This window comes from Agrococcus jejuensis (assembly GCF_900099705.1).
Lineage (GTDB): Bacteria > Actinomycetota > Actinomycetes > Actinomycetales > Microbacteriaceae > Agrococcus > Agrococcus jejuensis.
On the sequence record NZ_LT629695.1, the window covers coordinates 676,577 to 733,096 of the forward strand.

At 72.2% G+C, this 56,520-nt stretch carries 51 protein-coding genes and 2 pseudogenes (2 of these 53 only partly in view); 17 read left to right on the forward strand and 36 right to left on the reverse strand.

The features are described 5' to 3' along the window. The 11 genes from BLQ67_RS03185 to BLQ67_RS03235 form a co-directional block, all read right to left on the reverse strand. Positions 1-89, reverse strand: partial view of a SipW-dependent-type signal peptide-containing protein gene (locus BLQ67_RS03185; RefSeq protein WP_092502382.1) — the 5' portion only. Its footprint begins 556 nt before the window's first position; 89 of the gene's 645 nt are visible here — the first part of the coding sequence; the start codon lies at positions 87-89; the stop codon falls past the left edge of the window. Positions 90-105: 16 nt separating this feature from the next. Next, positions 106-786: a SipW-dependent-type signal peptide-containing protein gene (locus tag BLQ67_RS03190; RefSeq protein WP_092502384.1), complete on the reverse strand. Its 681-nt coding sequence runs from the start codon at positions 784-786 to the stop codon at positions 106-108. 255 nt (positions 787-1,041) lie between these two features. Continuing rightward, positions 1,042-2,040, reverse strand: a complete 999-nt coding sequence (gene glpX / locus BLQ67_RS03195; RefSeq protein ID WP_231945144.1) for a class II fructose-bisphosphatase — start codon at positions 2,038-2,040, stop codon at positions 1,042-1,044. A gap of 154 nt (positions 2,041-2,194) precedes the next feature. Continuing rightward, entirely contained in the window at positions 2,195-3,559 is a 1,365-nt protein-coding gene (locus BLQ67_RS03200) for an MFS transporter (protein ID WP_092502386.1), read from the reverse strand. 155 nt (positions 3,560-3,714) lie between these two features. Further along, a complete protein-coding gene (locus BLQ67_RS03205) occupies positions 3,715-4,482 on the reverse strand; it encodes an SDR family NAD(P)-dependent oxidoreductase (RefSeq protein WP_092502387.1) in 768 nt (255 codons plus the stop codon). Beyond that, positions 4,479-5,453, reverse strand: coding sequence for a 3-hydroxyacyl-CoA dehydrogenase family protein (locus BLQ67_RS03210; RefSeq protein WP_092502389.1), 975 nt, complete (start codon positions 5,451-5,453; stop codon positions 4,479-4,481). Before BLQ67_RS03210 ends, BLQ67_RS03205 begins: the two co-directional genes overlap by 4 nt. Further along, entirely contained in the window at positions 5,450-6,394 is a 945-nt protein-coding gene (locus BLQ67_RS03215; RefSeq protein WP_231945145.1) for a sugar phosphate isomerase/epimerase family protein, read from the reverse strand. Before BLQ67_RS03215 ends, BLQ67_RS03210 begins: the two co-directional genes overlap by 4 nt. A 138-nt stretch (positions 6,395-6,532) precedes the next feature. After that, entirely contained in the window at positions 6,533-7,228 is a 696-nt protein-coding gene (locus BLQ67_RS03220; protein WP_092502393.1) for a GntR family transcriptional regulator, read from the reverse strand. Further along, entirely contained in the window at positions 7,225-7,995 is a 771-nt protein-coding gene (locus BLQ67_RS03225; RefSeq protein WP_231945146.1) for a triose-phosphate isomerase family protein, read from the reverse strand. Before BLQ67_RS03225 ends, BLQ67_RS03220 begins: the two co-directional genes overlap by 4 nt. Beyond that, a complete protein-coding gene (locus tag BLQ67_RS03230; protein ID WP_092502395.1) occupies positions 7,992-8,450 on the reverse strand; it encodes a ribose-5-phosphate isomerase in 459 nt (152 codons plus the stop codon). Before BLQ67_RS03230 ends, BLQ67_RS03225 begins: the two co-directional genes overlap by 4 nt. Continuing rightward, entirely contained in the window at positions 8,447-10,183 is a 1,737-nt protein-coding gene (locus BLQ67_RS03235; protein WP_092502396.1) for a dihydroxyacetone kinase family protein, read from the reverse strand. The genes BLQ67_RS03230 and BLQ67_RS03235 overlap by 4 nt, the downstream gene beginning before the upstream one ends. Before the next feature lie 127 nt (positions 10,184-10,310). Between BLQ67_RS03235 and fbaA the strand changes: the two genes are divergently transcribed. Together fbaA and BLQ67_RS03245 are read left to right on the forward strand one after the other, a co-directional pair. Next, entirely contained in the window at positions 10,311-11,339 is a 1,029-nt protein-coding gene (gene fbaA / locus BLQ67_RS03240) for a class II fructose-bisphosphate aldolase (RefSeq protein WP_092502398.1), read from the forward strand. 133 nt (positions 11,340-11,472) lie between these two features. Then, a complete protein-coding gene (locus tag BLQ67_RS03245; RefSeq protein ID WP_157674640.1) occupies positions 11,473-11,691 on the forward strand; it encodes a hypothetical protein in 219 nt (72 codons plus the stop codon). A 55-nt stretch (positions 11,692-11,746) separates the two neighbouring features. Here BLQ67_RS03245 and BLQ67_RS16290 read toward each other — a convergent pair whose 3' ends face one another. From BLQ67_RS16290 to BLQ67_RS03260, 4 genes are all read right to left on the reverse strand, one after another. Further along, on the reverse strand, positions 11,747-12,280 hold the full coding sequence (locus BLQ67_RS16290) for a hypothetical protein (RefSeq protein WP_157674641.1): 534 nt from the start codon (positions 12,278-12,280) through the stop codon (positions 11,747-11,749). Between the two features lie 55 nt (positions 12,281-12,335). After that, positions 12,336-12,512, reverse strand: coding sequence for a hypothetical protein (locus BLQ67_RS16295; RefSeq protein ID WP_157674642.1), 177 nt, complete (start codon positions 12,510-12,512; stop codon positions 12,336-12,338). A gap of 88 nt (positions 12,513-12,600) precedes the next feature. Beyond that, positions 12,601-12,936 carry a hypothetical protein gene (locus tag BLQ67_RS16300; RefSeq protein WP_157674643.1) on the reverse strand — a complete coding sequence of 112 codons (336 nt, stop codon included), beginning with the start codon at positions 12,934-12,936 and terminating at the stop codon, positions 12,601-12,603. Positions 12,937-13,054: 118 nt separating this feature from the next. Beyond that, on the reverse strand, positions 13,055-14,053 hold the full coding sequence (locus BLQ67_RS03260) for a 4-hydroxy-3-methylbut-2-enyl diphosphate reductase (protein ID WP_407922489.1): 999 nt from the start codon (positions 14,051-14,053) through the stop codon (positions 13,055-13,057). Positions 14,054-14,107: 54 nt separating this feature from the next. On the opposite strand from BLQ67_RS03260, the pseudogene xseA reads away from it, so the two are divergent. After that, positions 14,108-15,414, forward strand: a pseudogene (xseA, locus tag BLQ67_RS03265) (exodeoxyribonuclease VII large subunit). Here the strand turns inward: xseA and BLQ67_RS03270 are convergent. Both BLQ67_RS03270 and argE read right to left on the reverse strand, forming a co-directional pair. Further along, on the reverse strand, positions 15,345-16,631 hold the full coding sequence (locus BLQ67_RS03270; RefSeq protein ID WP_092502406.1) for an MFS transporter: 1,287 nt from the start codon (positions 16,629-16,631) through the stop codon (positions 15,345-15,347). The pseudogene xseA and the gene BLQ67_RS03270 overlap by 70 nt on opposite strands. Before the next feature lie 40 nt (positions 16,632-16,671). Beyond that, a pseudogene (gene argE / locus BLQ67_RS03275) lies at positions 16,672-17,816 on the reverse strand (acetylornithine deacetylase). Between the two features lie 120 nt (positions 17,817-17,936). Between argE and BLQ67_RS03280 the strand changes: the two are divergent. The 8 genes from BLQ67_RS03280 (at position 17,937) to BLQ67_RS03315 (ending at position 28,056) form a co-directional block, all read left to right on the forward strand. Further along, positions 17,937-18,173, forward strand: coding sequence for an exodeoxyribonuclease VII small subunit (locus BLQ67_RS03280; protein WP_407922482.1), 237 nt, complete (start codon positions 17,937-17,939; stop codon positions 18,171-18,173). Then, a complete protein-coding gene (locus BLQ67_RS03285; RefSeq protein WP_157674644.1) occupies positions 18,170-18,802 on the forward strand; it encodes a DUF4245 family protein in 633 nt (210 codons plus the stop codon). The genes BLQ67_RS03280 and BLQ67_RS03285 overlap by 4 nt, the downstream gene beginning before the upstream one ends. A gap of 58 nt (positions 18,803-18,860) precedes the next feature. Beyond that, entirely contained in the window at positions 18,861-20,264 is a 1,404-nt protein-coding gene (locus BLQ67_RS03290; protein WP_092502410.1) for a class II fumarate hydratase, read from the forward strand. Between the two features lie 106 nt (positions 20,265-20,370). Then, on the forward strand, positions 20,371-22,428 hold the full coding sequence (locus BLQ67_RS03295) for a prolyl oligopeptidase family serine peptidase (RefSeq protein ID WP_172802241.1): 2,058 nt from the start codon (positions 20,371-20,373) through the stop codon (positions 22,426-22,428). 4 nt (positions 22,429-22,432) lie between these two features. Next, complete coding sequence (locus BLQ67_RS03300) at positions 22,433-22,924, forward strand: tetratricopeptide repeat protein (protein ID WP_157674645.1); 492 nt, start codon at positions 22,433-22,435, stop codon at positions 22,922-22,924. Positions 22,925-22,964: 40 nt separating this feature from the next. Next, positions 22,965-24,263 (forward strand): O-acetylhomoserine aminocarboxypropyltransferase/cysteine synthase family protein, encoded by a 1,299-nt coding sequence (locus BLQ67_RS03305; protein WP_092502416.1) that lies wholly within the window; start codon positions 22,965-22,967, stop codon positions 24,261-24,263. Beyond that, complete coding sequence (locus BLQ67_RS03310) at positions 24,260-25,579, forward strand: LLM class flavin-dependent oxidoreductase (RefSeq protein WP_092502418.1); 1,320 nt, start codon at positions 24,260-24,262, stop codon at positions 25,577-25,579. The genes BLQ67_RS03305 and BLQ67_RS03310 overlap by 4 nt, the downstream gene beginning before the upstream one ends. A gap of 146 nt (positions 25,580-25,725) precedes the next feature. Further along, positions 25,726-28,056: a PhoX family protein gene (locus BLQ67_RS03315; protein WP_092502420.1), complete on the forward strand. Its 2,331-nt coding sequence runs from the start codon at positions 25,726-25,728 to the stop codon at positions 28,054-28,056. Positions 28,057-28,255: 199 nt separating this feature from the next. On the opposite strand, the gene BLQ67_RS03320 is transcribed toward BLQ67_RS03315, so the two are convergent. The 3 genes from BLQ67_RS03320 to BLQ67_RS03330 are packed head-to-tail and all read right to left on the reverse strand — an operon-like array spanning position 28,256 to position 31,537. Beyond that, positions 28,256-29,083 carry a nucleotidyltransferase domain-containing protein gene (locus tag BLQ67_RS03320; protein ID WP_092502422.1) on the reverse strand — a complete coding sequence of 276 codons (828 nt, stop codon included), beginning with the start codon at positions 29,081-29,083 and terminating at the stop codon, positions 28,256-28,258. A 7-nt stretch (positions 29,084-29,090) separates the two neighbouring features. Beyond that, positions 29,091-29,303, reverse strand: a complete 213-nt coding sequence (locus tag BLQ67_RS03325) for a YbdD/YjiX family protein (protein WP_092502424.1) — start codon at positions 29,301-29,303, stop codon at positions 29,091-29,093. Beyond that, positions 29,303-31,537 (reverse strand): carbon starvation CstA family protein, encoded by a 2,235-nt coding sequence (locus tag BLQ67_RS03330; protein ID WP_092502426.1) that lies wholly within the window; start codon positions 31,535-31,537, stop codon positions 29,303-29,305. Before BLQ67_RS03330 ends, BLQ67_RS03325 begins: the two co-directional genes overlap by 1 nt. Before the next feature lie 83 nt (positions 31,538-31,620). On the opposite strand from BLQ67_RS03330, the gene BLQ67_RS03335 reads away from it, so the two are divergent. Both BLQ67_RS03335 and BLQ67_RS03340 read left to right on the forward strand, forming a co-directional pair. Beyond that, positions 31,621-32,361: a GntR family transcriptional regulator gene (locus tag BLQ67_RS03335; protein WP_092502428.1), complete on the forward strand. Its 741-nt coding sequence runs from the start codon at positions 31,621-31,623 to the stop codon at positions 32,359-32,361. Between the two features lie 168 nt (positions 32,362-32,529). After that, entirely contained in the window at positions 32,530-34,692 is a 2,163-nt protein-coding gene (locus BLQ67_RS03340; protein ID WP_092502430.1) for a DUF4073 domain-containing protein, read from the forward strand. Between the two features lie 70 nt (positions 34,693-34,762). Here the strand turns inward: BLQ67_RS03340 and BLQ67_RS03345 are convergent, their stop codons facing one another. The 6 genes from BLQ67_RS03345 to BLQ67_RS03370 all read right to left on the reverse strand — a co-directional run bounded on the left by BLQ67_RS03345 (position 34,763) and on the right by BLQ67_RS03370 (position 40,285). Continuing rightward, positions 34,763-35,434: a methionine ABC transporter permease gene (locus BLQ67_RS03345; protein ID WP_092502432.1), complete on the reverse strand. Its 672-nt coding sequence runs from the start codon at positions 35,432-35,434 to the stop codon at positions 34,763-34,765. Further along, positions 35,431-36,462, reverse strand: coding sequence for a methionine ABC transporter ATP-binding protein (locus tag BLQ67_RS03350; protein WP_092502434.1), 1,032 nt, complete (start codon positions 36,460-36,462; stop codon positions 35,431-35,433). The genes BLQ67_RS03345 and BLQ67_RS03350 overlap by 4 nt, the downstream gene beginning before the upstream one ends. Positions 36,463-36,549: 87 nt before the next feature. Next, positions 36,550-37,452 (reverse strand): MetQ/NlpA family ABC transporter substrate-binding protein, encoded by a 903-nt coding sequence (locus tag BLQ67_RS03355; protein ID WP_092502436.1) that lies wholly within the window; start codon positions 37,450-37,452, stop codon positions 36,550-36,552. Positions 37,453-37,627: 175 nt separating this feature from the next. After that, on the reverse strand, positions 37,628-38,182 hold the full coding sequence (locus BLQ67_RS03360) for a prepilin peptidase (RefSeq protein ID WP_092502438.1): 555 nt from the start codon (positions 38,180-38,182) through the stop codon (positions 37,628-37,630). Between the two features lie 50 nt (positions 38,183-38,232). Beyond that, the gene (locus BLQ67_RS03365; RefSeq protein ID WP_092502440.1) at positions 38,233-38,844 is read right to left on the reverse strand and encodes a hypothetical protein; all 612 of its coding nucleotides are present in this window, start codon (positions 38,842-38,844) and stop codon (positions 38,233-38,235) included. Between the two features lie 115 nt (positions 38,845-38,959). After that, on the reverse strand, positions 38,960-40,285 hold the full coding sequence (locus BLQ67_RS03370; protein ID WP_231945149.1) for a PhoH family protein: 1,326 nt from the start codon (positions 40,283-40,285) through the stop codon (positions 38,960-38,962). A gap of 497 nt (positions 40,286-40,782) precedes the next feature. Between BLQ67_RS03370 and BLQ67_RS03375 the strand changes: the two genes are divergently transcribed. Then, positions 40,783-42,120: an HNH endonuclease signature motif containing protein gene (locus tag BLQ67_RS03375; RefSeq protein ID WP_092502442.1), complete on the forward strand. Its 1,338-nt coding sequence runs from the start codon at positions 40,783-40,785 to the stop codon at positions 42,118-42,120. 13 nt (positions 42,121-42,133) lie between these two features. On the opposite strand, the gene uppS is transcribed toward BLQ67_RS03375, so the two are convergent. Beyond that, positions 42,134-42,904: a polyprenyl diphosphate synthase gene (uppS, locus tag BLQ67_RS03380; RefSeq protein ID WP_092502444.1), complete on the reverse strand. Its 771-nt coding sequence runs from the start codon at positions 42,902-42,904 to the stop codon at positions 42,134-42,136. Positions 42,905-42,976: 72 nt separating this feature from the next. Here uppS and trhA point away from each other — a divergent pair, with 72 nt between their 5' ends. After that, positions 42,977-43,723, forward strand: a complete 747-nt coding sequence (gene trhA, locus BLQ67_RS03385) for a PAQR family membrane homeostasis protein TrhA (RefSeq protein ID WP_092502446.1) — start codon at positions 42,977-42,979, stop codon at positions 43,721-43,723. 99 nt (positions 43,724-43,822) lie between these two features. Further along, positions 43,823-44,929: a trypsin-like serine peptidase gene (locus BLQ67_RS03390; protein WP_092502448.1), complete on the forward strand. Its 1,107-nt coding sequence runs from the start codon at positions 43,823-43,825 to the stop codon at positions 44,927-44,929. 31 nt (positions 44,930-44,960) lie between these two features. Here BLQ67_RS03390 and BLQ67_RS03395 read toward each other — a convergent pair whose 3' ends face one another. From BLQ67_RS03395 to BLQ67_RS03430, 8 genes are all read right to left on the reverse strand, one after another. Continuing rightward, entirely contained in the window at positions 44,961-45,437 is a 477-nt protein-coding gene (locus BLQ67_RS03395; protein WP_157674646.1) for an FBP domain-containing protein, read from the reverse strand. A gap of 1 nt (position 45,438) precedes the next feature. Beyond that, positions 45,439-48,306, reverse strand: a complete 2,868-nt coding sequence (gene secA, locus BLQ67_RS03400; RefSeq protein WP_092502452.1) for a preprotein translocase subunit SecA — start codon at positions 48,304-48,306, stop codon at positions 45,439-45,441. Positions 48,307-48,434: 128 nt separating this feature from the next. Continuing rightward, a complete protein-coding gene (gene hpf / locus BLQ67_RS03405) occupies positions 48,435-49,067 on the reverse strand; it encodes a ribosome hibernation-promoting factor, HPF/YfiA family (protein ID WP_092502454.1) in 633 nt (210 codons plus the stop codon). 112 nt (positions 49,068-49,179) lie between these two features. Further along, complete coding sequence (locus BLQ67_RS03410; protein ID WP_092502456.1) at positions 49,180-49,803, reverse strand: ComF family protein; 624 nt, start codon at positions 49,801-49,803, stop codon at positions 49,180-49,182. A 105-nt stretch (positions 49,804-49,908) separates the two neighbouring features. Then, positions 49,909-51,558, reverse strand: a complete 1,650-nt coding sequence (locus tag BLQ67_RS03415) for an LpqB family beta-propeller domain-containing protein (RefSeq protein ID WP_092502458.1) — start codon at positions 51,556-51,558, stop codon at positions 49,909-49,911. A gap of 2 nt (positions 51,559-51,560) precedes the next feature. Then, positions 51,561-53,165: an MtrAB system histidine kinase MtrB gene (mtrB, locus tag BLQ67_RS03420; protein ID WP_092502460.1), complete on the reverse strand. Its 1,605-nt coding sequence runs from the start codon at positions 53,163-53,165 to the stop codon at positions 51,561-51,563. Positions 53,166-53,173: 8 nt separating this feature from the next. Next, positions 53,174-53,854, reverse strand: a complete 681-nt coding sequence (mtrA, locus tag BLQ67_RS03425) for an MtrAB system response regulator MtrA (RefSeq protein ID WP_092502462.1) — start codon at positions 53,852-53,854, stop codon at positions 53,174-53,176. Positions 53,855-53,903: 49 nt separating this feature from the next. After that, the gene (locus BLQ67_RS03430; protein ID WP_157674648.1) at positions 53,904-55,190 is read right to left on the reverse strand and encodes an MFS transporter; all 1,287 of its coding nucleotides are present in this window, start codon (positions 55,188-55,190) and stop codon (positions 53,904-53,906) included. A gap of 66 nt (positions 55,191-55,256) precedes the next feature. Here BLQ67_RS03430 and BLQ67_RS03435 point away from each other — a divergent pair, with 66 nt between their 5' ends. After that, the gene (locus BLQ67_RS03435; RefSeq protein ID WP_092506754.1) at positions 55,257-55,811 is read left to right on the forward strand and encodes a winged helix-turn-helix domain-containing protein; all 555 of its coding nucleotides are present in this window, start codon (positions 55,257-55,259) and stop codon (positions 55,809-55,811) included. Positions 55,812-55,914: 103 nt separating this feature from the next. Here the strand turns inward: BLQ67_RS03435 and BLQ67_RS03440 are convergent, their stop codons facing one another. Continuing rightward, positions 55,915-56,520, reverse strand: partial view of a biliverdin-producing heme oxygenase gene (locus BLQ67_RS03440; RefSeq protein ID WP_157674649.1) — the 3' portion only. Its footprint extends 45 nt past the window's final position; only the last 606 of its 651 coding nucleotides appear in the window; the start codon falls outside the window, past its right edge; it ends in the stop codon at positions 55,915-55,917.

Genomic DNA, 56,520 nt, shown 5'->3' on the forward strand with positions numbered 1-56,520 from the left:
CCGAGCACGAGGCCGCCCGCGAGCACGGCGCGCACCCGCACGAGCCAACGGCTCGCGCGGGTGCGACGCGGTGCTGCGTGCCTTCCCATGCCCGGATGCGTTCGACTAGATCGTCGAGGTCGCCGTGAACTGCCAGGTCGCGGTCGTCGAGCCGCCCTGCGTGAGGCCCGAGCCCGCCGTGACGACGAAGCAGAGCTGCGTCGCGGTGCCGGCTGCCGTGACGGGCGAGCCGTTGGGCAGGTTCGGCGTCGCGCCGGCGACGTTGGCGTTCGGCGCGAGCGTCGTGGCCGTGCCCATGACGACGGGCGTGCCCGAGGTCACGGTCGCGTCGCACGCCGCCGTGGCCCCGATGGCGTAGACCGTGTACGACAGGTTCGCCGAGTTCGTGCCCGGCGCCGTGTCGGTCGAGGTGAGCGCGACGAGGTCGAGCGTCGCGGCGCTCGTGGTGTTCGCCGCGAGGCGCACCCAGAACGGCGAGTACACGACCTGGCCGGGCGAGAGGTTGTTGAACGGCGCCGTGAACGTGAGCGCCGCGGCGCCCGCCGCCGACGTGTGGTCCGAGAAGCCGGTCGTCGCCGAGGTCGTGGAGCCCTGCATGTTGAACGTGCCGGCGGTGAAGGTGCCGGTCGCGTACTCGTTGTCGGTCCAGGCCGCGAGCGTGATGGCCGCGCCGATGCCGAGCACGAGGCCTCCGGCGAGGACGGCGCGGATCTTGCGGCTGCGCGAACGGCGCTTCGAGGCCGTGGCCTCGGTCGGGGTCGCTGCCCCGGTGTCGATGGTGGGCATTCGGGCTCCTGTTCGGGGGAAGGAAGGATCGACGCATCTGCGCGCAGCCGTCCCCCATCGCCGCAACGACGGTGCACGGGATCGAGCCGTTGCGCGTGTTCGGTGCGGTCGAGCGAGACGGATCGCTCACATGCTGCGATCTGTCCCCCACACTGCACGATGCGTGCGCGAGATTCCAGAGATCCCAGTGATGGCGCGACCCCCGGCGCGCCAGAGCGTGCCGGGGGTCGTACGACGATCGAGGTATCTGGAGCGTCAGCCCGCGCGCTCGGCGTCGCGGTCGAGCCACTTCGACGCGAGGTGCTCGGCGATGACGCGGCGGGCGGTGCCGGTCTTCGAGCGCAGCACGAGCGACTCGGTGCGGATCAGCGGACCCTTGCGACGCACGCCGTCGAGCAGGCCGCCGTCGGTGACGCCCGTCGCGACGAAGTACGTGTTGTCGCTCGTCACCAGCTCGTCGACCGTGAGGATGCGGTCGAGGTCGTGCCCTGCGGCGAGCACCTTCGCGTGCTCGTCGGCGGACTGCGGGTTGAGACGACCCTCGACGACGCCGTCGAGCGCCTTGACTGCGCACGCCGTGATGACGCCCTCGGGCGTGCCGCCCGTGCCGACGCACAGGTCGATGCGCGACTCCCATCGTGCGGCGTTGATGCCGCCGGCGACGTCGCCGTCGAGCAGCAGCCGCGTGCCGGCGCCCGCGGCGCGGATCTCATCGATGAGCGCCGCGTGGCGCGGGCGGTCGAGCACGGCGACGACCATGTCGGCGACGTCCTTGCCCTTGGCCCTCGCGAGCTCGCGGATGTTGTCGCCCATCGACTGCGCGAGCGACACGACGCCCTTGCCCTCGGGGCCGCAGACGAGCTTGTCCATGTAGAACGCGTCGACGGGGTCGTACATCGTGCCGCGGTCGGCGACGGCGATGACGCTCAGCGCGTTCTGACGGCCGGCGGCCGTGAGCGACGTGCCGTCGATGGGATCGACCGCGATGTCGCACGACGGGCCGCGACCGTTGCCGACGTGCTCGCCGTTGAACAGCATGGGCGCCTCGTCCTTCTCGCCCTCGCCGATCACGACGACGCCGTCGAACGCGACGGTGCCGAGGAAGGTGCGCATGGCGTCGACGGCGGCCTTGTCGGCGGCGTTCTTGTCGCCGCGACCGATGAAGGGGACGGCGCGGATGGCGGCGGCCTCCGTCGCGCGGACGAGCTCCATCGCGAGGTTGCGATCGGGATGCTGGAAGACGGTCTCGGCCATCGTGTGGCTCCTTCGGCAGGGGTGGCAGGGGCCAGCTGCGTCCAGGCTATCGGGGTGCGCGCGCTCGCACCCGCCGCGGGCAGGGCTCGACGCCGAGCGCGGTGTCGCTGGACCCGCTCGGCGTCGAGGTCTGGGGAGGCGCGAGCGCCTCGGCTCAGTGCTGCGGCGCCGACTCCTCGAGGAGTGCGTCGGACTTCGCGCGGAAGAACCTCGTGGCAGCGAACATCGCGGCGGCGACGAACGCGAACACGCCGAGCGAGACGACGCCCCACGCGCCGCTGTCGGTCGGCGCCGCCTCGTTCACGGCGGTGCGCATGATCGGCGCGACGAAGCCGCCGAGGTTGCCGAGCGAGTTGATGAGGCCGATGCCGGCCGCCGCTGCCGCGCCGGTCAGGAACGCCGTCGGGAACGACCATGTGATGGGTCCGACCGAGAGGAAGCTCGCTACGGCGATCGTGATGCACAGGATGCCGATGATCGGCTGCTGCATGGCCCCCGCGAGCGCGGAGCCGAGGATGAAGACGCCCGTGAGCACGAAGAAGAGGGTGCCGTAGCGGCGGCGCCTGATGACCGTCGTGGCTCGACGGCCGAAGAGATAGCAGGCGAAGAGGCCGACGAGCCACGGGATGGCCGACACGAGGCCCACCTGCCACCCGACCGACTGCCCCAGCAGCCCAGCGACCTGCTGCGGGAGGTAGAAGGTCGTGCCGTAGACGGCGATCTGCAGGCAGAAGTAGATGATCGTGAAGTACCAGACCTTCCAGCTGGCCATCGCCTTCCAGATGCCGGTCGGGCCGTCGGCGCTTCGCACCTCGTCCTCCGCTGCCATGGCCCGTGTCAATGCGCCCTTCTCGTCGTCGTCGAGCCACTTCGCCTGCTGCGGCGAGTTCGTCAGGAAGAAGAGCGCGGCGATGCCGGCGATGACGGCCATCAGTCCCTCGACGAAGAACATCACCTGCCAGCCGTGCCACGGGGTGACCTGGTCCCCGAACGAGATGAGCCCGCCTGACAGGGGCGCGCCGAGCATCTGGGAGAACGGCTGCGCGAGGTAGAAGAGCGCGAACATCTGCACGCGCACCTTGTTGGGGAACCACTCCGCCAGGAACATGATCACGCCGGGGAAGAGCCCCGCCTCGGTCACGCCCAGCAGGAAGCGCAGGACGATGAACATCGTGTCGTTCGTGGTGAAGGCGAACGCCGACGCGACGATGCCCCACGTGATCGCGATGCGCGCGAGCCAGAAGCGGGCGCCGAACCGCTTGAGCAGCAGGTTCGACGGGATCTCGAAGATCGCGTAGCCGATGAAGAACACGCCGGCGCCGAAGGCGAAGGCCGCAGCAGAGATGCCGCGATCCATCTCGAGGGCCTCCTCGGCGAAGCCGACGTTCGTGCGGTCGAGGAAGGCGACGAAGTACAGGATGATCAGCATCGGCATGAGGTGCCGTGCTGCCTTCTTGATGGCGGACGACAGCGCCGGCGCGTCGGCCGTCGAGTCGATCGCCTTCGCGAGATCGGACATGGTGCGCTCCTTTGCGGACCGGCGGCGAGCCGCCTCGGGGTGGTGGGGGCAGGGCTAGAGGGACGTGACGAGGAAGATGCCGGCGAGCACGACGAGTGCGATGCCGAGCAGCAGGAATGCCTTGCGGGACTTCGACCAGGTGGCCATGTGCGCTCCTAGTGCATGTAGAGGCCGCCGTCGACGTTCAGGGTCTGCCCCGTCACGAATCCGGCGTCCTCGGAGATCAGGTAGTGGATGGCTGCCGCGATGTCGCGCGGCGTGCCGATGCGTGGCAGGACGCCGTCGGCCGCCATGGCCGCCTTGCGATCGTCGGTGAGCGTGCCGCCCATGATGTCGGTGTCGATGGGTCCCGGCGAGACGACGTTCACCGTCACCCCGCGCGGTCCGAGCTCGCGCGCGACCGAGCGCGAGAAGCCGATGACGCCTGCCTTCGCGGCCGAGTAGGCGGTCTTCGAGAACGTGCCCCCGCCGCGCTGCGCCGACACCGACGCGAGGCTCACGACACGGCCGACGCCATGCTCGACCATCGACTCGACCGCACGCCGCGTCGCGTGGTGCACGCCGTCGAGGTTGATCGACAGCACGCGTCGCCACTCGTCGTCGGTCACGTCGAGGTAGGGGACGGGGCTCGAGACCCCGGCGAGGTTCACGAGCGCGACGAGCTGCGGCAGCGCCGCCTCGAGCCCGTCGATCGCGGCACGCACCTGCCGAGCGTCGGCGACGTTCGCGCCCGCGCCCGCCGCCTGCACGCCGTGCTCTGCGGCGATCTCGGTCGCGACCGCCTTGGCCGCGGCGTCGTCGAGGTCGACGATGCCCACGTGCCATCCGCGCTCCGCGAGGAAGTGGGCCGTCGCGCGTCCGATGCCGCGCGGCGACGCGGCTCCCGTGAGGATGACGGTGCGGTCGGCCGGGAACGCGGTCATGCGCGGCTCCCCTCGCTCGTCGCGATCGGGGCTGGCCCGAGCTCGTCGAGCAGTCGCTGCATCGCGACGTAGGCCTTGTTGCGGTAGGCGACGAGCTCGGGCGTGCGGTCGGCCGGCACGTCGAGGTAGCCGGCACCCGTCTTCGTGCCGAAGCGTCCGGCGTCGACGTGCTCGGCCAGCGATGCCGGGGTGGCGAACCGCTCGGGCCAGCGCGTCTGCAGCGACGCGTAGCAGAACGCGTACACGTCGAGTCCCGCCATGTCGGCGATCGCGAACGGCCCGAAGAACGGCAGGCGGAACCCGAACGTCGTGCGCACGATCGTGTCGATGTCCGTCGGCGTCGCGACGCCCTCCTCGACGAGCTGCGTCGCCTCATGAAACAGGGCGTACTGCAGCCGGTTGAGCACGAAGCCCGTCGCGTCGCCGATGCGCGCCGACTGCTTGCCCGTGGAGGCGACGATCGCCTCGACGACGTCGACCGCCGCCGGGTCGGTCGCGTCGTGCGAGATGAGCTCGACGCCCGGGATGAACGGCGCCGGGTTCGAGAAGTGCACGCCGAGGAAGCGCTCGGGACGCTCGACCGCCTCGGCGAGCGACCCGATGAGGATCGTCGACGTGTTGGAGCCGATGATGGCGTCGGGGCGCGCGGCCGCCGAGATGCGGCGCAGCGTCTCGTGCTTGATCTCGATCCGCTCGGGCACCGCCTCCTCGATGAATGCCGCGCCGGCGACGGCCTCCTCGATGGAGGCTGCCGCCGTGAGGTTCCTGCGGATGCGCTCGACCGCATCGGCGGGGAAGAGCCCATCGACGACGAACTGCTCGGTCTCGCCGAGCAGGCGGGCGAGGTTCGCTTGCGCGATCTCGGCCGAGACGTCGGCGATCCGCACTCGGTGGCCGGCGAGCGCGAGCACCTGGGCGATGCCGCCGCCCATGTAGCCGGAGCCGACGACGGCGATGTCGTACGTGGTCATGCGAGTCCCTTCGGGAGGAGCGAGCGCAGGTAGCGCTGGTTCGTGGAGCAGTTGCCGAGGCTGTCGCCGCCGTAGTGCTCCATGAGGAAGATGCCGTCGAAGCCGAGCGCGAGCGCATCGCGCACGACCTCGCGGTAGTTGATGAGGCCGGCCTCCATCGAGCAGGGCACGCTCGTCGCCCACGAGCCGTCTGCGGACTCGTCGCGCGTGTAGTTCTTCACGTGCCAGTAGTTGGCGTAGGGCAGGGTCTTCGCGTGCATCTCGCGCCAGTCCTCGATGGGGCGATGGAGCCGGATGAGGTTCGCGATGTCGGGGTTGAGGCCGACGTTGTCGAGGCCGATCTCCTCGACGAGTCGCACGGCGGAGTCCGCGGTGCCGAGGTAGGTGTCCTCGTACATCTCGAGCGACATGCGCAGCCCGACGTCGGCAGCGTGCCGACCGAGCTCGCGCAGGCGCGTCACGGCCGCGTCCCAGACCTCCGGGTCGTCGGGATCCTTCGGACCCTCGGCGGTCCAGAACCAGAGCGCGCGGCGCTGCGCCTCGGAGAACGGCTGGTGCAGTCCCGTCGAGAAGACCTGCATGCCCCACTCGGCAGCGGCGTCGATCGTCCGGTGCGCGTACGCGAGGTTGCGCTCCTCGTGCCCGGGCATGATGACGCTCTGCCGCTGGAGGTGCACGCTCGGGATGCGGATGCCGCGCGCGGCGGCGATCGACAGCAGCTCGTCGCGTCGGCTCGGCTCGAGATCGGCGGGGCGGATGTGGCTGTCGGCCAGCTCGATCATCGAGAAGCCGACGTCCTGCACTTGCGCCAGCATGTCGTCCCAGGTCTCGCTGCTCGCGTCGTGGAGCGCGACGCCGTCGCGCCCGACGGTGGGGATGCCGTGCAGGCAGGTCGCGATCGGCCAGGTCTCGGCCGTGAAGGGGGACGTCGTCGTCGGCACCGGTGGGCTCCATCGCTCGGGGTCGGGCTGCAAGAATCCTATAGGATCTATGAAACGCGTCAAGCCCCGACTCGCACGCATCCCCGGCACGCACGACGAACGCCGCGAGCACGAGGCTCGCGGCGTGGGCGGGACGGGTCAGCGCCCGGAGAGCGAACGATCTCGGACGTTCGCGATGTGGTCGCGCATGCGATCGCCCGCGGCATCCGGCTGCGACGCGAAGGCGTCGAGGATCGCGCGGTGCTCGGCGATCGCCTCGATGACGTCGCTGGGTCCGCGCAGCGCGGCCTGTCGCAGCCGATGCGTCAACGCGCCGAGCGATGCGTGCATCTCGTGCACGTAGCGGTTGCCCGCGTGCTCGAGGATCACGGCGTGGAACGCGCCGTCGGCCTCGAAGTACCGCTGGGTGACCTCGAGCGGCACCTCGCCGACTGCGTGCGCGTGCACGACGTCGTGGCTCGCAGCCTCGTGGACCTCGTGCGCAGCCCTCAGCGCCGGCAGCAGCTCGCTCGCACGCGGCGCGGCGAGCGTCGCCGCCCGTTCCTCGAGCATGAGACGTGCCTCGAAGAGCTCCGCGAGCTGCTCGCGGTCGAGCGGAGGTGCGACGCGATACCCCTTGAGCGCCTCGCGCGTCACGAGGCCCGTGCGCTCGAGCTGCACGAGCGCCTCGCGCACCGGCGTCGGCGAGACGGCCAGCTCGCGGGCGAGCGTGTCGATCGAGAGCCGCTCCCCCGGCTGCACCGTGCCGTCGAGGAGGTCGGCGAGGATGCGGTCGTGCACCTGGTCGCGCAGCGCCCTGCGCTGCACGTCCAGGTGACGACCGCCCTCGCTCATGCGGCGGCCAGCGCCTCGTCGAGGATCGCGCCGAACGCGACCGGGTCGTGCGCGAAGCGGCCGAGGAACATGCCGTCGACGTCGGGCGCGATGCGCGGCAGCAGGCCGGGTCCGGCGGAGCCGCCGTAGATGACCTGCGCGCCGGGCAGCAGCGCGTCGCCGGCGAGATGGTCGCGCAGCACGCTCGTGACGCCGCGGATGTGCGACTCCCCCGCGGGCTCGGGCGCGCCGATCGCCCACACGGGCTCGTACGCCACCACGAGGCGACCGCCGACGCCGCGCTCGCGCGCGAGGCGCAGCGACGCCTCGAGCTGCTGCACGCACGCGGCGGCAGCGCTCGACGGGTCGCCGTGCACGAGCTCGCCGATGCACAGCACGGGCGCGAGGCCCGCGTCGAGCGACGCGGCGACCTTGCGGGCCACGGTCTCGTCGGTCTCGCCGAACATCGCGCGACGCTCGGCGTGGCCGATCTCGACCATCCGCACGCCGTGCTCGACGAGCTCGGGCGCGCCGACCTCGCCGGTGAAGGCGCCTGACGGCTCCCAGTGCACGTCCTGCGCGCCGACCGTCATCCCCGCGGGTGCGGCGATGTCGACGACGGCGGGGATCGACGGGAAGGTCGGGATGACGAACGGCTCGACGACGCCCGAGGCGACGGCCTCATGCACGCGGCAGATGGCGGCGACGTCGCGCGTCCAGCGCTCGGTCGCCGCCTTGCCGAAGTACATCTTGAGGCTCGAGCCGATGACGAACCTCGCCACGGTCACCTGCCTTCGTAGGCGCAGATGTCGTCGACGTTCGCCTGCGAGTGGCTCGTGGGGTCGAACGTGTACGTCAGCCACTCCTTCGCGAGGCGACGCGCGAGCTCGATGCCCACGACGCGCTGGCCCATGCACAGCACCTGCGCGTCGTTCGACAGGATCGAGCGCTCGACCGAGAACGAGTCGTGCGCGGTGACGGCGCGGATGCCCTTGACCTTGTTGGCCGAGATGGCGACGCCGAGGCCCGTGCCGCAGAACAGGATCGCGCGGTCGGCCTCGCCGCGCGCGATGCGCTCGGCGGCCTCGATCGCGACGTTCGGGTAGCTCGTGGCGTCGGCGTCCGACGAGACGCCCACGTCGACGACGCTCGCGACCAGGTCGTTGGACTCCAGGTCGACCTTGACGATCTCCTTGTAGTCGTAGCCGGCCTTGTCCGATCCGATGATGAGCCGAAGCGTCACTTGCTGTCCTCCTCGAGGTCCTGTGCGAGCACGTCCGAGACGGTCGTGCAGATGAGCGCGAACGACACGGCGCCCGGGTCGGGCGTGCCGATCGACTTGTCGCCATGCGACTTGGCGCGGCCGAGCGTCGCCTTGAGGGCAGCGGTCTCCTGCGCGGCCTCCTCGGCGACGCCGGACGCGTGCGACCAGGCCTCGACGAGCGAGTCGCCTGCGGCGATGCGCTCGCGCAGCTCGTCGGCGAACGGCACGATCGCGTCGATCATGGTCTTGTCGCCGACCTTGGCCTTGCCGAACGACGTGACGGCGTCGCGTGCCGCGTCCACGCCTGCCGAGATCTCGACGCGCGAGACGTCGGCAGCGTCGCCGAGCGCGCCCGCGAGCGAGCGCAGGATCGTCGCCCAGATGACGCCCGACGTGCCACCGGCACGGTCGCCCCACGCCTCGGCGGCGTGACGCAGCGTCGTCTCGGCACCCGCGCCGGCCTCGACGGCGGCGAGCGCCGCGTCGCGGCCTGCGTGCACGCCGCGCTGCATGCCGATGCCGTGATCGCCGTCGCCGGCGACGGCGTCGAGATGGCCGAGCTCGTCGGCAGCGCCGTCGATCGCGTTCGCGATCTCGACGAACGCCGAGCCGATGGTGGCGGCGACGGCCTTCGATGCGTCGGATGCCTCGGGGATGTCCTCGACGGCTGCACCGGCGACGACGATCTCGGCACGCTCCTGGGGAGCGACGGAGCCCTTGCGGTATGCAGGCGAGTCGGCGGGAGCAGCCCACAGCTCCTCGAGCTCGTCGTCGAGCCACAGCAGCGTCAGCGAGCAGCCCGCCATGTCGAGCGACGTGCACATCTCGCCCACGTCGGGCTCGACGACCACGAGGCCACGCGCCTCGAGCAGCCGGTGCACGGTGCGGTAGAGCACGAACAGCTCCTCGTACTTCACCGAGCCGAGGCCGTTGAGGATCGGCACGACGCGAGCACCGTCGACCGAGACGCCCTCCGGCACCTCGTCGAGCAGGCGTGACACGAAGAGCTCGGCGAGCCCGTCTGCCGTGGGCATGTCGACCTCGTCGATGCCGGGCTCGCCGTGGATGCCGAGCCCGACGGCCATGCGGCCCTCCGGCACGGTGAAGAGCGGAGCGTCGGCGCCCGGGAACGTGCAGCCGCCGAAGGCGACGCCGAACGTGCGCGTGCGAGTCATGACGTGCTTGGCGAGGCGCTCGACGTCGTCGAGCGAGTCGCCGCGCTCGGCAGCCGCGCCTGCGACCTTGAACAGCGCCAGCATGCCCGCGATGCCACGCCGGTCCTGCATCCGGTCGACCGGTGCGCTCCAGATGTCGTCGACGCCGAGCACCGTGCGGACGTCGTGGCCCTCGGCCTTCAGCCGCTCCTGCGCCTCCGTGAAGTTCAGCACGTCGCCGGCGTAGTTGCCGTAGCAGAGCAGCACGCCCTTGCCCTGGTCGGCGGTCTTGGCGATCGAGTACACCTGCTGCGTCGACGGCGACGCGAACAGGTTGCCCATCGCCGCGCCGTGCGCGATGCCGGGGCCGACGAGGCCTCCGAACGCGGGGTAGTGGCCACTGCCACCACCGATCACGAGGGCCACCGTGTCCTCCGCTGCCCGCGTGGAGCGCACGACACCACCGGGCACGGCGGTGACCCACCGTGCGGATGCGGCCGCGAAGCCCTCGATCATCTCGTCGGCGAACGCCGACGGCTCGTTGAACAGACGCGTCATCGCGTCCCCTTTCGGTTCGATGCGACGCGGCAACCCTATAGGACAAGTGCATGCAACCTGTCGCTGTCGGCAGCACGCGCACGCTCCTAGACTCGGTGGCGACGCGATCCGCTCGAAGGAGATGCCCATGCCCGTCGCAACGCCCGCCCAGTACGCCGAGATGCTCGAGAAGGCGAAGTCGAACGGCTTCGCCTACCCCGCCATCAACGTCTCGTCCTCGTCGACGATCAACGCGGTCCTGCAGGGCCTCACGGAGGCCGGCTCGGACGGCATCATCCAGGTGACGACGGGCGGCGCGGACTTCTTCGCTGGCCAGTCGGTGAAGAACCGCGCCGGTGGCGCCATCGCGTTCGCGAAGTACGTGACGGAGGTCGCGAAGGCGTACCCCATCACGGTCGCGCTGCACACCGACCACTGCCCGAAGGACGCGCTCGACTCGTTCCTGCTGCCGCTGATCGCGGCCAGCGAGGAGGAGGTCGCCGCCGGCCGCCCCGCGCTGTTCCAGTCGCACATGTGGGATGGCTCGGCCGTGCCGCTCGCTGAGAACCTCGAGATCGCCAAGGAGCTGCTCCCCCGGCTCAAGGCGCTCGACATCATCCTCGAGGTCGAGATCGGCGTCGTCGGCGGCGAGGAGGACGGCGTGCAGCACGAGGGCTCGAACGACGCCCTCTACACGACGCTCGGCGACGTCGAGCAGGCCGTCGACGCGCTCGGCCTCGGCGAGCAGGGCACGTACATCGCCGCGCTGACGTTCGGCAACGTGCACGGCGTCTACAAGCCGGGCAACGTGAAGCTGCGCCCCGAGCTGCTCGGCGAGATCCAGGCAGGCATCGCCGCGAAGCACGGCACGGGCGAGAAGCCGCTCGACCTCGTCTTCCACGGCGGCTCGGGCTCGACCGACGCCGAGATCGCCGAGGCGGTCGCGAACGGCGTCATCAAGATGAACATCGACACCGACACGCAGTACGCGTACTCGCGATCGGTCGCCGACTCGGTGCTCTCGAACTACTCCGGCTTCCTCAAGGTCGACGGCGAGGTCGGCAACAAGAAGGTCTACGACCCCCGCGCGTGGGGCAAGGCCGCCGAGAAGGCCATGGCGGCGCGCGTCGTCGAGGCGACGCAGCAGCTCGGCTCGGCCGGCTGGTCGGGTCGCTGACCCACGCCTGATCGAGGGGCCCGGCGCACATCGCGCCGGGCCCTTCGTCATGCTGGGGCGCTCGCCGCCCGCGCGCGTCGCTCGAGGACGAGCGCGCGCAGGCCGCCGCATCCGCGTGCTCGGCGATGCGCGCGTGCGGTTCGAGCTCGTCGCGGTCGCCGCCGCCGCGATGGTCGCCCTGCTGGCGGTGCTCACGCCGCAGGCCCTCGCCGGGCAACCCGTCGTCGCACCCGCCGGCGGATTCCTCGCGGCGGGCATCGCGCTCGTCGTCGCGACGCTCGGCGCCGTCGCGGTCGTGCTCGCGCGGGGTCGCGCGCGCACGGCTCCGGTGCCGCAGACCGTCGACGCCTGACGCGCGCACGACGACGGCCCCCGGCGGTGCGCCGGGGGCCGTCGTGTCGCGCCGGCTAGGGCTGGATGCGGTCGGCCGCGTTGGGCGGGGGCGGCTGCGTACCGCCGAGCGGCTGGATGGGGTTCGGCTGCTGCTGCGCCTGCGGCGCGGGCTGCTGCCACGCCTGCTGCTGCGGCTCGGGCTGCCAGCCCTGCTGCTGCGGGGCCGGCTGCTGCTGCTGCTGCCAACCCTGCTCGGTCTGCTGCGGCTGCCATCCGCCCTGCTGCGGCTGCTGCGGCTGCGCCCACGCCTGCGCGGTCGCGGCGGCTGCGCCGCCCACGACCGCGGCGCCCGCGGCGCGCGTCACGAAGTGCGCGACGAGCAGCGCGATGCCGAGGCCGCCGAAGACGAGCGGGCCCCACACGTAGAACACGAACATGATGTCCGTGCCGCCCGTCGCCGACTCCGTCGACAGGAACACGGGCAGGAACTGCGCGTTCGGGTAGTCCTGGATCGTCTGCCAGGTCGAGAGCAGGTTGCGCACGAGCGCGTACGCACCGACCGCGAGGCTGGCGATGGCGATGCGGAGGAGGATGGGCTGTCGGCGCATGGCGCAATCCTGCGCCTGCATACCTGGGAGCGCGCTCGGACGTGCGCCGCGGCGCTCAGCCCATGAATCCCTGCGCCGTGTTGTGCCGGTTGCGTGCCTGGATGTCGCTGCTGCCCTGCAGACCGGGATTGGTCTCGTCGGCCTGGCCAGGCAGCGGGTCGTCGCCGTAGGTCTGCACGCCCGAGCCCGTGAGGGACTGCCAGAAGCGGCGGAGTCGTTCGCGGATGGTCATGGTGGCCTCCTCGTCGAATCCGGCGGGGCGGCGCCCGCGCCGTCCCCCGACCGTAGCCGGGGGACCTGCGCGCAGCCAGGGAGTGGCGCTACTCCCAGTCGGCGTTCTCGTCGACGATCGAGTCGGTGCCCTCCGGCAGCACGGTGTCGTCGACGCCGTTGCCGTCGGTGTCGATCGCCCAGCGGTCGCCGCCGTGCTCGTCGGGCACGTCGGCGGGGTCGTCGTCGGCCTCGTCCTCGTCGCGGTCCTCGTAGCCGTCGGGCACGTCCTGCACCGTGATCGAGTCGGTGTCGTCGACGCCGACGGGGTCGGGCTCCTCGGCCGAGTCGCCGACGGTCTCGTCGTAGTCCTCGCCGGTCGCGACCTCGTCGCTCCACTCGTCGGTGCTCTCGACGCCGGCGTCCTGCACGGTCTCGTCGCTCATGGTCCCTCCAACGTGTCCGGCGCCGCCGGTCGACGGCGTCGAGACCAGGATGCTCCCGTCGCGGCGCTCGCGCAGCGCATGTCGCGCGCAGGGGTCGAGGAGGTAGGGTCCGCGGGCGTCAGCGCCGCGAGGGCCGCAGCTCCTTCGGCAGCGAGAAGACGAGGTCCTCCTCGGCCGTGCGCACCTCGTCGACCTGTCCCCAGCCGGCGTCGGCGAGCTCGGCGAGCACCTCGGCGACGAGCACCTCGGGCACGCTCGCGCCGCTCGAGACGCCGATGGTGCGCACGCCCTCGAGCCACGCCTGCTCGATCTCGCGCGACGCATCCACGCGGTACGCGGCGCGCGCGCCGGCCTCGAGCGCGACGTCGACGAGCCGCACGGTGTTCGACGAGTTCGCGCTGCCGACGACGATGACGAGGTCGCACTCGGGCGCGACCTTCTTCATCGCCACCTGTCGGTTCTGCGTGGCGTAGCAGATGTCGTCGCTCGGCGGGTCCTCGAGGTACGGGAAGCGCACGCGCAGGCGCCGCACGGTCTCCATCGTCTCGTCGACGGACAGCGTCGTCTGGCTCAGCCACACGAGCCTCGTGTGCTCCGGCACGTCGACGGCGTCGGCGTCGGCGGGCGACTGCACGAGCGTCATGCGGCCGGGCGCCTCGCCCATCGTGCCCTCGACCTCCTCGTGGCCAGCGTGGCCGACGAGCAGCATGTGCGCCTCGTCGCGCGCGAAGCGCTGCGCCTCCCGGTGCACCTTCGTGACGAGCGGGCACGTCGCGTCGATGGCCTGCAGGCCGCGGTCGGATGCCTCGGCGACGACCGCGGGGCTCACGCCGTGCGCGCTGAACACGACGAGCGCGCCCTCGGGCACCGCATCCACCTCGTCGACGAACACGGCGCCCGCGCGCTCGAGCTCGGCGACGACATGGCGGTTGTGCACGATCTGCTTGCGCACGTACACGGGCGCGCCGTGCTGCGCGAGGGCCTGCTCGACCGTGATGACCGCACGGTCGACGCCGGCGCAGTAGCCGCGGGGGCTCGCGAGCAGCACGCGGCGCGGCCCGACGTCGCCGGGGTCGACTAGCCTGTGGCGGGCGATCGGCGCGCGCGGCGGATCCAGGGGGATCCGGCCGTTCGAGATCGTCACGACTCGAATCCTACGTTCGGAGGCCGCATGGGCGACCGCGTCTCGGGCACGCCCGAGGAGCCGTGGACCGTCGCGCGCCTCGCGACCGAGCTGCAGTCGTACGTCGCCCGCCTCGGGTCGGTGTGGGTCGAGGGCGAGCTCACGCAGTGGAACGTGCGCCGCGGCATGGTGTTCGGCAAGGTCAAGGACGTCGACGGCGACTTCACGATCGACGCGAAGGCGTTCACATCGACGCTGCGCGAGCCGTTCAGCCAGGGCGATCGCGTCGTCGCGCTCGTGCAGCCGGAGTACTGGGCCAAGGGCGGCACGCTGTCGATGCAGGTGCGCGCCATGCGCCACGTGGGCCTCGGCGAGCTGCTCGCGCGCATCGAGGAGCTGCGGCAGCGCCTCGCCGCCGAGGGGCTCTTCGACCCCGCGCGCAAGCGCCCCCTGCCCTTCCTCCCCCACGGCGTCGGCCTCGTGACGGGCAAGGACTCGGATGCCGAGCAGGACGTGCTGCGCAACGCGCGCCTGCGCTGGCCCGGCGTGCGCTTCGAGGTCGCGTACGCCGCCGTGCAGGGCGACGCCGCCCCGCGCGAGGTCGTGCGCGCCATCGAGCAGCTCGACGCGAACCCCGACGTCGACGTCATCGTCGTCGCGCGCGGCGGCGGCGACTTCCAGGCGCTCCTCGCGTTCAGCGACGAGCGCGTGCTGCGCGCCGCCGCCGCCGCGACGACGCCCATCGTCTCCGCCATCGGCCACGAGGCCGACCGGCCGCTGCTCGACCTCGTCGCCGACCTGCGCGCATCCACGCCCACGGATGCGGCGAAGCGCGTCGTGCCCGACGTCGCCGAGCAGCTCGACATGGTCTCGCAGGCCCGCGCCCGCATGCGCTCGCGCGTCACGCAGCGCGTCGCGCACGAGGTCGAGCGCCTCGCGGCCATCCGCTCGCGCCCCTCGCTCGCGCGCCCCGAGTCGCTGCTCGACGCGCACCTGTCGGAGGTGCGGCAGCTCGCCGTGCGCGCCGACGACCTCGCCGGCCGCTCCGTCGAGCGCGCCGAGCACGGCATCCACCGCCTCGCCGACCGCCTGCGCGCGCTGAGCCCCCAGGCGACGCTCGACCGCGGCTACGCCGTCGTGCAGACGGCGGGCGGCGGCGTGCTGCGCGACGCCGCGGATGCGACGCCGGGCGACGCCGTGCTCGTGACGCTCGCGTCGGGCACGGTCGACGCCGAGGTCACCGAGGCCCGACCCGCGACGTAGCGGTGCGCGCCCCGGCGACGCGTCACCGCTGCTGGAAGGTCCTGCGCACGAAGAAGAGCCCCACGAGCGACAGCGCCGCGATCGCCATGTAGTAGAGGCTCGGCGCGTTGAGGTTGCCCGTGACCTGCAGCAGCCACGTGAGCACGAGCGGCGCGATGCCGCCGAGCAGCGTCACGCCCACGTTGTACGTGATCGACAGGCCCGTGCCGCGGATCTCGGCGGGGAACATCGACGACAGCAGCCCGGGCAGCGGCGCGAAGTAGAACGCCATGATGAGGCCGAGGAGCGCGATCGAGATCACGAGCGCCGGCACGCTGCGCAGCCCCACGATGACCTGGAAGATCGGCCACGCGAGCACGAGCGCCGCGATCGCCGCCCACGTCATGACGCGCGCCGGCCCCACGCGGTCGGCGAGGCGCCCCACGAGCGGCGAGCCCACGAGCGCGATCGCGCCCGCCACCACGCCGCCGAGGTACGCGGCCTCCGGAGCGATGCCGAGGTTCGAGACCGCGAACGTCGGCATGAACAGGATCATGTAGACCGAGATCGTCGCGACGCCGATGACGGCCGAGCCCGCGAGCATGCGTCCCAGGTGCTGCGTGAGGAGCGTGCCCATCGGCGACTTCGCGCGCTCGTGGTCGCCGAGCTCGTCGGGCTCCGCAAGACGCGCGCGGATGTACAGGCCGACGGGACCGATGAGCAGACCGACGAAGAACGGCACGCGCCAGCCCCACGCGTCGAGCTGCTCGGTCGTGAGCGCCGTGTTGAGGGCGAAGCCGAACGCCGAGGCCAGCAGCATCGACGCACCCTGCGCCGCGATCTGCCACGACGCGTAGAACATCTTGCGATGCGGTGCCGTCTCGATGAGGAACGTCGTCGCGGTGCCGAACTCGCCGCCTGCCGAGAAGCCCTGCAGCAGGCGCGACAGCAGGATCACGACGCCGCCCCACACGCCGACCGCCGCGTACGTCGGCGCCACGGCCATGAGCAGCGTGCCGAGCATCATGATGCCGAGCGTGATGGTGAGCGCGTTCTTGCGCCCCTTGCGATCCGCGTACGAGCCGAGGATCCATCCGCCGAGCGGACGGATGAGGTAGGTCGTCGCGAACGTCGCGAACGTGTACAGCAGGCCGTACTCGCCGGCGTCGGGGAAGAAGACGCGGGTGATGACGACGGCGAACGACGCGTAGACGATGATGTCGAACCACTCGAGGGCGGCGCCGATCGACGACGAGATGACGGCCTTGCGTGCGGCGGCGAGGCGCTCGGGCGTCGCCTCGGGTGCGGACGTGGTCGGTGTGGTGCTCATGCGGTGCTCTTCGTGCTCCAGGTGCGGATGGGTGGGGACGTCAGGCGCGCAGGTCGGCGACGAGCGCGTCGACGAAGGCCTCGCACGCGGCGATCTGCTCGAGCTCGATGAACTCGTCGGGCGCGTGCGCCTGCGCGATGTCGCCGGGACCGCACACGACCGTCGGGATGCCCGCGTTCGCGAACAGCCCGGCCTCGGTGCCGTACGTGACCTTCTCGTCGCTCGGGATCGCGCCCCACGCGTCGGCGAGCGCCACGATCTCGGCGTCGGCGGGCGTGTCGACGCCGGGCGCGGCCGCGGTGGTGGCGAGCACGACCGACGCCTCGGGGAAGCGCGAGCGCATGTCGGCCTCGACGCGGGCGCACTCGGCGCGGAACCGCTCGACGAGCAGCTCGTGGTCGACGGTCGTGAGGGCGCGGAACTCGAAGTGGATCGTGCACTCGGCCGGGATCGTGTTGATGGCGATGCCGCCGTCGATGCGGTTGACGCTCACCGACGTGTATGGCACGACGTAGCCGTCGTCGAACGGACCCTGCTCGCGCATCTCGTCGCCGACGGCCTGCACGAAGCGCACGAGCTCGGCGGCGGCCGCGACGGCGTTCTCGCCCTGCGGCGTGAGCGACGAGTGCGCGGCGACGCCGCGCACGTCGATGCGGAAGACGTTCATCGACTTGTGCCCGCGCACGACGCGCATGCTCGTCGGCTCCCCGACGACGCAGCCGCGCGGCAGCTCGCCGCCGCGCGCGAGCTCGTCGACGAGGTCGATGGCACCCACGCATCCGATCTCCTCGTCGTACGACAGCGCGAGGTGGATCGGCTCGGCGAGCGGCTGCGCGACCATGTCCGCTGCCTTCACGAGCACGACGCCGAGGAACGACTTCATGTCCGCGCTCCCCGCGCGTACAGGCGCCCGTCGCGCACCTCGGGCGCGAAGGGCTCGCTCGACCACTCCTGCCCGTCGACCGGCACGACGTCGGTGTGCGCCGACAGCACGATGCCGCCGCCCGTCGAGCCATCGCCCGCCGGGATGGTCGCGAGCAGGTTGGCCTTGGTGCCCTCGGGGTTCGGGATGCGGCGCGAGGCGATGCCGAGGGCGTCGAGCCGCCGCTCCACGTGCGCGACGAGCTCGAGGTTCGAGCCGCGGCTCGTCGTGTCGAAGGCGACGAGGGTGCGGATCTCCTCCATGGTGACGTCGGCGGGTGCAGGCACGGCTCTTCCTCTCGATCACGGGGTGGGGATCCTTCGATCCTTCCACCGTCGATGGCTCGCCCCGTCGTCGGTGGCGCGACGGTAGGATCGTCACCCGTGAGCGAGACCGCTGCGCCCATCGGGCAGACGCCCGCCGACGAGCTCGGCTACGAGGCCGCGCGCGACGAGCTCGTGCGCGTCGTGCAGGCCCTCGAGTCGGGCGACACGACCCTCGAGCAGTCGCTCGCCCTGTGGGAGCGCGGCAACGCCCTCGCCGAGCGCTGCGAGCAGTGGCTGCAGGGCGCGCGCGCCCGCCTCGACGCCGCCCGCGGCACGGAGGCCGACGCATCGTGAGCCGCAAGCCGCCCGCGATCGTCGCCGAGCTCGGCCGCCCCGAGACGGCGCAGGAGACCGCCGACCGCAAGGCCGCCTCGAGCGCGCGGTACCGCGGCTCGAAGACGCTCGTGAACCTCGTCGCCGCGATGCTCGCGTGCGCCGGCATCGTCATCGTCATGGTGCTCGTCGTCATGCGCCCCGGCCCCGCCGCGCCCGAGCCGATCGACGTGAGCGCCGCCGCATCCGACGCCTCCGCCTCGCTCGACGTGCCCGTGGCCGACCCCGACGTGCCCGAGACGTGGGCCGCCAACGCGGCCGAGCTGCGCAGCGGCGCCGCCGGCATCGAGCAGTGGTACGTCGGCTGGATCACCGGCGACGAGGCGTTCGCGTCGCTGACGCAGGGCATCGACGCCGACGGCACCTGGCTCGCCGCCACGACGCGCGAGGCCATCCCCACCGGCAGCCTCGACGTCGACGGCGTCGAGTGGACCGTCGCCGACCAGCGCGACATGGACGACCCCGGCAACCTCGCCTGGGTCGCGTGGACGCAGGCGGGCGGCTCGACGTACGTCGTCGCCGGCACGGCTGCCGACGACGAGCTGCAGACGCTCGTCGAGGCCGTCACCGCCGAGCTGCCCGCATCCTGACGCACCCGAATCCACCGCGCTGCGGCGCGGCACCCACGACCACCGAGCAGAGAGGCCGATGAGCATGACCGAGTACCGGATCGAGCACGACACGATGGGCGAGGTGCGCGTGCCCGTCGACGCGCTGTACGCAGCGCAGACGCAGCGCGCCGTCGAGAACTTCCCCATCTCGGGCTCCGGCCTCGAGCCCGCGCAGATCGTCGCGCTCGCGCGCATCAAGCGCGCCGCCGCCATCGCCAACAAGAGCCTGGGCATCCTCGACGCCGACGTCGCCGACGCCATCGTGGCCGCCGCCGACGAGATCGTGGGCGGTGCGCACCACGACCAGTTCCCCGTCGACACGTACCAGACCGGCTCGGGCACCTCGTCGAACATGAACATGAACGAGGTGCTCGCGACGCTCGCGTCGACGCACCGCGGCTCGGCCGTGCATCCCAACGACCACGTCAACGCGTCGCAGTCGTCGAACGACGTCTTCCCCACGTCGGTGCACGTCGCCGTCACCGGCGCGCTCATCGAGCAGGCCATCCCCGCGCTCGAGCACCTCGCCGCGTCGCTGCAGGCGAAGGCGGAGCTGTGGCAGGACGCCGTCAAGCCCGGCCGCACTCACCTCATGGACGCGACGCCCGTCACGCTCGGCCAGGAGTTCGGCGGCTACGCCGCGCAGGTGCGCTACGGCATCGAGCGCATCCAGGCAGCGCTCCCCCGCGTCGCCGAGGTGCCGCAGGGCGGCACGGCCGTCGGCACCGGCATCAACACGCCGCTCGGCTTCCCCGAGCAGGTCATCGCCGAGCTCGCCGCATCGTCGGGCCTGCCCATCACCGAGGCGCGCGACCACTTCGAGGCGCAGGCGAACCGCGACGGCCTCGTCGAGGCGTCGGGCGCGCTGCGCACGATCGCGGTGTCGCTCACGAAGATCTGCAACGACCTGCGTTGGATGGGCTCGGGCCCGAACACGGGGCTCGGCGAGCTCGCGATCCCCGACCTGCAGCCCGGCTCGTCGATCATGCCCGGCAAGGTCAACCCCGTCGTGCCCGAGGCCGTGCTCATGGTGTGCTCGCGCGTCATCGGCAACGACGCGACCGTCGCGTGGTCGGGCGCGTCGGGCTCGTTCGAGCTCAACGTGCAGATCCCCGTCATGGGCACGGCGCTGCTCGAGTCGATCCGCCTGCTGTCGAACGCGTCGCGCGTGCTCGCCGACAAGACGATCGACGGCCTCGAGGCCAACGTCGAGCGCGCCGCGGCGCTCGCGGGCATGAGCCCGTCGATCGTGACGCCGCTCAACCGCCTCATCGGCTACGAGGCCGCCGCGAAGATCGCGAAGCACTCCGTGAAGGCCGGCATCACGGTGCGCGAGGCCGTCGTCGACCTCGGCTACGTCGAGCGCGGCGAGCTCACCGAGGCCGACCTCGACAAGGCGCTCGACCTGCTGTCGATGACGCACCCGGGCGTCGCGAAGTAGCACCCCTCCACACATTTGAGGTTTTCGGCCGCTTTTGACATCAAGAGCGGCCGAAAACCTCATTTCTGTTTCTGGCAGGGTGGGGTACATGCGTGCGTACCCTGCCGTGAGGCGTTCCGAGACGGTCGACGAGCTGCACGGGGTGCGCATCGCCGACCCGTACCGGTGGCTCGAGGATGCGGACTCCGACGAGACCGCCGCGTTCGTCGCCGCGCAGAACGCGTTCGCCGAGCCCGTGCTCGCTGCGCTCCCCGCTCGCGACGCGTTCCGCGAGCGCGTGACGGCGCTGCTCGGCGCGCCGACGCGCGGCTGCCCGTTCGAGCGCGGCGGCCGCATCTTCGCGTGGCGCAACGACGGCCAGAACCAGGACGTGCTGGTGGTCGCCGATGCGGTCGACGACCTCGAGGACGGCCGCGTGCTGCTCGACGCCAACGCACTCTCCGCCGACGGCACCGTGTCGGTCACAGCCGCATCCGTGAGCCCCGACGGCCAGCTGCTCGCGTACGGAACCGCCGACGGCGGCTCGGACTGGCGCACGCTCAAGGTGCGCGACGTCGTCACCGGCATCGACCTCGCGGATGAGATCCCCTGGACGAAGTGGAACTCGCCGGTGTGGATGCCTGATGGCCGCTCGTTCACGTACTGGCGCTACGACGCCCCCGGCGGCAACGGCCTCACCGACGAGATGGGCCCCGGCCGGCTGATGGTGCACGTCGTCGGCCAGGCGGCCGAGGCCGACGAGACGATCTGGGAGCGTCCGGAGGAGCCGCGGATGTTCGCACGCCACTGGCCACGCGACGACCGCTGGTTCGTGCTCTCCACCGACACGGGCTCGTCGAGCGGCAACGACCTCGCCGTCGCCGCGCACGGCGCGTACGACCTGCGCCAGCTCGTCGAGGGCCACGAGCACGAGTGGAATGCCATCGGCATCCGTGGGAACACGCTCTTCGTCGTGACCGACGCGGACGCGGCGCGGTATCGCCTCGTCGCCTTCGACCTCGACCCCGGCATGCACGGCAGCCATCGGATGCGCGAGGTCGTCCCCGAGCACGAGACCGACGTGCTGCTCGGCGCCTCCCTCACCGAGGGCGGCCTCGTGCTCGAGTACTCGCACGACGCGTCGCACCGCCTGCAGCTGGCCGCGACCGACGGCACGCTCGGCGACGCCGTGCCGATCGGCGACGGCGTGAGCCTCACCGGCCTCAGCGCTCGCGCGACGTCGGCGACGGTCTTCGTCACGACGTCGTCGTTCGTCGACCGCGGCACGCGCCACGTCGTCGAGACCGACGGCCCGAGGCTCGTCTCGCACCGCACCCTGCCGACCCCGGGTCCCGCGGCTCCCGCGGCCACGACGTCGCGCATCCGGGCCACGAGCACCGACGGCGCCGAGGTGCCCGCGTTCGTCGTGCGCCCGGCGGGCGACGACGGCTCGGCCCCGCGCCCGACGCTCATCTGGGCGTACGGCGGCTTCAACATCCCCATGAACCCCGGCTTCCGCGCCGTGCTCGCCGCCTGGGTGGATGCGGGCGGCGTGCTCGTGGTGCCGAACCTGCGCGGCGGTGGCGAGTTCGGCTCCGACTGGCACAAGCAGGGCACGAAGGCCCGCAAGCAGCAGGTGTTCGACGACCTCTACGCCATCGCCGAGCAGCTCATCGCGACGGGCGTGACGACGCCGGCGCAGCTCGCGCTGCACGGCCGCTCGAACGGCGGCCTGCTCGCGGGCGCCGCGCTCACGCAGCGGCCCGAGCTGTGGGCAGCGGTGCTGCCGGGCGTCGGCGTGCTCGACATGCTGCGCTTCCACCGCTTCACGATCGGCTGGGCGTGGACGAGCGACTACGGCGACCCCGACGACGCCGCCGAGTTCCCGGCGCTCGCGGCGTACTCGCCACTGCACGCCATCCGCGACGGCGTCGCCTACCCGCCGACGCTCGTCACGACGGGCGACCACGACGACCGCGTCGTGCCCGCGCACTCGTTCAAGTTCGCCGCCGAGCTGCAGCGCGCGCAGGCGACGAGCGGCTCCGAGGCGCCGATCCTGCTGTCGATCGACACGCGCGCCGGCCACGGCATGGGCAAGCCCAAGGATGCGGCGGCGCTCGAGTTCGCCGACCAGCTCGCGTTCGCCGCGCACCACGCGGGGCTCGCGGTCGACGCGGTCGCGTGACGCCATGACCGACTGGCAGGAGCGCATCGACGCGTTCTGGGCTGCGCTCGACGACGGACGCCCGCAGGAGATGATCCGGCAGATGCGCGTGCTCATCGCCGAGCTCGGACCCGAGGATGCGCGCGGCCCGTTCGAGCTCGGCGGCGTGTTCGACGCGCTCGGCATGGAGGAGGTCGCCGCCGCCCACTACCGGCGCGCCCTCGAGCTGGGGCTCGACGACGAGCGCGCCGCGCGCCTCGCCATCCAGCACGGGTCGACGCTGCGCAACCTGGGCCGCATCGACGAGGCGATCGAGGTGCTCGCGCACGCGCCCGACCACGACGCCGTCGGCGACGCCCGCGCGATCTTCCTCGCGCTCGCCCTGCACGACGCGGGTCGCAGCGGCGAGGCCGTGCGCCTGCTGGTCGAGGCGCTCGAGCCCGAGCTGCCCTCGTACCGGCGCTCGGTGCGCGCCTACGCCGAGGACCTGCCCGAGCCGCCGCGTCACGGGGCGTAGCACGGCGCCGCGCGGAGGCTCGCGCGTGTCAGCATGACGCATGCTCCGCCGCACGACCGCCGCCACCGACCTCGGCTTCGCGACCCGTCAGCTGCAGCCGATCGAGGTCGAGGAGCCCGTGCGCAGCCGCACGACGCCCCTCTACCTGACGGCCGGCTTCCCGTTCGACGCGTTCGACGAGTCCGCCGAGCATTTCCGCACGGGCGACGGCTACTCGTACACGCGCGTCGCGAATCCCACGATCACCGCCGTCGAGCGCCGCATCGCCGACCTCGAGGGCGGCGCGGATGCCGTGCTCGTGGGCAGCGGGCAGGCGGCGATCGTCGTGGCGCTGCTCGGCCTCGTCGGCGCCGGCGACCACGTGCTCGCGGGCGCGAGCATGTACGAGGGCACGCGCGGCCTGCTGCTCGAGGAGCTCGCGCGCCTCGGCGTGACGACCGACTTCGTCGCCGGCAACGACCCCGACGCATGGCGCGCGGCCATCCGCCCCGAGACGCGGGCGGTGCTGCTCGAGTCGATCCCGAACCCGCGCAACGACCTGCCCGACCTGCAGGCCATCGCCGACGTCGCCCACGAGCGCGGCATCGCGCTCGTCGTCGACTCGACGCTCGCGACGCCGTACCTGCTGCGGCCCATCGAGCACGGCGCCGACCTCGTCGTGCACTCGGCGAGCAAGTTCCTCGCCGGCCAGGGCGCCGTGCTGGGTGGCGCGATCGTGGATGCCGGCACCTTCGACGCGACGCGCTCGGGCCACCTCTACCCGCACCTCACGGCGCCGAGTCGCGTCGGCGGGCCGAGCCGCGTCGACCGGCACGGGCCGCTCGCGCGCATCGCGCACATCCGCGACAGCGTCGCCGTGCGCCTCGGCCCCACGATCTCGCCCCTCAACGCGTTCCTCGTCGGCCAGGGCATCGAGACGCTCTCGCTGCGCGTCGAGCGGCAGTCGTCGAACGCGCTCGCCATCGCGACGTTCCTGCACGACCACCCGGCCGTCGCATCCGTCGACTACTCGGGGCTGCCGTCGAGCCCCTACCGTGCGCTCGCCGACCGCTACCTGCCGCGCGGGCAGGGCTCGGTGTTCGCGTTCACGGTGCACGGCGGCGAGGTGGCCGCGCGTCGAGTCGTCGACGCGCTCGCGCTCTTCACGCCCATGACGCACCTCGGCGACGTGCGCTCGCTCATCCTCCATCCGCGCACGACGAGCCACACGCAGCGCACCGAGGCCGAGCTGGGGCTCGCGGGCATCGAGGCGGGCACGCTGCGCGTGTCGATCGGCATCGAGGACGTCGCCGATCTCGTGCGCGACCTCGAGCGCGGCCTCGCGGTGGCGTCGGCATGACCCGGCAGCAGCACCTCGGCTGGTTCCTCGCCCGCGGCTTCGGGCCGCACGGCTGGGGGCATCCGTACCTCGACTGGGACTACCGGTGGACGTCGCCCGACCTGTACCGGCAGTCGGTGCGCGAGCTCGAGCAGGCGAGCGTCGAGCTGCTCGTCATCGAGGATGCGCCGTCGCTCGGCAGCCCAGAGACGCTCGACCTGCGCGTGCGCCACGCGTTCGGCGGGCCCAAGCTCGACCCGCTGCTGCTCGCGCCCTACCTCTTCGAGGCGACGCGCGCCATCGGCATCGCGCCGACGGTCAACCCGGCGGCACTCCCGCCGTACACGGCCGCGCGGCAGCTGTCGACGTTGCAGCACCTCTCCGGCCACCGCCTCGGCGTCAACGTCGTCACCGACACCGGCAGCGCTCGCCACTTCGGCGCCGCCGCTCCCCTGGGCCACGACGCCGCCTACGACCGTGCCGAGGAGTGGCTCACGGGCGTGCGCGCGCTGTGGCGCTCGTGGCCCGAGGATGCGCTCGTCGCCGACGTCGAGTCCGGCGTGTACGTCGACGGCTCGCGCCTCGAGCGCGTGCAGCATCGCGGCGAGCACTTCGCGTTCGACGGACCGCTCAACGCCGTGCCGTTCACCGACGGCGAGCCGCTCATCGTGTCGCCGGGCGGATCGGGTCGCGGGCTCGGGTTCGCGGGCGCGCACTCCGACGTGCAGCTCGCGCTCGCCCCGCTCGAGGCGACCGCGCTGCGGGCGTACCGCCAGCGCATCCACGACGCCGCCGTCGCCGCCGGGCGCACGGCCGACGACATCCGCATCCTCTTCGCGATCCAGCCGACGATCGTGGCGAGCGCCGAGGAGGCCGACCGCCTCGTGCGCGCCTCGGCGAACCCCGACGACGCGACGATCGTGCAGCTCGCGCGCAAGCAGTCGAGCGACCTCGAGACCGACCTGACGGCGCTCGACCTCGACGCGCCCATCCCGCCGGGCACGTTCGGCGACCACGTCTCGCACGGCTCCATCGCCAGGCTCGTCGGCGACCACGACGCCACCACGACGCCGCTGCGCGTGCTGCTCGCCGGCCTCGCGCGCCTGCGCCGCACGGGCGACGGCACGGGCCTCGTCGGCACCGCCGAGGAGCTCGCGGATCGCATCGAGCAGCTCGGCGAGGAGGTGGACAACGACGGATTCCTGCTGTGGGGCGACCTGCATCCCGTCACCGTGCACCGCACGCTCGACGAGCTCGTGCCCATCCTGCGGCGGCGAGGGATCCTCAGGCGTGAGCTCGACGATCGCGGCCTCCGGGCGAACCTCCTCGGCTCCTGAACGATCGTTCGGGACGTTCGCTCGCGCGACCCCCGCCCGCTCCCATCGCGCCACCGACACGACACCCGGCGTCCACCTCCTGACGGTTCCGTGATCGGGTGCGCTGGGCCGCTCGGGTCCGCTCGCGCACCGAGGAGGGGGCTCCCATGGTCGATGTCGAACGCCGTCCACTGCTGCCGATGGCCGCGCACGTGCGCGGCAAGCGCAGCGCCGTCACGTGCCAGCTGAAGTGCGCCAACGCGTGCCTCGGCGACGTGTGCAACACGTCGCGCAACGGCTACCTGCGCGACATCATCGACGCCGAGCTCTCGCGCCGCGTGCTGCTGGGCGCCGGCGTCGCCGGCACCGTCGCGCTCCTCACGACGCAGGCGATCGGCGCCGCGGCGCCCGCACAGGCAGCCGCTCCCGTGCCCGGCGCCGCGTTCGGCTTCACGCCCATCGCGCCCGTCGCCGCGACGGTCGACGAGCTCACGGTGCCCGAGGGCTTCACGTACCAGCCGATCCTGCGCTGGGGCGACCCGCTCTTCCTCGACTCCCCCGCCTTCGACGCGTTCGACCAGACCGAGGCGAAGCAGCGCCGGCAGTTCGGCTACAACTGCGACTACACCGACATCCTGCGCATCGACGCGACGACGGCGCTGCTGTTCGTGAACCACGAGTACACGAACGAGCCCATCATGTTCCCCGCGGCGCAGATCGCCTCCGACCCCGCGCGCGTGCGCGGCGTCGGTCGCGCGGCGCACGGCCTCTCGGTCGTGGAGCTCACCCGCGGCAGCGACGCCGAGGCGTGGGAGCCCGTCGTCGGCGCCGACCGCAACCGTCGCTTCCTCGACGACACCCCCTACGCCATCACGGGCCCCGCGGCCGGCTCGCCGCTGCTGCAGACCGTCGCCGACCCCACGGGCACCGTGGCGCTCGGCACGCTCGGCAACTGCGCGGGCGGCACGACGCCGTGGGGCACGATCCTCTCGGGCGAGGAGAACTTCAACGGCTACTTCGCCGCCGCCGGTGCCACTGCGGCCGACCGCCGCTACGGCCTCACGTCGCCGACCACGGCGCGCGGCTGGGAGCTCGACGACCCGCGCTTCGACATCCGCAACCCCGGCTACGAGAACGAGGCCAACCGGTTCGGCTGGATCGTCGAGATCGACCCGTTCGACCCCACCTCGACGCCGCGCAAGCACACGGCCATGGGCCGCATGAAGCACGAGGGCGCCAACGTGCACATCGCTGCCAACGGTCGCGTCGCCGCGTACATGGGCGACGACGAGCGCTTCGACTACCTCTACAAGTTCGTCTCGGCAGGCACGTACGTCGAGGGGAGCCGCGCCGCGAACATGACGCTGCTCGAGACCGGCGACCTCTACGTCGCCCAGTTCGAGGGCAACTCGACCGTCGAGATCGACGGCTCGGGCACGCTGCCCTCCGACGGCGCGTTCGACGGCGTCGGCCGCTGGCTGCCGCTCGTCGTCGGCGGCGAGTCGCAGGTCGCCGGATGGGCCGTCGACGAGGTGCTCGTGAACACGCGCGGCGCCGCCGACCTCGTGGGCGCCACGAAGATGGACCGCTGCGAGGACGTGGAGCCGAACCCGACCACGGGCCTCATCTACGTCGCGTGCACGAACAACTCGAACCGCGGCGTCGGCACGAACGCCGTCGCCGACGAGGCGAACCCGCGCACCGAGAACCGCGACGGCCACGTCATCGAGATCGCCGAGGACGGCGGCGACCACACGGGCACGACGTTCCGCTGGAGCATCCTCATGCTCTGCGGCGACCCCGCGCAGGGCGACCAGACGTACTTCGCCGGCTTCCCCGTCGACCAGGTCTCGCCCATCTCGTGCCCCGACAACCTCGCGTTCGACTCCGAGGGCAACCTCTGGGTGTCGACCGACGGAGCCCCCGACGGCATCGGCTACAACGACGGCCTCTTCCGCGTGCGGCTCGAGGGCGCGCAGCGCGGCCTCGTCGAGCAGTTCCTGTCGGTGCCGGTGGAGTCCGAGACGTGCGGTCCGGTCATCCACGACGACGAGTGGCACGTCTTCGTCGCCGTGCAGCACCCGGGCGAGGACGGCCTGTTCGCGACGCCCACGTCGCTGTGGCCCGACTACGCCCCCGCCGGCGCGACGGGCGTCGACGGCACGTTCCACGGCCCGCGCCCCACGGTCGTGCAGGTGCTGCCGATCCCGGTCGAGCCGAGCCCCGAGCCCTCGGAGCCCGAGCCGTCGGTGCCGCCGACGTCGGGCCAGCCGAGCGTGCCGCCGGTCGCACCGTCGCCGACCGACGGCGTGAGCCCGACGGGCTCGACGGCTCCCACGGGTGGCGCCGGCGTCGGCGGATCGGGCGGCTCCGGCTCGCTGCCGCAGACGGGCGGACCGCTGCTCGCCCCGCTCGTCGCGGGCGCATCCGCCGCCGTCGCGATCGGCGCCGGCCTCGTCGCGCGCCTGCGTGCGAAGGGCACCGACGAGGAGGCGTAGCCCCCGTCGCGGTTCGCGTTTCGCAGGCGATCAGGGGTGGCGGAGGGAAGTTACCCCTCTGCCACCCCTGATCGCCTGCGAAACGCATCCAGCCATGTGCGTATTGCAGGCGATTCCGGGTCTCGAGGGGAATGCTCCCTTCAGAACCGGAATCGCCTGCAATACGTAGCGGTCGGGCCCGGCAGTGTGGCGGCGCGCGTCAGGCGATCGCGACGCGGACGTCAGCGACGAGCTCGCGCGTCGCCTCGACGCAGCGCTCGAGCGCCGCAGCCCCGCCGTCGACGGTCGAGAGCGCGTTGCGCACACGCCGCTCCAGCCCGTCGGGCGCGTGCGGCATCGTCTGCGCCTCGGCCACGAGCCGCTTCTCGTTGACGACCCATCGACGGTCGCGCCCGGCGAGCGCATGACAGGCGAGCAGCACCGTGCGCGACAGGCACAGCAGCACGAACGCGTCGTCGCCGCGTGCAGCGGCCTTGCCCGCCTGCGTCAGCAGCAGATCCGCCTCCCACAGCCCTGCGACGAGCGCGTCGCCGAGCGCGTCGGGCATGCGCTCCATGCGCTCGCGCAGCAGCTGCAGCGCGTCGGTCGGATCCTGCAGGATGCGCGCGTGCACGAGCTCGCCGACGTAGGCGACGTCGAGGAATCCGAGCGGATGGCCCGCCTGCGCGTGGAACGCGTGCTCGCCGCGCTGCGCGCGCGTCCACTGCTGCTCGACGCGGTCGAGGTCGCGGCGGATCCAGTCGACGGGCATGCCGTCGACCTCGAGCCACGCACCGCAGTCGACCCATGGACCCCACTCCCCGGGCCGAGCGAAGCGCGTCGACGTCGACGACCAGCGCGCAGCGAGCTCGTCGAGCGCATCGAAGTCCACGGCTCCACGGGTGTAGAGCCCGAGGTCGACGTCCGACGACGGCGCGTGCGCGTTGCGCGCCCGCGAGCCGCCCATGACGACCGCCACGACGCCGTCGACGGCGACGAGGTCGCGCGCCATGGCCTGCACGACGCGGTCCATGTGCTCGCTCAGCATGGCTCGCTCAGCAGCACCGGCCCTGCGGGTTCGCGTCCTGCCAGCGGTGGTAGTCGCGCCAGAAGGCGCGGCGGTCGAGCGGTGGACGCTCGGGATGCGCGGCACGCTCGTGCGCGAGGTACGACTCGTACCGCGACTCCCCCGTGAGGCCGCGCGCGTACCAGGCGGCCGCGCGCCACGCACGCGCGAGCGCGTGCGTGGCGGCGGGTCGACTCGGCATCAGTGGCCTCGCGACGGCTGCTGGTCCTCGGGCAATGCCGCCCACTCGCGCTCGAGCGCTTTCTCCTCCTTCGAGGCGACGAGCCCGGCGGGCGCGAAGCGCCTCGACGGCACCGGCGCGTCCTCGCGGTCGACGATCTCGCGCGTGCGCCATGCGCGCAGCACGGCCAGCACGCTCGTCGTGATGACGACGATCGCGAGCGACACGAAGATGATCGACAGCGTGCCCTGCACGGCCGTGTTGCGCACGACCGCCTCCATCGCCTCGACCGTGCCCGCGGTGCCGAACGACTCCTCGCCGGCGGCGAGCGCGTCGCGGAACGCCATGTGGTTCGCCCAGTAGCCGACGGCCGGCACGGGCGAGAAGATCTTCAGGATCGACGCCGTGATCGTGACGACCGCGACGAACGCGAGCGGCAGGCCCACGATCCACAGCCAACGCCACGTGCCGCGGCGCGCGACGATCGTGAGCACGATCGCGAGCGCGATGGCCGCGAGCAGCTGGTTGGCGATGCCGAAGAGCGGGAAGAGCGTGTTGATGCCGCCGAGCGGATCGGTCACGCCCATGAGCAGCACGGCACCCCATCCGGCGACCATCACTGCGGTGCAGATCCACGCGCCGAGCCTCCACGACGTGTCCTTGAAGCGCTTCGCGACGTTGCCGATCGAGTCCTGCAGCATGAAGCGGGCGACACGCGTGCCGGCGTCGACGGCCGTGAGGATGAAGAGCGCCTCGAACATGATCGCGAAGTGGTACCAGAACGACATCATCGATGCGCCGCCCACCCACTGCTGCAGGATGTGCGCGAGGCCGAACGCGAGCGTCGGCGCGCCACCGGTGCGCGACACGATCGTCTCCTCGCCGACGTCCTGCGCGGCCTGCGCGAGCGCCTCCGGGCTCGTCTGCACGCCCGCGAGCATGAGCCCGTTGACGAAGTCCGCAGCGCCCTCGGGCGTGCCTCCCGTCGCAGCGGCCGAGGCGTTCATGGCGTAGTAGATGCCCTGGTCGATCGACACGGCGGCGACGAGCGCCATGATCGCGACGAACGACTCCATGAGCATGCCGCCGTAGCCGATGAAGCGCGTCTGGCGCTCCTTCTCGATCATCTTCGGCGTCGTGCCCGACGAGATGAGCGCGTGGAACCCCGACAGGGCGCCGCACGCGATCGTCACGAACAGGAACGGGAAGAGGCTGCCCGACCAGACGGGGCCGGTGACGCCGCTCGCGAACGACGTGAACGCCGGCACCTCGATCTCGGGACGCACGAAGACGATCGCGACGGCGAGCATGCCGATGACGCCGATCTTCATGAACGTCGACAGGTAGTCGCGCGGCGCGAGCAGCACCCACACGGGCAGCACGGCGGCGATGAAGCCGTAGACGATGATCGCCCACGCGAGCGTCGTGCGGTCGAGCGTGAACACGTCCTGACCCCACTGCGTCTCGGCGACGGCGCCGCCGCCGACGATCGCCGCCATGAGCAGCACGAAGCCGATGATCGACACCTCGGTGATGCGGCCGGGGCGGATCCACCGCAGGTACGCGCCCATGAAGAGGGCGATCGGGATGGTCATGGCCACCGAGAAGACGCCCCACGGGCTCTCGCCGAGGGCGTTGACGACGACGAGCGCGAGGATCGCCGTGATGATGATCATGATGAGCAGCGTCGCGACGATCGCGGCGGTGCCGCCGACGCGGCCGAGCTCGTCGCGCGCCATCTGGCCGAGCGAGCGGCCGCCGCGGCGCATCGAGAAGAACATCACGAGGTAGTCCTGCACCGCGCCGGCGAGCACGACGCCGACGATGATCCAGATCGTGCCGGGCAGGTAGCCCATCTGCGCGGCGAGCACGGGGCCGACGAGCGGGCCGGCGCCGGCGATGGCCGCGAAGTGGTGGCCGAAGAGCACGCGACGGTCGGTCGCGACGTAGTCCTTGCCGTTGGCGAGGTGCTCGGCGGGCGTCGCCCGCAGGTCGTCGGGCTTGACGAGGTGGCGCTCGATGACCTTCGAGTAGAAGCGGTACGCGATGAGGTAGGTGCACACGGCGGCGAACACGAACCAGATGGCGTTGACGGTCTCGCCGCGCACGACGGCGAGCATGACCCAGGCGAGGCCGCCGAGCAGGGCGATGCCCGCCCAGAGCGCGATCTTCGCAGGGGTCCAGCGGGTGCGGGTGACGGGTGCAGCCGCCGGCGGCAGCTCGCGATCCTTCGTGGGGGTCGTCTCTGTGCTCATCGCGATGTCTCCTATGACGTCGTGGGCCGTCCCCCAGCGTAGGCGATGGGATCCCTGAGGATCCCCGATGGGAGGATGGGTCGGTGGAGAGCGCGCGCGAGCAGCAGGCCGCGCCGCAGCGTCTCCGGTACCGCGAGGTCGCCGCCGCGATCGACGTCGAGATCGCCTCGGGTGCCGTCGCCGTCGGGTCGCGCCTGCCGTCGGAGGCGACGCTCGCCGCCCGCCATGACGTGGCGCGCGGCACGGTGCGCAAGGCGCTCGCGCACCTGCAGCGACGCGGCGTCGTCGCGCCGCAGCGCGGGGCCGGATGGGTGGTGCAGTCGCCCGTGCGCGCCTACGGGCTCGCGGGGTTCCGGTCGTTCGCGCAGTGGGCGCGCAGCCGCGGGCTCGAGCCCGGCGGCCTCGTCGTCGCCTCGGCCGACGCGATCGCCGATGCCGCCCTCGCGCGCCGGATGCGCATCCCCGTCGGCGACGCCGTGCTGCACGTGACGCGCGTGCGCACGCTCGACGGGCAGCGCGTCATGGTCGAGCGGTCGACGTATCCCTCGTGGGTCGCGCCCGTCGTGCGCGACCAGCCGCGCGATGCGCCGTCGGTCGCGGAGCTGCTGGCGGATGCGGGCTTCGCCGAGGCGGAGGGGTCGCACCGGCTCGACGCCGTGGCGGCGTCGAGCGACGACGCGCGGCTGCTGGGCGTGCCGCGCTCGAGCCCGCTGCTGCTCGTCGACCGGCACGCGATCGGCGCGGATGGCCGCACGATCGACGTGAGCGACGATCGCTACCTGCCGGGCACCGTGACGTTCGAGGTGCGCTCCGACGGTCGCTGACCGCCGGCCGAGCGGGCGCGGGTGGACAGGTGCGCGCAGCCGTCCGCACCGATGCCGCACGGATGCGGGCGAGGCAGCCGGGCGGTCGCCTCCCGTTCACCTTCGCGTCGACGACCCCGGCGAGGCTCCTCGTGCGCTGCCTCCCGGCGCGCGAAGAGAGGACCTCCCATGCATCCCCGACCGCAGCGCCGCCGCACCGCGACGCGCATCGTCGCCCCCGCGGCCCTCGTCGCGGCGCTCGTCGCCTCGCCGCTCGCCGCATCCACCGCCATCGCCGCACCCGACGCGGCGCCCGACGCGGCCGTGCAGGCCGCCGCGTCGACCCTGACGCTCGACGCCGCCGCGTACGAGACCGGTCAGCCGATCACGGCGACGTACGCGACCGACGTGCCCGACGCGACGAACTGGATCGGCATCTACCCCGCCGGCGTCACGCCCGGCGACCAGCCGTCGACGCTGTGGGACTACGCACCCGACGCCTCCGGCACCCTGGCCTTCTCGGGCGACCTCGCAGCCGGCGAGTGGACGGCGTGGTTCCTCGCGCAGGACGGCTACGAGCCGCTCGCCGAGCCCGTCGCCTTCACCGTCGCCGCCGACCCGGAGGCGCCCGTGCCCGGCGACCCGTCGGCGCCCGTGAGCATCGACCCCGTCGTCACCGACGTCACGACCGACGGCGTGCTCGCCCGCGAGGGCTTCGACGCGATCGACGCGGCCGCAGCCGCATCCGGCGCCTGGACGAGCATGACGCGAGACGCGTGGACGGCCGAGATCGACGAGATGCGCGGCCGCTTCTCGCGCGCCCACGGCGCCATCGCGATCGCCGACGCGCAGCAGGCCGGCGGCGACGCGTTCTCGGCGGCGCTCGCGCTCGACCCCGTGTCGGTCGAGGGCCTCGCGGCCGTGCGCCTCACGTTCGACAGCCACTACCGCGGCGCGCCCGGCCAGTCGGGCGTCGTGCTCGCGTCGTTCGACGGCGGCGAGGCGACCGAGGTGCTGCGCCTCGACGAGTCGACCGTCGTGAGCGGCTACGACGAGACGCAGATGAACGCGATGCAGGACGTCGTGCTCGACGTGCCCGTCGGCGCATCCGACGTCACCTTCTCGTGGGTCTTCGAGGCCGGTGCCGGCGGCCGCTACTGGGCGATCGACTCCGCCACGGTGCACCAGGTGCAGGCCGACGTCGAGGGCGCGCCGACGCAGGCGTGGGTCGTCTCCGACATCCAGGGCCACCCCGGCGACTTCCAGCAGGGCATCGGCCAGATGGCGCAGCTCGCGCCCGACGCGAACGGCCTGCTCATGGTCGGCGACATCGTGAACTCGGGCACGACGGCCGAGTGGGATGAGATCTACGACGTCATGGATGCGACGGCCGGCGTGCGCCCCGAGCAGACGATCGCGGCGATCGGCAACCACGAGCGCTACGCGTCGGGCGGCTTCGAGGCCAACCGCGCCCGCTTCCTCGAGTTCGCGCAGCGCGAGGGCACCTACGACGAGTACGTGCTCGAGGGCACGGGCGGCGAGGTGCCGGTGATCGTGCTCGGCCAGGAGTTCGCGTCGCCGACCGACGTCGCGATGAGCGACGCGCAGGTCGCCTTCCTCGAGGGGCGCCTCGCGCACTGGACCGACCTCGACCGCCAGGTCGTCGTCATGACGCACTTCCCGCTCGGCGAGACGACGTCGGGCACGTGGGCGCCGAACTACTCCGAGCACCACCAGATGAACGACCGCCTCACGAGCATCCTCGGCAACTACCCCAACGCCGTCGTCTTCTCTGGCCACACGCACTACCCGGCCGAGCAGGGCGACTGGGCGATGCAGCGCCGCACCGACGACGGGCACGCCGACGGCTTCTGGTCGATCAACACCATGGCGATGCACATCGAGTGGGATGCGGTCGGCGAGGACACCGCGACGCGCAGCGAGGTGACGACGGGCGACGTGAACCGCGGCAGCGTGCTCGACGTCTACGGCGACCGCCTCGTGGTGACGGCGTACGACTTCTTCGCCGACTCGGCGCAGCTGCAGCAGGTCACGATCCCGAACCCGCTCGTCGCGTTCGACGAGCAGGCCGCGGCGCCCGTGCCGTCGCCCGAGCCGACCGACGAGCCGGAGCCCTCGGTCGAGCCCACCTCGTCGCCCAGCGACGACCCGGCCCCGTCGGCACCGACCCCGTCGACGGCTCCGGGCGCCGGTGACGACGTCGCCGGCGGCGAGGGCTCGCTGCCGCAGACGGGCGCCGACGTCGCATGGCTCGCGGCGCTCGCGGCAGCGGTCGTCGCCGCGCTCGGTGGCGGGCTGCTCGTGCGGCAGCGGATGCGTCGCCGCGCCTGACGCAGGCGGGAACGCAGGAGGCGGCCGGGCTCACGCCCGGCCGCCTCTCGCGCATCCACGGCCTGCCGCGTCAGTGGCGCAGGATGCGGCGCGCGAGCCAGTTGCCGAGGCCCTGCACCAGCTGCGTGACGACGATGATGATCGCGAGCGCCGACCACGTCACGACCGGGTCGAAGCGGCGGTAGCCGTAGTCGAGCGCGTAGGCGCCGAGGCCCTCGCCGCCGATGATGCTCGCGACCGACGACATGTCGATGAGCGCGACCGTCGCGAACGTGTAGCCGAGGATGAGCGGGCCGAACGCCTCGGGCAGGATCACGGTGCGGATGATGCGCCACGGGCTCGCCCCCGTCGCGCGCGCCGCCTCGATGACGCCGGGGTCGACCGAGATGAGGTTCTGCTCGACGATGCGCGCGATGCCGAAGGTCGCGGCGATCGAGATCGAGAAGATGATCACGTTGGTGCCGAGCCCCGTGCCGAGCACCGCGCGTGCGACGGGCTGCAGCGCGACGATGAAGATGATGAACGGGATCGGCCGGATCGTGTTCACGAGCGCGTTGAGCACCCAGAACGCCACCGGCTGAGCCAGCACGCCGCCGCGACGCGTGACGTAGAGCGCCGTGCCGACGAGCAGGCCGCCGAGACCGCCGAACAGCAGCGAGACCGCGACGAGCCACAGCGTGATGCCGGTCTGCTCGAACAGGGTGGGCAGCAGCTCCTGCAGCTGCTCGACGAGGTCGTTCATGCCGTCACCTCCGTGATGGTCACGCCGGAGCCGATGCTCGCGATGGCGTCGGCGACCGCCGCGTCATCGCCGCGCACCGCGATCGTGAGCAGGCCGTAGACGCGGCCCTGGATGTCGTCGACGCCGCCGTGCACGAGATGGAAGTCGACGCCGGCACGCGCGAGGGCGCCGAAGACGCGCGCCTCGCTCGCGCCCTCGTCGGTGAACGAGATCGTGAACAGGCGGCCGTCGTGCTGCTCGCGAAGTGCGACGAGCGCATCGCCGTCGGGCAGCGCGCGCACGACGGTGCGCACGAAGCACCTCGCTGTGTCGGTCTGCGGCCTCGTGAACACGTCGTACGTCGCACCCGACTCGACGACGCGCCCCTGCTCCATGACGGCGACCTTCGTGGCGATGCGGGCGATGACGTCCATCTCGTGCGTGATGACGACGATCGTGACGCCCAGCTCGCGGTTGACGCGCGCGAGCAGGTCGAGCACCTCGTCGGTCGTCTCGGGGTCGAGTGCGCTCGTCGCCTCGTCGGCGAGCAGGATCGCGGGCTCGGCCGCGAGCGCTCGAGCGATGCCGACGCGCTGCTGCTGGCCGCCCGAGAGCTGCTCGGGGTAGGCATCCGCCTTGTCCTCGAGGCCCACGAAGCGCAGCAGCTCGTCGACGCGGGCGCGCCGCTGGTCGCGCGGCATGCCCACGACCTCGAGCGGGTAGGCGACGTTCGCGCGGATGGTGCGCGACCGAAGCAGGTTGAAGCGCTGGAAGATCATGCCGATCCCCTGCCGCACCTCGCGCAGCCGTGCGCCCGAGAGCGACGTCACGTCGACGCCATCGATCTGGATCGACCCCTGCGTCACGGGCTCGAGGCCATTGATGAGGCGCACGAGCGTGGACTTGCCCGCGCCCGAGTAGCCGATGACGCCGAACACGTCACCGCGCTCGACCTCGAGGCTCACGCCGTCGACGGCGACGACGGTCGCGCCGCCTCTGCGACGCGGCGCGTACGCCTTCGTCACGTCGGTGATGGAGATGTGCGGCATCTGCTGGTCCTCGTGGGTGGGGGTCGGTCGGTGAACGCCGTGAACGCGGGCACCATCGCTGGTGCCCGCGCTCATCGTCGTCGGGTCCTACTGCTGCGACTCGATCTGCTCCTGCACCTCGGCGAGCGAGGCCTGCAGCTCGTCGGCGGGGATCACGGTGAACACGGCCGTGCCGCCCGCGAACTCCTGCACCTCGTCGAGCAGCTCCTGGTTGCCCTGGTAGATGTCGACGAGCTGGTTGAGCACCTCGTTGTCGACGTCGTCGGCGCGGACGACGAAGACGTTGACGTAGGGCAGCGCCGACGGGTCCGACGGGTCGTCGGCCGCGATGGCGTCCTGCGAGCTGATGCCCGCGGAGCCGAGGAAGTTGTTGTTGATGACGGCGCCCGCGACGTCGGGCAGCGAGCCGGCCGTGATCGACGCGTCGACCGCGGTGACCTCGACGCGCGACTCGTCCTCGATGATGTCCTGCACCGACGACGCGGTGCTGCCGCCGTCCTCGAGCGTCACGAGGCCGACCGACTGCAGCACGAGCAGCGCGCGAGCCTGGTTCACGACGTCGTTCGGGATGACGATCGTCTCGCCGTCGGGGATGTCCTCGACCGAGTCGTACTGCTGCGAGTACAGGCCCAGCGGGTAGATCGCCGTCGAGCCGATCGGCTGCAGGTCGTCGCCCGAGGCGACGTTGTAGTCGGCGAGGTACTGGATGTGCTGGAACTGGTTGATGTCCAGGTCGCCCTCGCTGAGCGCCGGGTTCGGCTCGGTGTACTCGGCGAGCAGCTCGATCTCGACCGAGATGCCCTCCTCGGCGGCGAGGTCGACGAACGTGTCCCAGTAGTCGGCCGGGTCGGTCGTGCCGATGCGCACCGGGTTGTCCTCGGAGCCGAGCGCGGCCTCGGAGTCGCCGCCGCCGGCTGCGCCGGCGCAGCCTGCGAGGAGGAGGGTGGATGCGGCTGCGGCCGCGGCGAGGGATCGGGCGATCTTCGACATGGTGGTGCTCCTGGGAAGGTCCTTGGGGGTGCTCCCACGGTAGGAAGCATCCGCACCGGTCGACCAATCGGGTCGTCACACGGCGACATGCACGCGTTGCGCTCTACCGTGTGCACCGTTCGAGGCTCGCTTCGCTCGCACCTCCAGGAGCGGTCCTCGCGAGCCAGCCGGGCGGTCACACCGCCGCGAGCACCACCGCGACGCCCGCGCCCGCGAGCAGCCACGGTCCGAACGGCACCGACTCCGCGCCGCGCACCTTCGCGACGACGCCCACGGCGCCGCCGAGCACGAACGCGCACGCGATGCCGCCGAGCGGCAGCCACCACTCGAGCGGCGCGGCCGCGAGCGCGAGCCCCGCGCCCAGCTTCAGATCGCCGGCACCCATCCCACCGAACCACCACATGAGCCCCAGCACGAGCACGACGCCCAGCGCCACGACGCCGCCGACCCACGCGCCGAGCACGGCGCCGACGACGGCGCACGCGAGCGCGACGCCCAGCAGCGGCACCGTGAGCGCGTTCGGCAGCCGCCGGTCCGCGAGGTCGATGCGGGCGAGCGCAGGCGCGACGAGCGCGGCGACGACGAGTGCGGTCGTCGCGGCGCCCGCCGCGCCCATCCAGCCCGCCTGCACCGACAGCAGCGCGGCTCCAGCCGCGAGCACGATGCCGAGCGCTCCGTCGATCGCGCGGAGCCGCAGGGGAACGGCTGGGGCGCGGAGGTCGGCGAGCATGCGGGCACGCTAGCCCCGCTCGCTCGATCGCGTCGGCGACCGTCCACAGGTCAGCGCGTCGACGCGCCCGCGTCGCTCGCGTCGGCCTCCGCGGCACGGTCGAGCGCATCGCGCTCCCCCACGACGTCCGTGTAGGTCAGCGCACCCGCTCGGTCGATGCGACCCTGCGCACGCACGGCGAGCGGGATGAAGATCGCCGTGATCGCAGGGCCGATCCACATCGCCGCCGTGTGGACGACGCCGACCCACGGCATGTCGAGCACGGGCGGCAGCCAGATGGCGAGCGGCAGCAGCGCCGCTGCGCCGATCCACCCCGTGACGCCCGGGGCGTGCGCGCGCTGGATGCGCCACGTCTCGCGTACGTGCACGGCACCTGGCCAGCGCCGCTCGTCGCGCTGGTGGTTGATGCAGAGGTACGCCGTCATGGCGACGACGAGCGCCATCCAGATGGCGATCGCGGCCGAGATGCCGTGCTGCACGGGGATGAGCATCGTGCGACCGCCGGTGAGCACGTCGGAGCGCACGGCGATGAGCACGAGCACGAGCAGCTGCACGAGCGCCACGGCGGCGATCGAGAGGACCAGGGACCGCTGCTCGCGACGCACGCGGCGCATCACCTCGTCGCGCGTCTCGCCGGTCGTCGACCTCGTCGTCCGCTCCATGCGTCGACGATCCTCCATCGACCTGGATGCACCGTGCACGCACGAAGGCCCGCATCCAGCGGATGCGGGCCCTTCGGCGTGAGATCGGCGGCGGCGGATGGCCGGGGTGCGCGACCTAGTGGTCGAGCAGGCTCGTGACGAGGGCGGCGATGCGGCTGCGCTCGCTGCGCTGCAGCGTGACGTGGCCGAACAGCGCGTTGCCCTTGAGGGTCTCGATGACGCTCGCGACGCCGTCGTGACGGCCGACGCGCAGGTTGTCGCGCTGCGCGACGTCGTGCGTGAGCACGACGCGCGAGTTCTGGCCGATGCGGCTCAGCACCGTCAGCAGCACGTTGCGCTCGAGCGACTGCGCCTCGTCGACGATCACGAACGCGTCGTGCAGCGAGCGGCCGCGGATGTGCGTGAGCGGCAGGATCTCGAGCAGTCCGCGGTCGGCGACCTCGTCGAGCACGTTGTCGGAGACGAGCGCGCCGAGCGTGTCGTAGATCGCCTGGCCCCAGGGGTTCATCTTCTCGTCCTTGTCGCCCGGCAGGTAGCCGAGCTCCTGGCCGCCGACGGCGTAGAGCGGCCGGAAGACGATGACCTTCTTGTGCAGGCGCCGCTCGAGCACGGCCTCGAGGCCGGCCGCGAGGGCGAGCGCCGACTTGCCGGTGCCCGCCGTGCCGCCGAGGGAGACGATGCCCACCTCGTCGTCGAGCAGCAGGTCGATCGCGAGGCGCTGCTCGGCCGAGCGGCCGTGCACGCCGAAGACGTCGCGGTCGCCGCGCACGAGGGTCATGACGCCCGGTGCCGTGACGCGGCCGAGGGCCGAGCCGCGCTCCGACGTGATGACGAGGCCCGTGTTGAGCGGCAGGCCGTCGACGAGCTGCGTCGAGAGACGCTCGGCCTCGTACAGCGTGGCCATCTCGTCGCCCGACAGCGCGACCTCGGCCGTGCCCGTCCATCCGGACTCCACGGCCTGCTCGGCGAGGTACTCCTCGGCGGCGAGGCCGATCGATGCCGCCTTGACGCGCATCGGCATGTCCTTCGAGACGACGCACACGTCGAGGCCGTCGTTCGCGAGGTTGCATGCGACGGCGAGGATGCGGGAGTCGTTGTCGCCCAGCTGCAGGCCCGAGGGCAGCACCGTCTGGTTCGAGTGGTTGAGCTCGACGCGCAGCGAGCCTCCGCCGTCGGTCGGGACCGGGAAGTCGAGCCGCTCGTGCGCGACGCGCAGGTCGTCGAGGTTGCGAAGCGCCTTGCGGGCGAGGTAGCCGATCTCGGGATCGTGACGCTTCTTCTCGAGCTCTGCGATGACGACGACCGGGATGACGACCGAATGCTCCGCGAAGCGGTGGATGGCGCCGGGATCGGACAGCAGCACGGACGTGTCGAGCACGTAGGTGCGCTGCGCGGTCTGCAGCTGGTCGTCGATCTCGGGGGCGTGGATGGCCTCGGGCACGTGGGCTCCTCACCGACTCGGTCGGGACTTCAGGCGGCCGCCTCCCTTCACGGCGTCGCGGCCGCGGTGGGTCGTCGGGCAGCTGCCCGACTGAGGCTGACGCTACGCCCGCCCTCCGACACGGCTCGCAGCGACACGCCAGACGTTCGGCGCGTTCACGGACTCGTAACACGAGGGATGGAGGGAACGAGGGATGGGGGTTCCACGAGCTGGTCGAGGAGGCCCCGAGCGCAGCGAGGAGCCGTCACGAGACCTCGTGACGTGCGCGCTCGACGCGACCACGCGCATGGCTGGGCGGGAGCGGCGCTCGCGTGGTCTCGTGACGCGTGCTCGCTGCGCTCGCGCGCTCCTCGACCAGCTGGTGGGTGGCTCCCTCCCCTTCCTCGACCGCCTCCCCAACCGCTCCTTGAGGTGCGAGCGGAGCGAGCCTCGAAAGGGGCACCGCGCCCTCCCTACCCGACCCGATCGATGTCAGTGGTTGCTGGCAGAGTCAGGACATGGCGCAGGAGATCGAGGCAACCGGGCACGGTCCCGACGCTGCCGCGCTCGACGCCATCCAAGCCAACGCGCTCTCGCAGCTCGCCGCCGTCGACGCCGGGATGCAGGCCTTCGAGGCGCACCGGTTCCGCCTGCTCGCGTCGCTCGGTCACCTCGCGATCGAGCGTTCCGGTGGCCGGTCGAGCGAGCGGATCGCGATGGAGATGCGCGCCGTCGCCGCCGAGATCGGGCTCCAGTCCCGCGTCGCCGACGTCACGGTCGAACGGCAGATCGGCGACGCCATGACCCTCGTCGAGACCTGGCCGGTCGTGCTCGACGCGTTCGCTGACGGCCGCATCGGGCGCGGTCACGTGCGGGCGATCACCGAGGCCGGCGGCGTGCTGTCGCGCACCGACGTCACGCCCGAGCAGCGCGCCGAGTTCGAGACCGCGATGGTCGCGCTCGCCGAGACCACCACGCCAGCGCGTGTGAAGAAGGTCGCCCGCCGCGAGGCCGACAAGCACCTCACCGAGCCGCTCGTCGAGCGCCACAAGGCAGCCCGCGAGGATCGGCGGGTGACGTGCGACGACCTCGACGACGGCATGTCGTGGATCGGCGCGCTCGTCCCGTCGGTGCTCGCGCACGGCATCCAGGCACGCCTCCGTGCCGGCGCGAAGGCGAAGTCGAAGGACGACCCGCGGTCGATGCAGCAGTGGCAGGCGGATGCGTTCTGCGAGCTGCTGCTGACCGGCGCCGGTCAGCCGACCATCGAGCGCACGCCGGGTGGCGCGGAGATCGAGCACGCCGGCCTGCTGTCGGGCATCACGCCGATCGTGCAGGTCACGATGCCTGTCACGACGCTCACCGGCACGAGCGCCGCACCCGGTGCCCTCGACGGCGCCCAGCCTGTCGACGCGGAGACCGCCCGCATCCTCGCCGGCGTCGCCGCCACCTGGCAGCGCCTCCTCACCGACCCGATCCGAGGCACGGTCGTCGAGGTCGACACGTACTCACCGACCGAAGCCCAGCGACGGCTGCTGCGCGCCCGAGACCAGCACTGCCGCTTCCCCGGCTGCGGCGCCAAGGCGCGCGACGACGACGCCGACCACACCATCGCGTGGGAGGACGGCGGCACCACCTCGCTGGGCAACCTCGCCCACCTCTGCCGCCGACACCACACCCTCAAGCACGCGACCGCCTGGACGGTCAGCCAACCGACACCCGGTGTCCTCCACTGGCGATCACCACTCGGCGCCGACTCCGTCGACCAACCACCACCCGTCGGACCGCGATTCGTCGAGGTGCTCGAACGGCACGAGACCGACGCCGACCCACCCGACGCTGCGCTGCCGTTCTGACGCGCCCTGGGCGTCAGCGGCCGAAGCGACGCGAGCGCTGCCCGTAGTCGCGCACGGCGCGCAGGAAGTCGACCTCGCGCATGTCGGGACCGAGCGCCTCCATGAAGTACAGCTCGCTGCGCGCCGACTGCCACAGCATGAAGTCGCTGAGGCGCTGCTCGCCCGACGTGCGGATCACGAGGTCGGGATCGGGCTGACCCGTCGTGTAGAGGTGCTCGCCGATGAGCTCGGGGCTCAGCAGCTCCGCGAGCTCGTGCGTCGTGCCATCGTGGCTCTCGAGGATGCGGCGGATGGCCTCGACGACCTCGTGCCTGCCGCCGTAGCCGACGGCGAGGTTCACCTGCATGCCCGGCGCCTCCCTCGACCGCTCGACGGCGGCGCCGACGGAGGCGGCGAGGTCGGCGGGCAGCGCCGACGCCGAGCCGACGTGGCGGATGCGCCAGCCAGTGCCGGTCGAGAGCGCGTCGGCGAGGTCGGCGATGATCGCGCACAGCTCGACGAGTTCGTCGGCGTCGCGGCTGGCGAGGTTGTCGTGCGACAGCAGGTAGAGCGTCACGACCTCGACGCCGAGCTCGTCGCACCACTCGAGGAACTCGTGCATCTTCGCGGCGCCCGCACGGTGGCCGTGGCTCACGCTGTCGAGCGCGTTGAGCCGAGCCCAGCGACGGTTGCCGTCGATGATCATCGCGATGTGCGTCGGCACGGGGGCGCCGGCGAGCTCACGACGCAGGCGACGCTCGTACGCGCGGTACAGGATGCCCGTCCCGCCTCGTCTCGTCGCCACCTCCCCAATGTATGCCCCATGGATGCCGCATCCATCATGGACGCGGCATTGCGTACGTCGTACACTGAAGGCATGCAGATCGATTCGCCCCACCGCGACCACGCGGCCCCCGCGTCCAGCGATGCCGGGGCCGAGTCGCTGCCGCACCTCCCCCTCATCGAGGCCGCAGGCGACGCCGTCGCCGCATCTGCGCGCGAGGAGAAGCCGTCGTGGCGCGGCTGGATCCACCTCGTCACCGCACCCCTGGCGCTCGCCGCCGGCATCGTGCTCATCGCGCTCGCCGACACGACGGGCGGCAAGGTCGCGTCGGCGATCTTCATGACGACGAGCCTGCTGCTCTTCGGCGTCTCCGCGACGTACCACCGCTTCCACTGGAGCGACCGGGTGCGCATGACGCTCAAGCGCCTCGACCACTCGAACATCTTCCTGCTCATCGCGGGCACGTACACGCCGCTCGCGGTGCTCACGCTCTCGACCGAGCAGGCGACGATCCTGCTCTCGATCGTCTGGGGCGGCGCCGCGCTCGGCATCGCCTTCCGGGTGCTGTGGGTCACGGCGCCGCGCTGGCTCTACGTGCCGCTGTACGTCGCGCTCGGCTGGGCCGCCGTCGCCTACCTGCCCGCCATCTACGGCGTGAGCCCCGCCACCGCGATCCTCATCGCCGTCGGCGGCCTCGCCTACACCGTCGGCGCCGTCTTCTACGGGCTCAAGCGCCCCAACCCCGTGCCCGGCCACTTCGGCTTCCACGAGCTTTTCCACGCGTGCACCGTCGTGGCCTTCCTGTGCCACTGGACGGCGATCCTGCTCGTCGCGATCTGACCCGCGAGGGGTGACGCGCAGCACGCGCGCACCCCGCATCCGGCACCCTCCCGAGCGCGCGGACGTACGATGCATCCGTCCGTCTCGGATGGGAGTCCCATGACCACGCCTCGTCGGGTGCGCGCCATCGTCGTCGCGAGCGCCGCCGTGCTCGCCCTCAGCGGCTGCATCATCCTGCCGCCGCCCATCGTGCAGCCGCAGCCGCTGCCGCAGCCGACGACGCAGCAGCCGCAGCCGCAGCCCACGCAGACGGCCGAGCCGACCGAGACCGTCGACCCCAGCCAGTTCGTGCAGCCCGACGAGCCCATCGCCGACAGCGATCCCACGCCCGAGGACGTCGGCGCCTACTACGCGGGCGAGAGCCCCATCACGAGCGCCGGCTACTCCCCCGACGCCGCGACCGACGTCATCCTGCAGCCCACGCGCGGCACGCCACTCGTGCAGTCGCAGGCGGGCCTGCCCGACACGATCGACGGCGACGAGTACCTGCCCGACGTCGCCCCTTCGCTCACGGGCGACCTCATGCAGTCGACCGTCGGCCGCCTCGACATGACCGACGACGAGGGCGGCCAGTACACGTGCTCGGGCACCGTCATCAACGGCGAGACGCAGGACATCGTCATCACGGCCGCGCACTGCGTCTTCAGCGACGACACCCGCAGCGAGATGGCCTCCATCACCTTCACGCCCGCGTACGACGACGGCGCGGCGCCCTTCGGCGTCTGGCAGGCCGAGGACTGGTGGTACCCGCAGCAGTACATCACCGCGAACGACCGGTGGCTCGACGGCCAGGACGACAACGGCTGGATGGGCTTCGACTTCGCGTTCATGCGCATGGCGCCCAACGAGCAGGGCCAGGAGATCGAGGACGTCGTCGGCGGCCAGGGCGTGAGCTTCCAGGCCGAGACGAACGGCATCGTCTTCGCCGGCTACCCCGGCGACCCCGCCCCGTTCGACGCCGAGGTGCAGCGCTACTGCTCCGACTCGACGATCACGTACGGCGTCGGCGGCGACCCGAACCTCGGCGTCGACTGCATCATGGGCTCGGGAGCGTCGGGCAGCGGATGGGTGTCGAACGTCGACCCCGCGACGGGCGCAGGCCTCATCGTCGCCGTCTACTCGAACGGGGCGGGCTCCGACGGGTACGGCCCGCCGCTCGGCGTCACGGCCTACAACGGGCTCGTGCAGCTGCAGTCGGGCGGCTGAGCCCGGCCGCACCGCGCTCGCGTCGGCGCCGTCAGGCCATGACGCGGCGCGTGAACGCGCCGAGTCGCTCGAGCATCGCCTCGCCGCGCTCCTGGATGCGCGACTGGCTCGCCATGTACGGCGGCACGATGCGGATCGAGTGCGAGCACGACAGCGACTCGCAGATGTACGTGCCGAGGGAGTCGCCCGCACGCCCCTTCTCGCCGGCGCGCGGCGCCGTGAAGAGCCGCACCTGCGTCGCGGGCTGCGTCGAGTGGCACAGCGTGCACATCGCCGCGATGCCCGGGCGCAGCGTGGCGGTCGACGAGCGCACGACGATGCCCACGGGCTCGCCGCCGAGCCACTGCACGATGTAGCCGAGGTGGGCCGAGTGCGGGCTGCGCCAGCCCAGGTACTCGCGCTCCTCCCAGATCGTCTCGTGCAGGCCCGGCATCGACAGATGCGCGAGCTGCTGCTCGGTCGCGTTCACGAACGACGACCGGATCTGCTCCTCCGTCAGAGGCCGCACGTCAGCGCTTCTTGCCCTGCGTCCGTCGCTGCTGCCGGTTGCCGCTCGGCGGCGTCGGCGTGCCACCCTCGGCAGGCTCGGACTGGCCGAACGCGCCCTTCTGCGCAGGCTGCGGACGCACGGGCTGCGCCTTCGGCGCCTGACGGCGCTGCTGTCGCGACTGGCCCTGCGCCTGCGCTGCCGCAGCGGTCGCGGGGTTGCCGGACTTCTGCTTCGCCAGGTTCGTCGCGCCCTGCAGCGTGCGGCCCTTCTGGTCGGAGACGGCGACCTCGCCGTCCTCGTCGGGTGCCGAGTACGTGAGCTTCGACTGGTCGTCCTCGGCCTCGTCGAGCCCGCCGCCCTCGACGGCCGTCGGCGTGCCGGCGTTGCCCTGCTGCACCTTGACGTCGAGGTTGAACAGGAAGCCGACCGACTCCTCGCGGATCGCCGCCATCATCTGCTGGTAGAGCGTGAAGCCCTCGTTCTGGTACTCGATGACCGGGTCGCGCTGCGCCATCGAGCGCAGGCCGATGCCCTCGCGCAGGTAGTCCATCTCGTACAGGTGGTCGCGCCACTTGCGGTCGATGACGCTCAGCACGACGCGGCGCTCGAGCATGCGCATGGCAGCCTCGGTGAGCGCATCCTCGCGGCGGCCGTAGGCCAGGCGCGCATCCGACAGCAGCTCGTCGGCGATGAACGACGACGTGAGGCGCGGGCCGGCCTCGGCCACGACCTCGTCGATCGTGATGCCCACCGGGTACATCGTGCGCACCTCGGTCCAGAGCGCCTCGAGGTCCCAGTCGTCGGCGTGGCCGGCGGCGGTGTGCTCGTCGACGAGCTCCTTGATCGCCGTCTGCAGGAAGCCCTGCACGCGGTCCTGCAGGTCGTCGCCGTCGAGGATGTGCCTGCGGTCGGCGTAGATCGACTCGCGCTGGCGGTTCATGACGTCGTCGTACTTGAGGACGTTCTTGCGCATCTCGGCGTTGCGCGCCTCGATCTGGCCCTGCGCCGAGCGGATCGCGCGCGAGAACACCTTCGACTCGAGGGGCACGTCGTCGTCCTCGTCGGCGCCGATCGACAGGAAGCGCTGCGCGACGGGCCCGCCGAACAGGCGCATGAGGTCGTCCTGCATCGACAGGTAGAAGCGGCTCTCGCCCGGGTCGCCCTGACGGCCGGAGCGGCCGCGCAGCTGGTTGTCGATGCGGCGCGACTCGTGGCGCTCGGTGCCGAGCACGTAGAGGCCACCGACCTCGAGCACCTTCTCGGCCTCGTCGGCGACCTCGGCCTTGACCTGCTCGAAGACCTCGTCCCAGACGGCCTCGTACTCGTCAGGCGTCTCGACGGGGCTCAGCCCGCGCTCCTCCATCGCCTGCACGGCGAGGTGCTCGGCGTTGCCGCCGAGCATGATGTCGGTGCCTCGACCGGCCATGTTCGTGGCGACCGTCACGGCGCCGACGCGGCCGGCCTGCGCCACGATCGCAGCCTCGCGCGCGTGGTTCTTGGCATTGAGCACCTCGTGCTTCACACCGCGCTTCTTCAGCTGCGTCGAGAGGTACTCGCTCTTCTCGACGCTCGTCGTGCCGACGAGCACCGGCTGGCCGGCCTCGTGGCGCTCGACGATGTCGTCGACGACGTGGCGGAACTTGCCCTCGACCGTCGCGTACACGAGGTCGGCGTTGTCCTTGCGCGACATCGGCTTGTTCGTCGGGATGGGCACGACGCCGAGCTTGTAGGTCGACATGAACTCGGCGGCCTCGGTCTCGGCCGTGCCGGTCATGCCCGAGAGCTTGTCGTAGAGGCGGAAGTAGTTCTGCAGGGTGACCGTCGCGACCGTCTGGTTCTCGGCCTTGATCTGCACCCCCTCCTTCGCCTCGATCGCCTGGTGGATGCCCTCGTTGAAGCGGCGGCCCTGCATGATGCGGCCCGTGTGCTCGTCGACGATGAGCACCTCGCCGTTCAGCACGACGTAGTCGGTGTCCTTCTTGAACAGCGCCTTCGCCTTGAGGGCCGTGTTGAGGAACGAGATGAGCGGCGTGTTCGCCGACTCGTAGAGGCTGTCGATGCCGAGCGTGTCCTCGACGCGCTCGATGCCGGGCTCGAGCACGCCGACGGTGCGCTTCTTCTCGTCGACCTCGTAGTCGACCTCGGGCTTGAGGCGCTTGACGATGCGGGCGAACTCGCCGAACCACTTGTTGGCCTCGCCGGCGGCGGGGCCGGAGATGATGAGCGGCGTGCGCGCCTCGTCGATGAGGATCGAGTCGACCTCGTCGACGATGACGAAGGCGTGGCCGCGCTGCACCATCGCCTCCTTCTGGTGCGCCATGTTGTCGCGCAGGTAGTCGAAGCCGAACTCGTTGTTCGTGCCGTACGTGACGTCGGCGGCGTACTGCTCGCGGCGCACGTCGGGCGTCTGGCCCGCGACGATGCAGCCGGTCGTCATGCCGAGCGCGCGCAGCACGCGGCCCATGAGCTCGGCCTGGTAGCTCGCGAGGTAGTCGTTGACCGTGACGACGTGCACGCCCGTGCCGGGAATGGCGTTGAGGTAGGCGGCGACGACGGCGACGAGGGTCTTGCCCTCACCGGTCTTCATCTCGGCGATGTTGCCGAGGTGCAGGGCTGCCGCGCCCATGATCTGTACGGGGTAGGGACGCATGCCGAGCGTGCGGCTCGCAGCCTCGCGCACGGCCGCGAAGGCCTCCGGCAGCATCGAGTCGAGGGACTCGCCGAGCGCGAAGCGCTCACGGAACTCGGTGGTCTCCTCCGCGAGCTCCTCGTCGGTGAGGTCCGCGAATCCCGACTCGAGGGCATCGACGTCCTTCGCGAGCCGCTCGAGGCGTCGCAGGATCCTTCCCTCGCCTGCGCGCAGGACTCGCTCGAAGACGTTCGCCACGGATGTCTCTCCCGTTCGGTGGATGTAACGGTTCGATAACCGAGGGTCCATGCTACCCCGCTCGGTCTGGACGCACGGGCGCCGGCGTCCGCCCTGGGCGGAACGCCGGCGCCGGTGCGCGATCGGCCTCAGTCGAGGTCGGTCGTCTCGCCCTCGAGCGTGATGACGCCGTACGACCAGCCCTTGCGGCGGTAGACCACCGCGCACTGGTCGGTCTCCGCGTCGACGAAGAGGTAGAACGGGTGGCCGACGAGCTCCATCTGGTCGACGGCCTGCCGCGTCGTCATGCGCTTCGACGGGAACTGCTTGCGGCGGATGACGACGGGCGACCACTCCTGCTCGTCGTCGACGATCGGCACCTCGCCGGTCGCGACTGCCTCGAGCACGGACACGGAGGCGGGCGTGACGTCGAGCCCTCCCGTGCCGACGGCGACGTCGCGCAGCGACGCGCGTCGCACGCTGCGGTCGGTGCGCTTGTCGTGGATGCGGCGCGCCCGCTCCATGAGCTTGTGGAACGCCGCGTCGAACGCGATGTACTTGTCGGGACCTTCGGCCTCGGAGCGGATCACGCTGCCGGGCACGAGCACGGTGATCTCGACGCGGCCACCAGCGGTGGCGTTCGGATCGGCATGCCGCGACACGCGCATCGCGATCGAGGTGGCACGGGGCAGCAGCAGACCGATCTTCTCGAGCTTCTCCTCGGCGTACGCCTCGAAGCGATCGGTGATGCGAGCCCCTCGGGCGGTGATCTCGACGTCCACGGTGACCTCCAACCTGATTGGGCGATCCGCCCCGGGTCGGTGGCGGATGCGCCTTGGGTGCCGGTCAGCCTATCTGCACGCACCCGGCTCGTGTCGAGCCGGCATCCATGCATCAGCCATGACGCGGCACGCGTGCGACGACGACGGCAGCGACGACGTGCGCCCCGGCCGCGCGGGCGCCGGCGACGGCCTCGCGCAGCGTCGCACCCGTCGTCGCGACGTCGTCGATCACCACGACGCGCGCACCGTCGATCCTCGGCGCGTCGCGCGTCCTGACGCGGAGCGCGGCCCTGTGCAGGCGCGCCTCGCGGCCCTGCCGCTTCTGCTGCCCGTCGGCGACCTGCGCGAGCTCGATCCAGCGCATCCCGGCCCGGCACGCGAGCACGCGCACGGGCACGAATCCGCGCCGCCGCGTGCCCTCGCGGCTCGCAGGCACGAGCACCGCGAGCGGCGTGTCGGGCTCGGCGGACGCGACCTCGTCGACGAGGCGGCGCAGCGTCGCCGCGAGCAGCCGCGTCGCCGAGCCCCGCCCCTCCTCCTTCGCCGCGAGCACCACGGCGCGCGCGGCGCCGTCGTACGTCGCCGCCCACGCCACCTGCACGCCGCCGCGGTGCTCGACGTGCGTCGCCCCGAACGCGGCCGCGCACGCGCCGCAGACGCCGTGGTCGGGGGCACCGCAGCCCGCGCACTCGCGCGGCCACAGCACGCCGAGGGCCTCGCGGATCGCCTGGTGCATGCCCGCCAGCGTGCCCGCATCCGTCGTCGCCGCCGCGTCGTCTGCGGATGGATGGCGTGCGCCGCGATCTGGGGAGCCCGCGCGCGCCGCGTGACGCGGGCCGCGTCAGATCTGCGTCGCCACCAGCTGCACGTCGGCGACGTCGCTCGACGCCTGCCACTGCCCCGCACGCAGCACGAGCAGCTCCCCCACCGCCGACCGCGCGCGCAGCACCGCCGAGGCGCCGATGCCGCCCGACAGCTGCGTGATCGCGTCCTGCGGCGTCGCCAGCTGCTGCGTCGCGCCGCCGACCGTGAGCAGCACGAGCTGCTGCCCGCCGTCCTGCGTCGACGTGAGCACCGCGACCGCCGTGCCCGTCGCCCACGCGACGTCGACCGCCGAGCCCGTGACCTGCGGCATGCGCTGCGGCGGCGCGACGCTCACCGGCACGCCGTCCTCGCGCACGATGCCCGCGACCCATGCGGCCGTGCCGCCCGACAGCTCGGTGACGATCGCGATGCGGGCGCCGTCGCGCGACACCTCGACGTCGCGGATCGTGCCCTGCAGGTCGGGCAGGCCCAGCACGATCTCGCGCTGGCCGTCGCTCACGACGATCGCCTGCGTGGCCGCATCCGGCACCCACCACGCCCAGCCGGCGCGGTCGAGCGATGGCGCGACCGTGACGCCCGTGTCGAGCACGACGGGGGCGGCGCCCGGCGACAGCCGCAGCACCTGCCCCGACGCGAGCGCCACCGCGAGGCCGTCGTCGTCGCGCACCGTCACCGACGTCGCCTCGGCCGCCGCGAGGTCGATGCCGAGGTCGGCGTCGAGCGCCGCGCCCTGACCCACGTACGCCAGCTCTCCGCCCGCGAGCACGATGGGTCGCGCGTCGACGGCGGGCATCGAGGCCTGCGGGGCGTCGCGCGACGTCGCCGAGTAGCCGTCGATGCCGTCGACGCCCACGATGACCTCGGTGATGCCCAGGCGCACCATCGACTGCTGCAGCTGCAGCGCGAGCATGCTCAGCTCGTCGCTCGACGACTCCTGCACCTGCTCGAACGACACCGTCACCTCGGCGACCTCGTCGTCGATCACGACGTCGCCCACGCGCACCGCGTCGGCATCCGCCGCCGTGAACACCGCGGGCGCGAGCCACGCGACAGGCCCCGCGAGCGCCGCGTCGACGATCGCCGCCGGCAGGTCGTCGCTCGAGCGCGGGAACCAGCGCACGTCGGGCACGAACGTCGCACGGTCGTCGGCGAACCACGCGAGCGACTGCGCGTCGAAGAGTCGCTCGAAGCTGTAGCGCGACAGCACGAGGCCGTCGGGCGCGTCGGCGATGCGCCACTCCCCGCGCTCCTCGATGAGCACGAACGTGCGCCGCGCGGAGTCGTCGGCGAGCGTCGTGAACGTGCCGTGCTCGTCGACCGAGCCGACGACGTCGAGCGTCGCCTCGACCGTCGCCGCGTCGGTCGACGTGAGCTCGGGCTGGCCGGAGCGCAGCGCGACGCTCGCGAGCGGATCCCAGTCCACGCCGTCGGCGAGGTAGTCGCGCGCGATCGAGAAGTCGTCGGCGGGGCTGAGCGCCGCCTGCAGGAAGCCCTGCACGATCTCCTCCTGCGACGCCCCGGGCGTCGGCCCCTCGGCGATGAACTCGACGTCGCCGAGGCCCGTGCCCTCCTGCACCTCGCCCGCCGACACGGGCCCCGAGTCGGGCAGGCCCACGCATCCGACGAGCGCGAGCGTCGCCGCGCACGCGACGAGCGCCTTCCGCATCCTCACGACCGACCCTCCACGATCTCGATGGCGCCCGTGTCCTCCGGCGGCAGCGCGATGGGCGACGCCGCGTCGAGCGCGCCGCCGCGCGGGATCGTGAGGCGGAACGCCGTGCCCTCGCCGACGCGCGACCACACGTCGAGCACGCCGCCGTGCAGCACGGCGTCCTCCTGGCTGATCGCGAGGCCGAGGCCCGTGCCGCCCGTGCGCCGCTGGCGCGACGGGTCGGCGCGCCAGAACCGGTCGAAGACGCGGCCGGCCTCCTCGGCCGTCATGCCGACGCCGTGGTCGCGCACCGCGATCGCCACGGCGTCGTGGTTCGAGTCGACCGTCACGGTGATCGGGCGCCCCTCGCCGTGGTCGATGGCGTTGCCGAGCAGGTTCTGCAGGATGCGGCGCATGCGGCGCGGGTCGACCTCTGCGTCGAAGTGGCCGCCGGGCGCGACGAGCCGCACGGCCGAGCCGCGCTCCTCGGCGAGCAGGCGCACCGACTCGATCTCCGACTCCGCGAGCCGCACGACGTTCGTCGGCTCGATCTCGAGCGTCGCGGCGCCCGCGTCGAAGCGCGACATCTCGAGCAGGTCCGAGAGCATGACCTCGAAGCGGTCGATCTGCGTGTGCAGCAGCTCGGCCGTGCGCGCCGCGACGGGGTCGAGGCTGTCGCGGCGGTCGTACAGCACGTCGCCCGCGAGGCGGATGGTCGTGAGCGGCGTGCGCAGCTCGTGGCTCACGTCGGACACGAACCGCTGCTGCAGGGTCGACAGCGCCCCGAGCCGCGTGATCTGCGACGACATCGAGTCGGCCATGTGGTTGAACGATCTGCCGAGGCGCGCGAGCACGTCGTCGCCGCGCACCGCCATGCGCTCGTCGAGCCTGCCGCTCGCGAGCTTCGCGCTCGTCGCCGCCGCCTGCTCCACCGGCGCCACGACCATGCGCACGACGACGAGCGTCACGAGCGCCACGAGCGCCAGCAGCGCGACGCCGCCGATGACCATGGTCGTCTGCATGCGCTGCAGCGTCTCCTGCGCCTCCTCGAGGCTGTGCACGATGTAGAACTCGTACTGGCCGGCGCTCGGCACCTCGAGCAGCGTGCCCACGATGAGGCCCGGCGCCGTGCCGTCGGGCGTCGTGAGCCGCACCGACTGGTAGTACGGCTCGCCGTCGGAGGCGGCGACGCGCTCCTGCAGCTCGGCCGTGAGCAGCGAGTCGTCGAAGCCGCGCACGCGCGTGTCGCCCAGGTCGACCGCCGACTGCGCCTGGTCGGTCGTGCGCAGCATGGCGTAGGCCGCGAGCGCCGGGTTCGAGATGAAGCCGGCAGCCGACTGCAGGGCGCTCTCCTGCAGCTGCGCGAGCTCGGCCGTCGTCGACGAGCCCGCCGCATCCGTGAACACCTGCTGCGCCGCCTCCGTCGCGCGCACCGACTCGAGCAGAGCCTCGTCGCGTCGCTGCTCGAAGATGCTCGCGCCGATCGAGATGGACATGTAGCCGCCGACGACCGCCATCGCGAGCAACGACAGCAGCACGCTCGTCGCGACGATGCGCAGCTGCAGCGACTGCCGCCACGAGGCGGCGATGCGCTGCGGCAGCGAGCGCCCCACCGCCTGCATGCGCGTGCCTAGGCTGCGACCGCGCCGGCGCGGTAGCCGACGCCGCGCACGGTCGTCACGACGCGCGGCTCTTCGGGGTCGAGCTCGACCTTCGAGCGCAGGCGCTGCACGTGCACGTTCACGAGGCGCGTGTCGGCCTTGTACTGGTAGCCCCACACCTGCTCGAGCAGCATCTCGCGGCTGAAGACCTGCGCGGGCTTCGACGCGAGCGTCACGAGCAGGTCGAACTCGAGCGGCGTGAGCTGGATGCGGTCGACGCCCCGGCGCACCTCGTGGCCGGGCACGTCGATCGTGAGGTCGGAGACCTGCAGCGTCGTCTGCTCGGGCTCGCGACCGGGACGCAGGCGCGTGCGGATGCGCGCGACGAGCTCCTTGGGGTTGAACGGCTTGACGATGTAGTCGTCGGCGCCGGCCTCGAGGCCGCGCACGACGTCGGTCGTCTCGCCCTTCGCGGTGAGCATGATGATGGGCGTGCCCGACTCGGCGCGGATGAGCTGGCAGATCTGGATGCCGTCGAGGCCAGGCAGCATGAGGTCGAGCAGCACGAGGTCAGGCTGCACGGTGCGGAACCGGTCGAGCGCGTCGATGCCGTCTGGGCAGAACTCGAGGTCGAAGCCCTCGGCACGCAGCACGATGCCGATCATCTCCGCCAGGGCGGTGTCGTCGTCGACGACCAGGATCGTGGGCATCGGGCTCCTCTCGCCGGGCCACGATACCCGAGCGAGCCTCAGCGTCCGCTCACCGCGCGGCGTCGTCCGATGCGACCTCGGCGGGCTGCTCCTGCGCATCCGCCAGGCGCGTCGGCAGGGCCCGCATCGTGCGGAATCGGCTGAGCAGGAACGGCGGGATCGCGAGCGCGCCCACGGCGACGCCGATCCACATGGCCTCGACGGTGCCGAGCGCCGTGCCGAGGCCGCCCGCGACGAGGGCGCCGATCGGCATGACGCCCCAGACGACGGTGCGGATGGACGCGTTCATGCGGCCGAGCAGCGGCTTGGGGCACAGCCGCTGGCGCGCGGTGACCTGCACGATGTTGAAGACGAGCACGGTGAAGCCGAAGATCGCCTCGCCCACCATGAGCAGCACGACGGCGGCGTCGGGCACGAGCACCGACAGCGGCAGCAGCGACGCCGACGCCGCGAACACGACGGTCGACCACGTGATGGCCGGGCCCTCGCCGATCGCTCGCGCGATGCGCGTCGCGAGCAGCGAGCCAGCGAGGCCGCCGATGGCGCCGACCGACATGATGACGCCGAAGAGGAAGGCGTCGATGCCGAGGATGCGCAGGATCGCGATCGGCAGCAGCGTGTAGACGATGAACGAGCCGAGGTTCGACAGCGCGACGGTCGCGACGACGCGGCGCAGCAGGTCGTTGCCTGCGACGAAGCGGATGCCCTCGCCGATCTCGACGAAGAGGTTGCGGTGCTCGTGCTTGGGGCGCACGACCTCGCCGTCGCGGATGCCCGAGAGCGCGAGGGCCGAGACGAGGAAGCCCGCGACGTTGGCGAGCAGGACGACGGGGGCGGCGAGGAGGCCGAGCAGGCCGCCGGCGACGGCCGGGCCGCCGAGGCGCATGGTCTGCGCCGTGGCCTCGAGCACGCCGTTGGCGTCGCCCACGTGGTCGTCGTCGACGAGCACGGGCACGAACGACTGGTAGCCGACGTCGAAGAACACCGTCGCGATGCCCACGATCGCGCCCACGACGACGAGGTGCCAGATCTCGAGGTGGCCGAGGATCGCCAGCAGCGGGATGACGGCGACCGCTGCGGCGCGCACGAGGTCGGCGGCGATCATGACGTGCCGCTTGCGCATGCGGTCGAGCCAGGCGCCCGCCGGGAGGCCGACGATCAGGAACGCAGCCGTCTGCGCGGCGTTGAGGTAGCCCATCTCGGCGTCGGTCGCGCGCAGCATCGTGACGGCGATGATCGGCATGGCGATGCCCGCGAGCTGCGCACCGAGCTGGCTCGTGCCCTCGCCCGCCCACAGCAGCGCGAATCCCGGCTGCCTCCACACGCTGCGTCTCATGTCGTCGATGATGACACACCGATTGGGTTTTCCCAATGACTCGCCGCGATCTGCCACGATGGGGTCGTGAGCGAGCCGAGCACGACGCCCGTCCCCGCAGCGGCGCATGCCTCGCTCGAGGCGCGCGCGAAGGCGCTCGGCTCCCCCATCCGCTGGCGCATCCTGCGCCTGTGCCTCCACGAGCCGCGCACGAACCGCGAGCTCGCCGAGCTGCTGGGCCGCAACCCCGCGACGATGCTGCACCACGTGCGCACGCTCGTCGACGCCGGCTACCTCGCACCGCAGGAGCCGCGCCGCGGCACGCGCGGCGCCCGCGAGATCCCCTACCTCGCGACGCGGCTCACGTGGACGGAGGACGAGCAGACGTCGTCATCGGACGTGCTCGTGCGCACCTTCCTCGAGGAGATCGAGGGGCTGCGCCCCGACGACGTCAGCATCATGCGCGCCGGTCTGCGCCTCTCGCAGGACGAGCTGCACGAGTACTGGCGGCGCACCGAGGAGATCGTCAAGGACCTCATGGCCCGCCGCGAGGCCGAGCCCGACGTCGAGCGCACCTCGTGGGGCGTGTTCATGGCCATCCACCCCGACCGGCAGCAGGACGGGCCGGCGCGGGAGGACTGAGCGGTCGGGGCCGGCCGAATGTGCGCCTGAGCGAGACGTCGCGGCGCTCAGCGCCGCATGACCCCATCTCCGCGCACATTCCGCCGGCCGCGATCGCGCTGGCCTACGCGGCGTCGCGCGCCTGCGTGATCGCCCAGAGGGCGTCGAAGATGCCCGCGTTCAGCTGGAAGGCGAGCCTCGCCTCCTCCACGAGGCGCGACTCCTCCTCCGCTCCCCACGGCATGCCGTCGAGCGCGGCACGGTAGGCGCGGCGGATGGGCACGGGGCCGCCCGCCGACGCGAAGTCGTAGAACGAGACGTGCTCGTCGCCCGCGCCGTAGTGGCGCTTGAGCATCGTCGCGATGACCTGGCCGCCCGAGATGTCGCCGAGGTAGCGCGTGTAGTGGTGCGCCGTGAACGCCGGGGCGTCGTCGCGCACCGCCAGCACCCGCGCGACGTACGCCTCGGTCGCGGGCAGCACCGGCACGCCCGCCGTGCCGCCGAGCGCCTCGAGGTCGGCGCGGATGGCGTCGGACCGGTCGAGGTTGCGATCCGAGAGGAAGGCGGGGTCGCCCGTCTGCGGCATGCGCGACTCCATCGCCCGGTACACGGGCTCGAGCTGCGCGAGGTAGAGGCGGTAGTCGTCGAGGCCGAGCTCGCCGCTCATGAGCGCCGTCACGAAGCCGCGGTGCTCGGCCTCCTCGTGCACGGTCGCGGTCGCGGCGCGCAG

What these genes read in the sequence shown, in the direction of transcription:
- BLQ67_RS03190 (WP_092502384.1), bottom strand. Translation starts at nt 786, where the DNA reads ATGCCCACCATCGACACCGGGGCAGCGACCCCGACCGAGGCCACGGCC.
- glpX (WP_231945144.1), bottom strand. Translation starts at nt 2,040, where the DNA reads ATGGCCGAGACCGTCTTCCAGCATCCCGATCGCAACCTCGCGATGGAG.
- BLQ67_RS03200 (WP_092502386.1), bottom strand. Translation starts at nt 3,559, where the DNA reads ATGTCCGATCTCGCGAAGGCGATCGACTCGACGGCCGACGCGCCGGCG.
- BLQ67_RS03205 (WP_092502387.1), bottom strand. Translation starts at nt 4,482, where the DNA reads ATGACCGCGTTCCCGGCCGACCGCACCGTCATCCTCACGGGAGCCGCG.
- BLQ67_RS03210 (WP_092502389.1), bottom strand. Translation starts at nt 5,453, where the DNA reads ATGACCACGTACGACATCGCCGTCGTCGGCTCCGGCTACATGGGCGGC.
- BLQ67_RS03220 (WP_092502393.1), bottom strand. Translation starts at nt 7,228, where the DNA reads ATGAGCGAGGGCGGTCGTCACCTGGACGTGCAGCGCAGGGCGCTGCGC.
- BLQ67_RS03235 (WP_092502396.1), bottom strand. Translation starts at nt 10,183, where the DNA reads ATGACGCGTCTGTTCAACGAGCCGTCGGCGTTCGCCGACGAGATGATC.
- fbaA (WP_092502398.1), top strand. Translation starts at nt 10,311, where the DNA reads ATGCCCGTCGCAACGCCCGCCCAGTACGCCGAGATGCTCGAGAAGGCG.
- BLQ67_RS16290 (WP_157674641.1), bottom strand. Translation starts at nt 12,280, where the DNA reads ATGCGCCGACAGCCCATCCTCCTCCGCATCGCCATCGCCAGCCTCGCG.
- BLQ67_RS16295 (WP_157674642.1), bottom strand. Translation starts at nt 12,512, where the DNA reads ATGACCATCCGCGAACGACTCCGCCGCTTCTGGCAGTCCCTCACGGGC.
- BLQ67_RS16300 (WP_157674643.1), bottom strand. Translation starts at nt 12,936, where the DNA reads ATGAGCGACGAGACCGTGCAGGACGCCGGCGTCGAGAGCACCGACGAG.
- BLQ67_RS03270 (WP_092502406.1), bottom strand. Translation starts at nt 16,631, where the DNA reads ATGAGCACCACACCGACCACGTCCGCACCCGAGGCGACGCCCGAGCGC.
- BLQ67_RS03290 (WP_092502410.1), top strand. Translation starts at nt 18,861, where the DNA reads ATGAGCATGACCGAGTACCGGATCGAGCACGACACGATGGGCGAGGTG.
- BLQ67_RS03300 (WP_157674645.1), top strand. Translation starts at nt 22,433, where the DNA reads ATGACCGACTGGCAGGAGCGCATCGACGCGTTCTGGGCTGCGCTCGAC.
- BLQ67_RS03305 (WP_092502416.1), top strand. Translation starts at nt 22,965, where the DNA reads ATGCTCCGCCGCACGACCGCCGCCACCGACCTCGGCTTCGCGACCCGT.
- BLQ67_RS03310 (WP_092502418.1), top strand. Translation starts at nt 24,260, where the DNA reads ATGACCCGGCAGCAGCACCTCGGCTGGTTCCTCGCCCGCGGCTTCGGG.
- BLQ67_RS03315 (WP_092502420.1), top strand. Translation starts at nt 25,726, where the DNA reads ATGGTCGATGTCGAACGCCGTCCACTGCTGCCGATGGCCGCGCACGTG.
- BLQ67_RS03320 (WP_092502422.1), bottom strand. Translation starts at nt 29,083, where the DNA reads ATGCTGAGCGAGCACATGGACCGCGTCGTGCAGGCCATGGCGCGCGAC.
- BLQ67_RS03325 (WP_092502424.1), bottom strand. Translation starts at nt 29,303, where the DNA reads ATGCCGAGTCGACCCGCCGCCACGCACGCGCTCGCGCGTGCGTGGCGC.
- BLQ67_RS03330 (WP_092502426.1), bottom strand. Translation starts at nt 31,537, where the DNA reads ATGAGCACAGAGACGACCCCCACGAAGGATCGCGAGCTGCCGCCGGCG.
- BLQ67_RS03340 (WP_092502430.1), top strand. Translation starts at nt 32,530, where the DNA reads ATGCATCCCCGACCGCAGCGCCGCCGCACCGCGACGCGCATCGTCGCC.
- BLQ67_RS03345 (WP_092502432.1), bottom strand. Translation starts at nt 35,434, where the DNA reads ATGAACGACCTCGTCGAGCAGCTGCAGGAGCTGCTGCCCACCCTGTTC.
- BLQ67_RS03350 (WP_092502434.1), bottom strand. Translation starts at nt 36,462, where the DNA reads ATGCCGCACATCTCCATCACCGACGTGACGAAGGCGTACGCGCCGCGT.
- BLQ67_RS03355 (WP_092502436.1), bottom strand. Translation starts at nt 37,452, where the DNA reads ATGTCGAAGATCGCCCGATCCCTCGCCGCGGCCGCAGCCGCATCCACC.
- BLQ67_RS03360 (WP_092502438.1), bottom strand. Translation starts at nt 38,182, where the DNA reads ATGCTCGCCGACCTCCGCGCCCCAGCCGTTCCCCTGCGGCTCCGCGCG.
- BLQ67_RS03365 (WP_092502440.1), bottom strand. Translation starts at nt 38,844, where the DNA reads ATGGAGCGGACGACGAGGTCGACGACCGGCGAGACGCGCGACGAGGTG.
- BLQ67_RS03375 (WP_092502442.1), top strand. Translation starts at nt 40,783, where the DNA reads ATGGCGCAGGAGATCGAGGCAACCGGGCACGGTCCCGACGCTGCCGCG.
- trhA (WP_092502446.1), top strand. Translation starts at nt 42,977, where the DNA reads ATGCAGATCGATTCGCCCCACCGCGACCACGCGGCCCCCGCGTCCAGC.
- BLQ67_RS03390 (WP_092502448.1), top strand. Translation starts at nt 43,823, where the DNA reads ATGACCACGCCTCGTCGGGTGCGCGCCATCGTCGTCGCGAGCGCCGCC.
- BLQ67_RS03410 (WP_092502456.1), bottom strand. Translation starts at nt 49,803, where the DNA reads ATGCACCAGGCGATCCGCGAGGCCCTCGGCGTGCTGTGGCCGCGCGAG.
- BLQ67_RS03415 (WP_092502458.1), bottom strand. Translation starts at nt 51,558, where the DNA reads ATGCGGAAGGCGCTCGTCGCGTGCGCGGCGACGCTCGCGCTCGTCGGA.
- mtrB (WP_092502460.1), bottom strand. Translation starts at nt 53,165, where the DNA reads ATGCAGGCGGTGGGGCGCTCGCTGCCGCAGCGCATCGCCGCCTCGTGG.
- mtrA (WP_092502462.1), bottom strand. Translation starts at nt 53,854, where the DNA reads ATGCCCACGATCCTGGTCGTCGACGACGACACCGCCCTGGCGGAGATG.
- BLQ67_RS03430 (WP_157674648.1), bottom strand. Translation starts at nt 55,190, where the DNA reads ATGAGACGCAGCGTGTGGAGGCAGCCGGGATTCGCGCTGCTGTGGGCG.